The sequence below is a fragment of the Pseudomonas spirodelae genome, from assembly GCF_034653255.1.
GTDB classification, from domain to species: domain Bacteria; phylum Pseudomonadota; class Gammaproteobacteria; order Pseudomonadales; family Pseudomonadaceae; genus Aquipseudomonas; species Aquipseudomonas spirodelae.
Window position 1 is genome coordinate 114,133 of the sequence record NZ_JAYEET010000045.1, and the last position, 42,778, is coordinate 156,910.

Here is a 42,778-nt window from a genome sequence, read left to right on the forward strand (position 1 = left end):
AGAAAGGCCACACCGAGGCTCAGATCGGCCTGACCGGCGCCGAAGGCCTGATCCCCGACAGCGCCCGCCATTACAGCGTGAAGCTGGAGTGGTGGCGGGAAGGCGATGAGTGGAAGCTGGCACGCCTAAGCTGGGAATAGCCTCTCAGTGCTGACTTCAAAAAGCTGAAGGACTAAACAGCCTGCTGCGGGCACAGCGTCGCGTAAGCTTCACCGAACACATCAGCACCCCCGCTTTGACACACTGGCGATCAACCCGGTCCAGGCCAATCACATGAGAGCCTGGCCCGCTGCGCTGATTTAGCGCGCTTGATCCATCTCGGCATCCGTGCGCCGCCAGATCAACTCGCGGGTGTCATAGCCGCGACTGCGCGCTTCTTCGAGTAGCGTCGTGCGGTTTTGCGCGCTGAGTTCCTGATCACGCGTCAACAGCCAGAGGTACTGGCGATTGGGGTGGCCGACCAGTGCTGTTTGATAGTCGTCATCCAGGTAGAGCACCCAGTACTCGCCCTTGGTCAGACCAGGCAGTAAGTTACTGGCCCAGTTATCGAAGCGCACCCACAGCTTGCTGGTTTCGCCTGGTACCTGAGCCACGGCCTGGCCCTGCACTTGCTGCACGTCGCCATCGAAGGTACGGCAGCGGTTGATCACGCCAAGCGCGCCACCTTCTTGCACGCTGTAAATGGCCTCGGACTGCGCGCAGTTGCGCTGGAAGAACATCGGCAAACGCGCCTGTTCATACCACGTGCCCTGATAGCGCTGCAGATCAACCTGCTCCACGGTTTTCGGCGGCACTGTTCCCGTACCAGAGTTCGCACATCCCACCAAGGCTACCGCTGCGGCCAACACCGCCAACAGGCGCATCACTGCAGTCCCTTGCCGGAAAACAGCAAGACCTGCTCACCCGCGTACTGCACGCTGATAAAGCGCTGTTCATTGCCCCAAGTGCAGCTGGAGATACCGAGGGCACCGGAACACTCAGATGGTTTACCCAGCAAGTTTTCGACCTCGACCTTGCTCATCCCCGGCTTAAGCTGGGCGTAATTATCCTGATTAACCTTGTTGCAAGCCGTCAATAACAGGCAACTGGCAAATAGTGCGGCAACGCGCAGAGACATAATGAACTCCTGAGGGAATAACCAAGACCAGCTTGGCATAGCAATAACCAACCTGCCCGCTTGGACGCTAAAAGCGCGAGCCTGGTTCCAACAGAAAGGCAGATTCTTCAGCGCTGGAGCTACGCCCAAGAATTTGATTGCGATGGGGGAAACGGCCAAAACGGGCGATGACCCGCTGATGACGCTCGGCATAGTCCAAGTAACCGGCAAACAGCTCGTGCTCGGCGGCTGTCGCCTCCTGAGTAAGCGCTTGAAACAGCCGAACGGCCTGATTCTGTAGCGCCAGGTCCTCGGCATGTTCGAGCACCAGGTAGACAAATACCCGCTGAATCGGCGGTAACTGCTGATCCCACCCCTGGGCCAGCCCGCGCAACGCTGACGCACGGGCCAGTGCGTCGCCAGCAAAGGCGCGCGGGGTGTCACGAAAAATCATGCGCGGCAGCTGATCGAGCAACAGCAAGGTTGCCAGCCAGCCTTCAGGCTCGCCAAGCCAGTCTTGCAATTGCCCGGCGAGCGCCTGTTCGACCAGCCCGCCACATTGCTCGCGGGCCAGTTCATCCTGGCGCTCCTGCTTGGCAAACCACAGCGCCGTACGATTGGCCGCCACCTCGGCAGCCGTCACGCTGGGGCCGCTGCCGGCCGCACCAAATCACCAGTCGAGCAACGGCTGCCAGGGCGCGCTCATCGCTTACTCGCGGTGATAGGCGCTGATGCGCAGCACTTCTTCCTTGGAACCGAGGAAGACCGCGACACGCTGGTGCAGCGAGGTCGGCTGAATATCGAGGATACGCTGGGTGCCGTTGGTGGCCACGCCGCCAGCCTGCTCGATGATCATCGCCATGGGGTTGGCTTCGTACATCAGGCGCAGCTTGCCCGGCATCGACGGGTCACGGCTGTCACGCGGGTACATAAACACGCCGCCACGGGTGAGGATGCGGTGCACATCGGCAACCATCGCCGCGACCCAGCGCATATTGTAGTTCTTGCCCAACGGTCCGGTCTCGCCCGCCAGCAACTCGCTGACATAACGCTGTACCGGCGCCTCCCAATGGCGCTGGTTGGACATGTTGATGGCGAACTCTTTGGTGGCTTCCGGCACCTTGATGTCATCGTGAGTCAGAACGAAGCTGCCCAGTTCGCGGTCGAGGGTGAAACCTTTGACGCCGTCACCGAGGGTCAACATCAGCATGGTCTGCGGGCCGTAGATCGCATAACCCGCGCATACCTGCTCGGTACCCGGCTGCAGGAACGCTTCTTCGCCCAGGTCACCCTCAGCGCCGTTGCGATCTGGGCAACGCAGCACCGAGAAGATGGTGCCGACCGAGACGTTCACGTCGATGTTGCTGGAGCCGTCCAGCGGATCGAATACCAGCAGGTAAGCACCTTTCGGGTACTTGCCAGGGATCTGGTAAGCGTTGTCCATCTCCTCGGAGGCCATGCCGGCCAGGTGACCGCCCCACTCGTTGGCTTCCAGCAGAATCTCGTTGGAAATCACGTCGAGCTTTTTCTGCACCTCGCCCTGCACGTTTTCGGTGCCCATGCTGCCCAATACGCCGCCCAGTGCGCCCTTGGATACCTGATGGCTGATTTCCTTACAGGCGCGGGCCACTACTTCGATAAGAAACCGCAAATCCGCCGGAGTATTGTTGCTGCGGGTTTGTTCAATCAGGTAGCGGCTGAGGGTAACGCGGGACATGGAGGGCTCCGGAGGGTATGAAATCGCGCGCAGTTTACCTCTTTAGAGGGCAACGTGCCTTAGCGCTGGATGGAAGGCTGCGTCCAGCCACTCAGGCCAGACTGCACACCCGATTACGTCCTTCGTGCTTGGCCTGATAAAGCGCGGCATCGGCCACTTGCAACAACTCATCCAACGCCTGCCCTTGCTCAGGCCACAGCGCCAGGCCAGCCGACAGGGTCACATAGCGGGCGCCGCCGCGTGTTGGCAGCGGGTGGGCCGCTAGCTCACGGCAGATGGAATCCAAGCGCGCGCGTGCCTCTGGAGCATCGGCACGGGGCAGAATCAGCAGGAACTCTTCGCCACCAATGCGAAATACCGCATCTGAACTGCGCAGATTCTCCAACAAGTGCTGCGCGACGCCCTTGAGCACATCATCGCCTTCTAAGTGACCGTACTCGTCGTTGAGTAGCTTGAAGTGATCAAGGTCGATCAGGGCCAGTGAAATCGGCGAATGCTCACGCTGCGCCACCGCCAGCTCACGGGCAAAGAACTCATCCAGATAACGGCGGTTGTACAGCCCAGTGAGCGGATCACACAGTGCCTGTTCCTGCAGCTGCTCATGCAGCCTGGTGATGGTGCGCAAACGCTCTTCACTCAAGGCAAGGGCTTCGGCCAGTTTCAATTCGCTGAGATGCCGCTGGGTAACATCACGCAAATAGAGCATTTGCCCCAGCGTTAACGTGCCACGCTGGGTAATCCGCTCGATGGCGCGTATGCGTACTTCGAAATAACGGGCTGAGCTGGCCAGGGTCAGTAACCGGTCATGCTCAACCTGCACCGATTGGCTCAACAGCTGGTGCAAATCCGCGCCGAGGATCGGCCAATCCACCAACTGTCGCCCCTGCCAGCCACTGCGCAGGCCAACCAGCTTTAAGGCTGCCGGGTTGGCCTCAATCACGCGCAACTGTGCATCCACCACCAACACCGGGTCGAGCAGCGCATCCAGTAACAGATGACGGGCCACGGGCAGTAGGTCAAACAGCCGCACCCCCACAATCAACCAGGCAAACGCCACCAGGGTAAAAGCAAAACTGAAGGGCGTCGGGTCGAAGCCGAACAGCATCCAGCCGAACACCACGTAGCTGATATTGGCGACCCAGGGCACCGCCGTGACGACAACGAAGGCCAGATAGTGGCGACGATGCACGCCATAGCTGACGATGGCCGCGCGCAGCACCACGCCCATGCAGAAGGTCATAAACAGGTAGACATACACGGCCGCGGCGTAGAACAACGGCCCATGTTGGTAGCGGATGGGGGCGCCCGGCGCATCACTCATCGGTGCCGTGCCGACAGCGTAAAACAAGCCATGCCAGGGATTGCTTAGGGCAACCAGCCAAATCAGCAACGGCACCACGGCCAGGCCTAGCGCGCTGCGCAGCGGCAACGGCTGCCGCACGCTGTTGACGTACTGCCAGAGGAATACCGCCCAAAAGGTCGGCGTCATCAGAATCCCCGGCCAGGCCATGCTCGCCCAGAACACTTTGCACTGCGGGCCTTGCGCCGCCATCTCCAGACTCGCCGCAACCATCCACCAGAGACTGGCCAGATGCAGCACGATAAAGCTCTCGCGCCCGGGGAAATAGCGCTGGCGCTTAACCCAGCGCGCCAGCAACAGCACGCCAATGCACACCGCGCCCGTCAAAAGCACCGGGGCACTCAGCGCCCAGCCGGAATTACCGCAGGCATTCATCGGGAGGGCACTGCCAGGGAGAACAGCTGTATGTGATCGCCCGTCACATCCGGCAAGCACGCGGAGAAGCCCAAAAGACGGGTCATAGTTGTAATACGCAAGGGCCTTCCTGACCTCTAACGCCGAACAATTGAAGGCGCTAACCATACTGCAAAATCGTTAAAGGGCCTGCCTTTATTTCTGCGTGCAAGCGCTACCCGGTACTCGGCTGGCAAACAGACGCCGCGCCGCCGAGGCAGCCGCATCCTATCTAATAGCGCGAAACACTCGACGCATCAGCGCAAACAAGACCATTCCTCCGCCACGCAGCCGTACAAAAGATGACCAGCGAGCAGATTGTCATTCCAAAAAACTTCAGGCCCGCTATCATCGCCCGCCGCCTAACCGACGCACGCCCTCGCTGATGAAAAACAACCTGATTGCCGCAGCCGAACTCGACCGCCTGGACACCTGGGCCAAATACACTGCTGACATGTGCCACAGCTGCATGTCCAGCTGCTGCACGCTGCCGGTCGAGGTGCGCCTCAACGACCTGATCCGCATTGGCGTGGTCGACGAGTTTGAGCGCAGCGAGCCGCTGAAAAATATCGCCAAGCGCCTGCAAAAAGACGGCCTGGTCGAACGTTTCCACCAGAAGTCGGGCATCTTCACCCTGGTGCGCATGAGCAACAACGACTGCTACTACCTCGATCGTAAAACCCGCCTGTGCACCATCTACGAAAAGCGCCCGGACACCTGCCGCAACCACCCGAAGATCGGCCCGCGCCCAGGTTATTGCGCGTACAAGCCAAAGAGCTAAGTAACGGGGTTGAGCGGATGCGCGGCGCAATCGCTCGCCTGGAAAAACGTGTGCGCTAGCGCCCTGAACGCCTTAAGCACGCAGCCCGTCTGCGACTAAAAAACGCATCTGCACCATCATCAACAGTCCCTGCGGCCACTAAAAAGCCCCCATCAACATCTGCTGACGGGGGCTTTTTAGTGATCAATGTCCAGTGAATTACAGCTCAGCCGCGCGCGCCTCATCACGTTGGGCTAAGCGCCCTGCACTGGTCTTGGGCTTGATCAGGCTGAAATCGATCAGGCTCTTAGGCTGCGCGGGGTTGCCGATCAGTAGCGGCATTGCTTGGAAGTCACTGCTCACCACGCTCTTGTGCGCGTCGTACTCATCAAAGCTCAGGCCGGCCAAGTCGGCCCAGGTGTGGATAAAGTGCGATGAGCTGTACGGCCGCGACAGCGTGGCGGTGAAGTCACGGGGTTGCTGCGCCTGCCACTGGGGCGAATTCCACAAGATAAACGGCACGGTGTACATCGGGCTGGTCGGCGCGGCCTCGTTACGGCCCAGCACGTCGGGCTTGGGTGCATCGAATACCGCTTCGCCGTGATCAGAGAGGTAGAGCAACATGCCATTGGCCTGCGCGCCTGCTAAATCCTTGATCAAGCTGGCCACCACATGGTCGTTATACAGCACCGCGTTGTCGTAGCTGTTATAGGTCGGCAGCTGATCATCCGTAACATTGGCCGGGACACCAGCACGGTCCGTAAAGCGTTCGAACTCAGGCGGATAGCGGTACTGGTAGCTCATGTGCGTGCCCAACAGGTGCACCACAATAAATTTGCGCGGCGCGCCATCGGCCAGCACCCTGGCAAAAGGCGCCAGCACGTCACCGTCATACTGGCGGGCGTTCTGTTCACGGTTATTGTTCAGGTAAAACTGCTCATCTGCCTGCTCAGAAAAGGTCGTGAGCATGGTGTTGCGCTTGGTCATGGTCTGCTGGTTGGTGATCCAGTAGGTCTTGTAGCCCGCCTGCTTCATCAGGTTGATCACCGATGGCGTGGTCAGGTAGCGCTCGGGGTGTTCCTGATCGGCAAAGGTCAGCACCTGCTGCAAGGCTTCGATGGTGTAAGGACGCGGGGTCACCACGTTATCAAACACCTGCAACTGATCGCGCAGTGCATCCAGCTCCGGTGTGGTCGCACGCGGGTAACCATACAGGCTCATGCGCTGACGGTTGGTCGACTCACCGATCACCAAAACCAACGTAGCGGGCTGTCCCGCATGGGTATCCTGCAAATTGGCCAAGGGTGGGATGCTGGCGTTTTCAGCCAACAGCACCTGCATATTGGCCAGTTGCTCACTGTAATTCTTATAGCCCACCGCCAACTGCCAAGGCGTGGCCGCTTCAATGCGCTGGGCAAAGTTATCAAAGCCTGCCTGCCAGCTGTCGTGTTTAGTGAACTGGCGTAGTGCCGGATAGCCCACCGAGACGAACACCGCCAGGGCCGCCGCAAACAATGCGCCAGGACGCGACAGGTAGACCGGACGCACCTTGCGCCACAACAGCCAACCACCCAGGCCATAGGCCGCGAAGGCTGGCAGCATCCACCAGGCGAAATACTGAATCAGGTACTCGCGGCTCTCATTCATGTTCGATTCGAACATGATAAAAATCACGCTCTGCGAGAACTCCTGACCGTAGACCAGAAAGTAGCCAAAACTGCCCAACGAGCACAGCCACAGCAATGTGCCAATCACCGCCGCCAACTGGCGGGCGCGGGCCGGCCACAGCAACAACGGCACCAGCCACAACGCGCTGACCAGAAATGCCTGACGAAAGCCGGAAAACCCCGCCGTACCGGTCAGCTGAATCAATAACTGGGTAACGCCGGAGAAATACCAGAAGAATAAAAAAGCCCAGCCTAACCCAGCCCAATCCACGCGCTGGCGCGGCGACGCTTGTAATGCTGCAGACATGGCGACCTCATGACATCTAAATGACTGCGGTCTTTATGCCAGCCGCTCTGTGAAAATTCCGTCAAACACCCTGATTCAGTGAGCAATTTTTTACCCACCCAAGAAAAAGCCCCCGCCGGCTCTCGCCGGCGGGGGCTTTTCAGTTAGCTAGAACTGGATCAGTTCTTGGCTTTCTTGGCAGCGCGGGTACGCTCGCCTTCGTCGAGGATTTTCTTACGCAGACGGATCGACTTCGGCGTCACTTCACACAGCTCGTCGTCCTGGATGAATTCCAGAGCCTGTTCCAGGGTGAAGCGAACAGGTGGAACCAGCGCGATGGTTTCGTCTTTACCCGAAGCACGCATGTTGTCGAGCTTCTTGCCCTTGGTAGGGTTAACGCCCATATCGGTGTCACGGCTGTTCAGACCGACGATCTGACCGTTGTAGATTTCCTGACCGTGCTCAACAAACAGCTTGCCGCGTGCTTGCAGGGTTTCCAGGGAGTAGGTCAGTGCCTTGCCGGTTTCAACCGAAACCAGAACGCCGTTCTGACGACCGGACATCTGGCCCGACTTCATGGTGTCGTAGCGATCGAAGATCGAGGTCAGGATGCCAGCACCGTTGGTCAGGGTCAGGAACTGGTTACGGAAACCGATCAGACCACGCGCAGGGATGTTGTATTCCAGACGTACACGGCCTTTTCCATCCGGCACCATGTTGGTCAGGTCGCCTTTACGCAGGCCCATTTCTTCCATGACCTTGCCCTGGGATTCTTCCGGGGTGTCGATGGTGACGTTCTCGAACGGTTCCTGCTTCACGCCGTCGACTGTACGGATGATCACTTCCGGACGACCCACACCCATTTCGAAGCCTTCGCGACGCATGGTTTCGATCAGTACCGAGAGGTGCAGCTCACCACGGCCGGAGACCTTGAACTTGTCAGCGCTGTCGCCTTCTTCAACACGCAGGGCCACGTTGTACAGCAGCTCTTTGTCCAGACGCTCTTTGATGTTGCGGCTGGTAACGAACTTGCCTTCTTTACCGCAGAACGGCGAATCGTTGACCTGGAAGGTCATGGATACGGTTGGCTCGTCAACGGTCAGCGGGGTCATCGCCTCAACATGGTTGATGTCGCACAGGGTGTCGGAGATGAACAGCTGGTCCATACCGCTGACGCAAACGATGTCGCCGGCGCCTGCTTCTTCAACGTCTACACGGTGCAGGCCATGGTGACCCATCAGCTTGAGGATACGACCGTTACGCTTCTTACCGTCAGCGCCAATCGCCACAACTGGGGTGTTCGGCTTGACCTTGCCACGCGCAATACGGCCAACGCCGATGATGCCGAGGAAGCTGTTGTAGTCCAGTGCGGAGATTTGCATCTGGAACGGACCATCAACGTCAACCGCTGGGGCCGGCACGTTGTCGACGATGGACTGGTACAGCGGGTCCAAGTTCTCGCTCATTTCAGCGTGATCCAGGCCAGCAACACCGTTCAGGGCCGAGGCGTAGACGACTTTGAAGTCCAGCTGATCTTCGGTCGCGCCGAGGTTGTCGAACAGGTCGAAGATCTGGTCCAGAACCCAATCAGGACGCGCACCCGGACGGTCAATCTTGTTGATCACGACGATCGGACGCAGGCCGGCTTCGAAGGCCTTTTTGGTCACGAAGCGGGTTTGCGGCATCGGGCCGTCTTGGGCATCAACCACCAGCAGCACGGAGTCAACCATCGACATCACGCGCTCTACTTCGCCACCGAAGTCGGCGTGGCCGGGGGTGTCAACGATGTTGATGTGGTAGCCACCCCAGTTGATCGCGGTGTTCTTGGCCAGAATGGTAATGCCGCGCTCTTTTTCCTGGTCGTTGCTGTCCATCACGCGCTCGTCGTTGAGCTCGCTGCGTTCCAGGGTGCCGGATTGACGCAGCAGGGCGTCAACCAGGGTGGTCTTACCATGGTCAACGTGGGCAATGATGGCGATGTTGCGTAGTTTCTCGATCACGTGTGTATCTCAATCAGAGGATTCGGTGTGCCGCCTAGTGTAGGCGGCGAGTATTAACTAAATGCGATTTCTGCTCGGCGGCGTAAAAGCCTGCTTCACGCCGCCGGTATGTCGGGAGGGCGATGGCGAATGCTACCGCCATTCAACCCAGGCGTCTTATGTCGGACGATAAACGCGCACATTGGCATGCCCCTCGCTCAACAGGTGATGGGCATGCAAACGGCTCATGACGCCCTTATCGCAATACAGCAGGTATTGCCGCGCGTCATCCAGTTCTTTAAAGCGGCTGTTCAACGCATAGAAGGGCAGCGATTGCACCTCTATACCGGGCAGTTCGAGCGGATGCTCTTCGGCATTATCCGGGTGACGGATATCGATGATGACCTGGCCGGCCAGCGCTTCGCTGACCTCCTCAACCTTAACGTCCTTGCCCAGCTCGTCGATCACTTTGTCGATCGGCAGCAAGGTCGCACGCTCTAGGGCGCGGTCGAGGACCGCCATGTCGAACTGGCCCTCTTCATGCTCGACCCGCGGCTTCTTCGCCCGAGTGGTCGGGTTGACCGAAATCACCCCGCAGTATTCCGGCATGTGCTTGGCAAATTCGGCGGTGCCGATCTGCGTGGCGGTGTCGATGATGTCTTGTTTATGGCTGGCCAGCAGCGGACGCAGCACCAGCATATCGGTGGCAGAGTCGATTACCGCCAGGTTGGTCAAGGTCTGGCTGGAGACTTGGGAGATCGCCTCACCGGTCACCAGCGCCTCAATCTGCAGGCGCTCAGCCATGCGTGTAGCCGCGCGCAGCATCATGCGTTTGAGGATCACGCCCATGTGGCTGTTATCGACTTTGCCGAGAATCTCGCCGAGCACTTCCTCGAATGGCACGCTGATAAACAGCACGCGCTGCGAGCTGCCGTACTTTTGCCAGAGGTAGTGCGCCACTTCCATCACGCCCAGCTCGTGAGCACGACCGCCGAGGTTAAAGAAGCAAAAATGCGTGACCAGGCCGCGGCGCATCATCTGGTAGGCGGCAACGGTGGAGTCGAAACCACCGCTCATCAACACTAGGCTCTGCTCCAGCGAACCCAGTGGATAACCGCCCAACCCTTGGTGCTGGTGATGAATCACGAACAGGCGCTGGTCGCGGATTTCCATGCGCACCACAACGTCGGGGTCTTTCAGCGAGATACCGGCCGCACCACACTGCTGACGCAGCTGGCTGCCAACATAGCGCTCGATATCCATGGAGCTGAACGCATGTTTGCCGGCGCGCTTGCAGCGTACGGCGAAGATTTTGCCCGGCAGTTGATCAGCGAAGTGCTGTTTGCACTTCGCCAGCACGTCATCAAAGTCACCCAGCGGGTATTCATCGACCTGCAAAAAATGCGTGATGCCCGGCGTGCAGCTCAGGCGTTCGATCATCGCCTGCAGGGTCTTCGGCTCACTGATCAGGGTTTCGACTTCCAGGTTGTCCCACACACCGCTGACCTGCAGCTGTGGATCGAACTCACGCAAAACCGAACGAATGTTCTTCGCCAGCTGCCGGATAAAGTGCTTACGCACCGGCCGACTTTTAATGGTGATTTCTGGGAAGACTTTAACGATCAGTTTCATGAAAACTATGAGTGCCGAGGCCGCGAAAAAACAGGGGCGCGGATTATAGCGGAAATTGCTCACGCTTTGATCAAAAATCCTCACACCACCCATCAGTGCACTATTTGTGTGCATTACGCAAATACAGCGAACCATAAAGGTGCGCATATTACCTAAACAGCACCTAGCAACCGCCGCGAGCCCTGACTTTCAGGGCGCCCACCCAATTCCGTGCACTGGCATGCAATTTGCTCCCTTGTGAGGCAAGGTACGCCGACGGACTATGCCGGCGCGCCGTACCATATTATTGAGGGGCTCAGCATTCGAGCCTTAGCCACCTGGAGGACAGCATGTCGAAGTCGATTCAACTTATTAAAGAACACGACGTGAAGTGGGTTGACCTGCGCTTCACTGACATTCGCGGCAAGCAGCACCACATCAGCATGCCAGCACGCGACGCACTGGACGAAGACTTCTTCGAAGTCGGCAAGATGTTCGACGGCTCCTCCATCGAAGGCTGGAAAGGCATCGAAGCCTCCGACATGATTCTGCTGCCGGATGACAGCTCTGCGGTACTGGACCCATTCACCGAAGAGCCCACTCTGATTCTGGTGTGCGATGTGATTGAGCCGTCTACCATGCAGGGCTACGAGCGCGACCCACGCGCCATTGCCAAGCGTGCCGAAGAGTTCCTGAAGACCACCGGCATCGGCGACACCGTATTTGTTGGTCCAGAGCCTGAGTTCTTCATCTTCGACTCCGTTAAGTTCAAGTCGGACATGTCTGGCTCGATGTTCAAGATTTTCTCCGAACAGGCCTCGTGGAACAGCGACGCTGATACCGAAGGCCGCCAGGGCAACAATGGCCACCGCATCGGCGTGAAAGGCGGCTACCTGCCGACTCCACCAGCCGACTCGGATCACGAAATCCGTACCGCCATGTGCAACGCTCTGGAAGAAATGGGCCAGATCGTTGAAGTGCACCACCATGAAGTAGCCCCTGGCCAGAACGAAATCGGGGTGAAATTCAACACTTTGGTTGCCAAAGCTGACGAAGTGCAGACCCTCAAGTACTGCGTACACAACGTCGCCGAAGCTTACGGCCGCACTGCCACCTTTATGCCGAAGCCGCTGTATGGCGACAACGGTTCAGGCATGCACGTACACATGTCCATCGCCAAAGATGGCAAGAACACCTTCGCCGGTGAAGGCTATGCGGGCCTGTCCGACACTGCCCTGTACTTCGTTGGCGGCATCATCAAGCATGGCAAGGCGCTGAACGCGCTGACCAACCCGTCCACCAACTCCTACAAGCGCCTGGTGCCAGGCTTCGAAGCGCCAGTGATGCTGGCTTACTCGGCACGCAATCGCTCGGCATCGATCCGTATTCCTTACGTCGCCAGCCCGCGCGGCCGTCGTATCGAAGCACGCTTCCCAGACCCGGCAGCCAACCCGTATCTGGCATTCGCTGCTCTGCTGATGGCAGGTATCGACGGTATCCAGAATAAGATTCACCCTGGCGATGCTGCCGACAAGAACCTCTACGACCTGCCACCGGAAGAGTCCAAGCTGATTCCGCAAGTGTGCGGCAGCCTGAAAGAAGCACTGGAAGCACTGGAAGCCGACCACGACTTCCTGCTCAAGGGAAACGTCTTCACCAAGGACTTCTTGGAATCCTTCACCGAGCTGAAATCGGAAGAAGAAGTTAAGGTTCGCACCTTCGTACACCCGCTGGAATATGACCTGTACTACAGCGTCTAACACCGCACGCAACACAAGAGGCCACCTTCGGGTGGCCTTTTTGCATCTGTATTCTGCCCACTGCCAAGCACCCAGCGCCTTTAAGCCCGATGTTTTCTGCGCCGGTATACGCCACACCATCTGCGCGCTTGCCAGGGCGCCTAAGCAGTGCAACGCTTAGGGCACATTAACTGGGAGAGTCCGGCATGCGCCCTCTACTCATCTGCCTACTGCTGAGCCTGGCATTGCCGGCCAGTGCACAGATCTACAAATACACCGACGCCAATGGCAACACGGTATTCACCGACCAGCCGCCAGAAGGCCAAGCGACAGAAAGTATCGCGCTACCCGCCACCAATAGCGTATCGATGCCAGTGCCCAGCGCTCCAGCTGCACCGCCAACCGACAACACCCTTGAAAAGGCGGCGCCTTACAGCACCTTGCAGCTGACGGGCCTACCCACGGATGAGGCCATGCGCGCCAACAATGGCACCTTCAGCGTCGGGGTGACGATAGAGCCGCGCCTGGCCAATAATCACCGTCTGCGCCTGCTGCTCGATGGCAAGCCCTATGGCCAGCCGAGCAACGTGCCGCGCCTGCAAGTCAGTAATGCCGACCGCGGCGAGCACAGCCTGGCCGTGGAAGTGCTAAGCGGCGAGCAGTCGATCCAGCAAAGCGCCACCACCACCTTTACCGTGCAACGGGTCAACACCAGCAGCCCGGCCCTGCGACCGCCAGCACCTACGCCAAAACCCAAACCGGCGCCCTAACCTATGCGCAACCTGTTGTTCTGCGGCCTGATGCTGCTGGCCCTGCCCTCCCTGGCGCAGGTCTATACCTATGTAGACGCCGAAGGGAATCGCGTTTTCACTGACAAACCCAAGTCGGGCAATGCCGAGCGCGTCGAGCTGGCGCCGAGCAACTCAATGCCGGCGATCCAGACACCCACCGCCACCCAGGTTGTAAGCACCCCACCAGAACCGGCGCAGCGTTACAGCCTGCTGCGTATTCTGGTACCGCAGCCCGACGCCACCATCCGCGACAGCGCCGGCAACCTGATTGTCAGCATCAACAGCGAGCCCGGCCTGTTTACGCAGCACAGCTATCGCCTGCTACTGGACGGCAAACCCGTGGGCGAAGTGGGCAGCAGCCCAGTGTTCCCGCTGGAGAATATCGACCGCGGCACTCATCAACTGGCGGTGGAAGTTATTGACCAGGCAGGTCGCATCATCGAGCGCACGCCCACTCAACCCTTCCATATGCAGCGCATTTCCCTGGCGCAGAAGCGTAAGGCCAATCCCTGCAAAAAAGCGGATTACGGCGTACGCCCGGAATGCCCGCTGAAGGACAAGCCACCGGAAAAGAAAGACATCCCTTTCGTTCCGTTCATCTAACAGACCAGGGCGCACCAAACCAGTGCGCATATTGCCCGGCATTTCTATACTCTCCCTGTTTTGGGTCGCGTCATACGGCCCCGCTGCGCTGAAAAGCAGCTAATTTCCGGCATCCCACGGCCAAACACGCTTCTTTTCGGGGCTTTGGTTTGCTTCTTGCATTTTCCAGCTGCATTGCTGGAACCCAAGGGTCTGCTGACATCCACTATGATCATCAACGACGCACTGCATCGCCTGCTACTGGACAACCTGACCACTGCCACGCTGCTGCTCAACGACGACCTGCGCCTTGAGTACATGAACCCGGCAGCGGAGATGCTCCTCGCCGTCAGCGGCCAGCGCAGCCATGGCCAGTTCATCAGTGAGCTGTTTACCGAGTCCAGCGAAGCGCTGAGTGCGCTGCGCCAGTCCGTACAGAACGCTCATCCGTTCAACAAACGCGAAGCCGTGCTGACCTCGGTTAACGGCCAGACGCTGACCGTCGACTACGCCGTGACCCCGGTCCTCAGCTGTGGGGAAACCCTGCTGCTGCTTGAAGTGCACCCGCGCGACCGCCTGCTGCGCATCACCAAGGAAGAGGCGCAGCTGTCCAAGCAGGAAACCACCAAAATGCTGGTGCGCGGCTTGGCCCATGAAATCAAGAACCCCCTCGGTGGCATCCGCGGCGCCGCGCAGTTACTGGCCCGCCAACTGCCCGAAGAGAGCCTCAAGGATTACACCAATGTGATCATCGAGGAGGCCGACCGCCTGCGTAATCTGGTGGACCGCATGCTCGGCTCGAACAAGCTGCCCTCGCTGGCCATGACCAATGTGCATGAAGTACTAGAGCGCGTATGCAGCCTGGTAGAGGCCGAAAGCCAAGGCAGCATCATTTTGGTGCGTGACTACGACCCGAGCATTCCGGATGTGCTGATCGACCGCGAGCAGATGATCCAGGCGGTGCTGAACATCGTACGCAATGCCATGCAGGCTCTCGCCGCGCAGAGCGACCTGCGCCTGGGGCGCATCACCTTACGCACCCGCACATTGCGCCAGTTCACCATTGGCCATTGCCGCCATCGCCTAGTAACCAAAATCGAAATTATCGATAACGGCCCCGGCATCCCCGCCGAACTGCAAGAAACCATCTTCTACCCCATGGTCAGCGGGCGTGCCGACGGCACCGGGCTGGGCCTGGCCATTACCCAGAACATCATTAGTCAGCACCAAGGCCTGATCGAGTGCGAGAGCCATCCTGGCCATACCGTGTTCTCGATCTTCCTGCCTCTGGAACAAGGAGTAACGCCGTCATGAGCAGCAGTGAAACCGTCTGGATTGTCGATGACGACCGCTCTATCCGCTGGGTCCTGGAAAAGGCCCTGCAACAGGAAGGCATGACCACCCAGAGTTTTGACAGCGCCGACGGCGTCCTCAGCCGCCTGGCGCGGCAGCAGCCCGATGTCATCCTCTCCGATATCCGCATGCCCGGCGCCAGTGGCCTTGAGCTGCTGGCGCGCATTCGTGAAATGCACCCGCGCCTGCCCGTGATCATCATGACCGCGCACTCCGACCTCGACAGCGCCGTGGCCTCCTATCAGGGCGGTGCGTTTGAATACCTACCCAAGCCATTCGACGTTGACGAAGCCGTCGCCCTGGTCAAGCGCGCCAACCAGCACGCCCAGGAGCAACAAGGCCTTAGCGTACCGGTCGAGCAGCCCCCCACGCCGGAGATCATCGGTGAAGCACCGGCGATGCAGGAGGTGTTCCGCGCCATCGGCCGCCTCTCACACTCCAACATCACCGTGCTGATTAACGGCGAGTCCGGCACGGGTAAGGAGCTGGTCGCTCATGCCCTGCACCGCCACAGCCCACGGGCAGCCTCACCGTTTATCGCCCTGAACATGGCGGCGATCCCCAAAGACCTCATGGAGTCCGAGCTATTCGGCCATGAAAAAGGGGCCTTTACCGGCGCAGCCAATCAACGTCGCGGGCGCTTCGAGCAGGCCGACGGCGGCACCCTGTTTCTCGACGAAATCGGCGACATGCCGGCCGATACGCAAACCCGCCTGCTGCGCGTACTGGCGGACGGCGAGTTCTACCGGGTCGGTGGTCACACCCCAGTCAAAGTAGATGTGCGCATCATTGCCGCCACCCACCAGAACCTGGAAATACTGGTGCAAGCCGGCAAGTTCCGCGAAGACCTGTTCCACCGCCTCAACGTGATTCGCATCCACATCCCACGCCTGTCTGATCGCCGTGAAGACATCCCCACCCTGGCCCGGCATTTTCTTAGCCGCGCCGCGCTGGAGCTGGCCGTTGAACCAAAACTGCTGAAAAGTGAAACCGAAAACTACCTGGCGCAGCTACCTTGGCCGGGTAACGTGCGCCAACTGGAAAACACCTGCCGCTGGATTACCGTCATGGCCTCAGGCCGTGAGGTGCATGTTGGCGACCTACCGCCCGAGCTGCTCAGCCAGCCACAGGAAAACGCCCCGGCCAGCAGCTGGGAACAGGGCTTGCGGCAGTGGGCCGAGCAGGCACTGGGCCGCGGCCAATCCAACCTGCTGGATACGGCGGTGCCGGCCTTTGAGCGGATCATGATCGAAACCGCGCTCAAGCACACCGCCGACCGCCGCCGCGATGCGGCCGTACTGCTGGGCTGGGGGCGCAACACCCTGACGCGCAAAATCAAAGAGCTGGGCATGAACGTCGACAGCAGTGATGACGAGGATGGCGACGACTGAATCGCCGCCACGCCGCGCACCATACAAACGGGCCCATTACAGGGCCCGTTTTCATTACGGCGGTAATTGCACCCAGCGTGCATCAAAGCAATGCATACGCACCGCTGCGCTGCACAGCGGCGGTTCAACCACCAGCTCCCGCACGCCGCACAAACCGCCCCATGCCACCTGAAACCTAGTATTTACAGGGCCTGCGGCAAACGTAATAAAACTGGCACACAGTCTGCATAGACTCATACAATCCCAGTTTCGGGGACCTTGGTACAGGCAGGCCGGGGAATCCCCTCTTTTATTGCTCCACCAAGCTGACCAGCAGCCGCCAGCGCCCGTCCACCTCTTCAGCGCGCCACTCGCCGCGCAAAGGACGGGCCGCCAGCACTCGCAACAGTAAATCCTTTCTTTCGCGCTGCAACCGCCAATTGGCCAAGCGCCCCTGCACCTGCAACTGGCCTTGTTGTTCGCGGCCAAAACTCTCTAGCCGCAGGATAAAAACGCCTCCCGCATGCTCTTCGCGCGGCACCGGCTCGACGTTGAACCACAGTTCAAGACCCTGCTCACGCACCTCAACCCGCTCCAGCCAGAGCGGGTCTGGCTGGAAAAGCCGGCCGATCATCAAGCCGATCAAAAAACCAAATAACGCCAACGAACCGATTACCCGCACCCACGGACGTGGCCGCGGGTCTGTAGAATGCTGCTCGCCTTCAAGCTCGGAGCCGCGCATGTTTCACGTCATCCTTTTTCAACCGGAAATTCCACCGAATACCGGCAACATTATCAGGCTCTGCGCCAACAGCGGCTGCCACCTGCACCTGATCGAACCCCTGGGCTTCGACCTGGATGACAAACGCCTGCGCCGCGCCGGCCTGGACTATCACGAATACGCCACACTGCAGCGCCACGCCGACCTAGCCAGCTGCCTGGCAAGCCTCGGTCAGCCGCGTGTATTCGCGTTCACTACCAAGGGCTCGCAAGCGTTCCATCAGGTCAGCTATCAACCCGGCGACGCCTTCCTGTTCGGCCCGGAAAGCCGCGGCCTGCCCCAGGAGGTGCGCGACAGCCTGCCCCCCGAGCAACGCGTGCGCCTACCAATGCGCGACGGCTGCCGCAGCCTCAACCTGTCCAATACTGTTGCCGTGGCGGTGTACGAGGCCTGGCGCCAGCATGAGTTCGCCATGCCCGAGGCGATGACCGCAACGTCGCAGGAATAGACCGCCTTATTTTGACTGCCAATAAAAAAGCGCCTTCAGGCGCTTTTTTATTGCATGGCAGCGGCTCAGTGAGCAACGGCAGGCGCAGCGGCCTGCTGCATGCGCTGCAGCTCTTGCGCGTACAGCGCATCGAAGTTCACCGGGGCCAGCATCAGCGCCGGGAAAGAACCCCGCACTACCAGGCTGTCCAGCGTCTCGCGGGCATACGGGAAGAGGATGTTCGGGCAGAACGCACCGAGGGTATGGCTCATCGAGGCGGCGTCCAAACCCTGGATCAGGAAGATCCCGGCCTGCTGCACTTCAGCAATAAACGCTGTCTCTTCACCGTTTTTCACGGTTACCGAGAGCGTCAGCACCACTTCGTGGAAGTCACCGTCCAAGGACTTCTGGCGAGTGTTGAGGTCCATGGCGACGCTCGGCGTCCACTCTTGGCGGAAAATTTCCGGGCTCTTCGGCGCTTCAAAGGACAGGTCACGCACGTAGATGCGCTGCAGGGAGAATTGCGGGGTCTGTTCGCCCTGAGCGGCGCCGTTGCTAGCTTGTTCTGTCATGGCAAAGCCTTCTTGTCGTTAGGTACGGATAAACAGGGAAGTTAAACCTTGAGCAGCGCGTCGAGCTTGCCGGCGCGCTCCAGGGCATACAGGTCATCGCAGCCGCCCACATGGGTGGTGCCAATCCAGATTTGCGGCACCGAGGTCTGGCGTGCCTTGCGGGTCATTTCCGCACGCACGTCCGGCTGACCGTCGACCTTGATTTCTTCAAACGCCACGCCCTTTTTCGCCAACAGCTGCTTGGCGCGGGTGCAATACGGGCACCAATCGCTGGAGTAGATGACGACAGGCTGCATCTCACTTCACCAGCGGCAGGTTGTCGCCACGCCAGCTGGCAATGCCACCTGACAGTTTGGCGGCAGTGAAACCGGCCTTTTTCAGGTCACGGCAAACCGTGCCGGCATGCTGACCCATGGCGTCGACCACGATCAGCGTCTTGGCCTTGTGCTTGTCCAGCTCAACCATACGACCTGCCAGCTTTTCGTAGGGGATATTCAGCGCACCGACGATATGCCCGGCAGAAAAATCCTTCTGCCCGCGAATATCCAGCACCACGCCCTGCTCGCTGTTAACCAGCGCAGTCAGCTCGCGGCTGCTCAGGCTCTGCCCGCCCTTACGCGCTTCGGTGAAGATCAGCAGTGCAAGCACGGTCACAAACAACCCGCTCAGTACGTAGTGAGTAGTGGCAAATTCAATCAAGTTGGCGAGCATTGTGCGGTTCCGGGGCGGTAAAATGTCGGCCAGTATACACAGCCACACAGGCCGGCCAAACCCTGCCCGACGGTGACGTTTGCCACACATGGCCGTAAAATGCCCAGCCTTTATTCGCCCCTCACGCAGAGCGAGCCTGCTTTATGAGCGCCACGCCCAAACCCTTGGTACTGATCATCCTCGATGGCTTCGGCCACAGTGACAGCCCCGAATCCAACGCCATCATGGCGGCCAACACGCCGGTCTACGACCATCTGCGCGCCACCCAAGCCCATGGTCTGATATCCGGCTCAGGCATGGATGTCGGCCTGCCGGACGGCCAGATGGGCAATTCCGAGGTCGGTCATATGAACCTCGGCGCGGGCCGCGTGGTGTACCAGGACTTCACCCGGGTGACCAAAGCCATCCGCGATGGCGAGTTCTTCGCGAACCCAACCATCACCACGGCGGTGGACAAGGCCGTTAGCGCCGGCAAGGCCTTGCACATCCTCGGCTTACTTTCAGAAGGTGGCGTACACAGCCATCAGGACCACCTGGTGGCCATGGCTAAGCTGGCCGCCCAGCGCGGTGCAGAGAAAATCTACCTGCATGCGTTTCTCGACGGCCGCGACACCCCGCCGCGCAGTGCACAACCGTCCATCGAGCTGCTCGATGCGGCGTTCGCCAAACTGGGCAAGGGCCGCATCGCCAGCCTGATCGGCCGCTACTTTGCTATGGACCGCGACAATCGTTGGGACCGTGTCGAGCAAGCCTATCAACTGCTGGTCGACGGCAACGGCCAGTTCAACGCGGCCACTGCCGTCGAGGGCCTGAACGCAGCGTATGCCCGCGATGAAAGCGACGAGTTCGTCAAAGCCACCACCATCGGCGAGCCGGTGCAGATGGAAGACGGCGATGCCGTGGTGTTTATGAACTTCCGCGCTGACCGCGCCCGTGAACTGACCCGCGCCTTTGTCGAGCCCGGCTTCAAGGAGTTCGAACGCCCGCGCGTCCCGCAGCTGGCCGACTTCGTCATGCTCACCCAATACGCCGCCAGCATCCCGGCGCCCAGCGCCTACAAACCGGAAGCGCTAACCAACGTGCTCGGCGAATACCTGGCGAATAACGGCAAAACCCAGCTGCGCATCGCCGAAACCGAGAAGTATGCCCACGTCACCTTCTTCTTCTCAGGCGGCCGTGAAGAACCCTTTGCCGGCGAAGAACGCATTCTGATTCCCTCGCCGAACGTCGCCACCTACGACCTGCAGCCGCAGATGAGTGCACCGGAAGTCACCGACAAAATCGTCGATGCCATCGAACACCAGCGTTATGACGTAATCATCGTCAACTACGCCAACGGCGACATGGTCGGCCACACCGGCGTGTTCGCCGCCGCTGTAGCCGCTGTGGAATGCCTGGACAGCTGTGTCGGCCGCATCGTCGCCGCGCTGGACAAGGTTGGTGGTGAAGCGCTGATCACCGCCGACCATGGCAACGTCGAGCAAATGGCCGATGAGAGCACCGGTCAGGCGCACACCGCGCACACCTGCGAACCGGTACCGTTCATCTACGTCGGCAAACGCCCAGCGGCTATCCGCCCGGGCGGCGTGCTGGCCGATGTGGCGCCTACACTGCTGACGCTGATGGGCCTGCCAGTACCCGCGGAAATGACCGGCACCAGCATTGTCGAGCTGAAATAACCCTGCACTCCGCAGGCCAGGTGCAACGCCTGGCTTGCGGGCTATCGCAACGTGACGTTGACCATGGCTCCAGGCCATTTTTTAGGCATACTAGGCACGTTCTTCATTCAGGTGCTGCCAGCCCCATGTTTCGTGCCCTCGCTCTTATTTTCCTGACCCTCCTGCTGACGCCTGCGATTGCCGACGAGAAGAGCGATGCGCAAAAAAAACTGGACGCCGCCCGCGCCGATATCAGCGAGCTCAAGCAACTGCTGGAGAAGCTGCAGCTGGAGAAATCTGGCGTGCAGAAAGACCTGAAAAAAACCGAAAGCGAAATGGGCCAGCTAGAAAAGCAGGTCAACGGTTTGCAGCAGGACCTGAAAAACAGTGAAGAGGAAATCCAGCGCCTCGATAGCGAGAAAAAAAAACTCCAGGGCGCACGCCTTGAGCAACAACGCCTGATTGGCATCCAGGCCCGCGCCGCTTACCAAAGCGGCCGCCAGGAGTACGTCAAGCTGCTGCTCAATCAGCAAAACCCGGAAAAATTCTCGCGCACCCTGACTTACTACGATTACCTCAGTGAAGCGCGCATGGAACAACTCAGCGCCTTCAATGAAACCCTGCGCCAGCTCGCCAATGTCGAGCAGGACATCGTCAACCAGCAAGCCACGCTGCTCGAACAGAAAAGCGCCCTGGATGGCCGCCGAGAACAACTCGCCAGCGTGCGCAAAGAACGTCAGCTGGCCCTGGCCAAACTGAGCAAGGAATTCTCCGCTCGCGACCAGAAGCTCAAAGCCCGCCAGCAGGAACAAGCCAATCTGGCGCGGGTGCTAAAAACCATCGAGGCCACACTCGCCCGTCAGGCTCGCGAGGCCGAAGCGGCGCGCCAGCAAGCGCTGCTGGCGCAACGTGAGCAACAACCGAGCACGCCTGGCAAACCTGCCAGCAGTGGCCCACTGGTCAGCGCTGGCGCAAGCTTCGGCGGGCCATTCGCCAAAGCCCGCGGCAAGCTGCCCTGGCCGGTCAATGGCCGCCTTGTGGCACGCTACGGCACGCCTCGCGGTGGTGATGCGCGCACCAAATGGGACGGCGTACTGATCGGTGCCGCTGCCGGCAGCCAAGTGCATGCGGTGCATGGTGGGCGCGTGGTGTTTGCCGACTGGTTGCGCGGGGCCGGGCTTCTGGTCATTCTCGACCATGGCAACGGTTACTTGAGCCTCTATGGGCATAACCAAAGCCTGCTCAAAGACGCCGGCGACGTGGTCAAAGCCGGTGAAGCCATCTCCACCGTCGGCAACAGCGGCGGCCAAGACAGCTCGGCGCTGTATTTCGCTATTCGCCAGCAGGGCCGCCCGATTGACCCCGCACAATGGTGCCGCGCACAAGGATAAGTGCCGCGTTTATCGATTCTGGACCAGGAGTACGTTCAACATGCCGCATCTGTTCCGCCTCACCGCCCTCGCGCTGGCCGTTACCCTGCTGGGCAGCACTGCCGCCGTTGCCGCGCCGGCCACAGCACCAGCAACCGCCAATGACAGCGCGCCATTGCCGCTGGACGAGCTGCGCACCTTTGCCGAAGTCATGGACCGCATCAAATCGGCCTATGTCGAGCCCGTCAGTGACAAGACCCTGCTGGAAAACGCCATCAAGGGCATGCTCAGCAACCTTGATCCGCACTCGGCGTACCTGGAGCCGGAGGCCTTCCGCGATCTGCAGGAAAGCACCAGCGGCGAATTCGGCGGCCTGGGCATTGAGCTTGGTAGCGAAGACGGCTTTCTCAAGGTGGTGTCGCCCATTGATGACACCCCTGCGTCTGCCGCCGGCATCCAACCCGGCGACCTGATTGTGAAAATTAACGGTCAGCCGACCAAAGGCCTGTCGTTGATGGAAGCGGTCGAGAAAATGCGCGGTAAAGCTGGCACAGATATCGAGCTGACCCTGCTACGCGAGGGCGGCAAACCCTTCGATGTCGAGCTAACGCGCGCAGTGATCAAGGTCAAGAGCGTGAAGAGCCAGCTGCTTGACGACGGTTACGGCTACATCCGTATCACCCAATTCCAAGTCAACAGCGGTGAAGAAGTCGGCAAGGCGCTGGCCAAGCTGCGCAAGGACAACGGTAAAAAGCTACGCGGCCTGGTACTCGACCTGCGCAACAACCCCGGCGGCGTGCTGCAAGCCGCCGTGGAAGTTACCGACCACTTCCTCAAGAAAGGCCTGATCGTCTATACAGAAGGCCGCATCGCCAACTCCGAGCTGCGCTTCAACGCCGACCCGGCTGACGCCAGCGAAGGCGTACCGCTGGTGGTGCTGATCAACGGCGGCAGTGCCTCGGCCTCGGAAATCGTTGCCGGCGCCCTACAGGATCACAAGCGCGCGGTACTGATGGGCACCGACAGCTTCGGTAAAGGCTCGGTGCAAACCGTGCTGCCGCTGAACAATGACCGCGCCCTGAAGCTCACCACGGCGCTGTATTTCACCCCCAACGGCCGCTCGATCCAGGCGCAGGGCATCATCCCCGACATTGAAGTGGCGCGCGCCAAGCTGACCCGCGAGCAGGCCGAGAGCGGCATCAAAGAAGCCGACCTGCAAGGCCACCTGGGCAACGGTAACGGCGGCGCAGATAAACCGAGCAAGAGCAAAACGCCGGCCAAAGCCAACCCGCAGGATGACGATTACCAATTGAGCCAGGCCTTGAATTTGCTCAAAGGCCTGAACGTCACCCGCGGCGACTAAAGCCGCCAGGCAGGTACTAAAAAGCCCGGACTTGAGCCATCAAGTCCGGGCTTTTTTATCAACGATCAGGCGCTACAGGTAGTTATTGGTCATCTCGTCGACAAAGCCCTCAGCACGCAGTTCGTCCAGGGCCTTTTGCAGGCGCTGCACCACTTCATCGGGGGTGTCTTTGTTCAGCGCCAGATACAGCTCCGCTTCGTTGAAGCGCAGCGCAGTATTCAAACCACTGACGCCTTCCTGCTTGGCCAGGTAACGCCCAACCGGGTCAGTGGTCGCCCACAGGTCGATCTTACCGCTGAGGAGCTTTTTGATGTTTTCCTGATCGCGCAAGGCGTTGTTCGGCGCCAAACCCTGGCTTTCCAGGTGCTGGCTGACGGCATCGTTCTTGTACGCGCCAATCTGGTACTGCGCAGCGTCCTTAAGGTTGGCGACACTGAGGTTATTGCCCGGCGCCGCTAACAGCACCCAACCGGTCTTGGCCAGCGGCCCAACCCACTTGAACAGCGGCTGGCGCTCAGGCGTGAAGGTGGTGGAGAACAGGCCGTAGTTGGGCTTATCCAGGGTCAGGCGATAGAGGCGATCCCAGGGAAAGCGCAAGGTCAGGGTGTAATTGATGCCGGCTCGCTTGAACATCGCCCGGACGATCTCGGCGCTGATACCGTCAATACCATCATCACGGGCAAAGTTCTTGTCATCCACGGCCATGTTGAACGGTGGGAAGTTCTCGGTCAGCAGCACCACTTTGTAATCATCCGGCAGCTCTGCGCGGGCTGCGTATGCGCTCAGCGCCAGGCCTAACAACAGGCCGGTTTTCAAGGTTTTCAACATAGGTCATTCCGCTCGCATGAATTGTGATTATAGCTAGCGGCATCCCTGCTCGGGCTCGGGCCCGGCGACGTAGGGTACTTAGCGTCAACCATCCTTGGTCGCGGACCGGCTGGTAACCGGCCCGCTGGTTTCACGCATTACAGGTAGTTGTTCAGAATATCGTCAACAAAGCCTTCGCTGCGCATCTTGTCCAACTCGGCTTGCAGTTTCTGCACCACTTCATCCGGCACCTCTTTGTTTAGCGCCAGATACAGCTCGGCGTTGTCGAAGCGCAGAATAGTTTTCAGACCGGAAATACCTTCCTGCTTGGCCAGGTAACGACCGGCAGGGTCGCCCGTGGCCCACAGGTCAATCTGGCCAGCCATCAGCTTCTTAGCGTTTTCTGTGTCACGCAAGGCCGTAACCGGCTCCAGGCCTTTTTCCGCCAGGTGCTGCGCAATGGCGTCGCCCTTGTAGGCACCTATCTGGTACTGCTTGGCGTCTTCCAGGCTGTTTAGGGTAATGGGGCTATCGGCCTTGCCAAGCAGCACCCAGTCATCGGGACCAATCGGCCCGACCCATTTAAACAGCGCCTCGCGGTCAGGCAGACGCGCGGTCACGAACACACCATAGCCGGGCTTTTCCAGCGCCAATTTGTAGATGCGATCCCAAGGGAAGCGCAGGGTCATGTTGTAGTGAATGCCGGCACGCTTGAACATCTCACGGACAATATCCACCGCGATGCCATCAATATTGTCTTCTTGCGCAAAGTTCTTGCCGTTGATTGCCATGTTGTACGGCGGGAAGTTCTCGGTCAGCAGGACCATGCGGTAATTCGGGTCGATTTCCGCCCGAGCACTGCCCGCGAGCACCATAACAGTGCCGGCAAGAGCGGCGAGTAGTTGCTTCAACATGACGTCTCACTTCGTTAGTAGGCCAGAGCTGCAAACGTACTCGGCCAAGTTGGCTTAACCCCGCCTGCAGTAAACCCAGGCACGGGTACATATTCGCTTTGCGTGGATGGCGCCTCGCGCGCGTTAAGTGCTCATTTTGAGCACTGCTGCCGCACATCGCCAGAGGCCGGTGGCCAGGGCAAATAACTACAGCGAACCGCACGCAAACAGGCCGATTTTAGCGAGACAGTCGACATTTAGCTGTCGACTACCCCGCAGCAGTGGTCAGCAAGTCTGCCAACCACGCGGCTTAATGCGCTGGAGCAGACGACAGCTGCCGGCCGACCGGTCTAGAGCCGAACGCAGCAAGCGGTTAGCGACTTAGGCATGCACCGAGGCAAGGCCACCTGCAGACTCAAAGTCACTTGGCCGAGGAAACAGCTCTGAGCGGATCCGGTCTAGCTTGTCGCGCATTGTTGCAACGTCTGAGCGGTCGTCCGTTGTGTCGTTGATGCAGATGCACAGGTGACGCCCGAGCGAGTCCAGCAGCGACGCAACCCGGTCATGCTCAACATCATCGGTGAACAGGTAACGGCACTGCTCCCAGCCAATGTCAGCTCGGCCATGGGTTGCACACCAGTCGAGGTACAGGTTAGCCAGAATGCTCTGGCCAGTGCGGCGCCTGAATTTTTCCTGACGAACCTCATCGAAGATTTCGGGGTGCGCCGCTTCAAGCTCCATCATCCAGCTCTTACGAATGCCTTTGGGCGCGTGCTCAGGGATAAACGCGATGCTCGATGCGCCATAGGTTGTTTGCATCCAGTGCCGCGCGTTACTGGCATCGTTATGGCCCGACAGCTGTAGATCGGTATCACCGGTTGGGATGGGCTCTCGAGTTAAAAACACCATAGCGCCGACCGCGCTGAAAAAGTCTGTGGGCTTAACAGGCCGGGTCAGCATTTGATCGTCGTTGAATGAAACGAAATGCTCAGCCAAGTCGGGAATATGGTGCAGCGCCGACTCAATCGCCCGGGATGAGAATGTCGGCAGGTAGCGCGCATCCAGAATCTGCGAATGATCAACGATGCGCAGCCGAGGGTGTTCCGCGATAAAGCTTGGCACTTGCTGATCGGTGACAATAAAGATGTTGCCGTCTATGCCCCAGAACTGTTCCATCGAGCGAAGCAAAAACAACAAATCGTCGTTATCTCGATAGCGTCCCTCGCCATTGGCAAAGGGCAGAAGGTCGCGCTGCGGTTCACCCGAGTGATATTCGCGTTTGGCCCGCCAATTAGCGTCACCTCCATCAACCCACGTGATAACGGCATCAACTTGCATGTCTAATCCAGCTCTGATTCAGGGCAACTACAACAATCGTCATACGCGCACGGCTGAAAGTATGAATCGCTGCACCCTGCGCACAAGGTAGCAGCGCTTACTGCCCTGCCAGCGACGGCTTAACGTACGACGATGCCGCGGCTGGCCATATAGGCCTTGGCTTCCGGTACGGTGTATTCGCCAAAATGGAAAATGCTCGCGGCCAGTACCGCAGCCGCCTTGCCTTCGATAATGCCGTCGGCCAGGTGCTGCAGGTTGCCGACGCCGCCGGAGGCAATTACCGGGATGCCAACCATCTCGCTAATGGCGCGGGTCACACCCAGGTCGTAGCCGCTCTTTACGCCGTCCTGATCCATGCTGGTCAGCAGGATCTCACCGGCGCCGAGGTCTTCCATTTTCTTCGCCCAGAGCACCGCATCCAAACCGGTCGGCTTGCGCCCGCCGTGGGTGAAGATTTCCCAGCGCGGGGTTTCACCCGGCTTAGAGACCCGCTTGGCATCAATCGCCACGACGATGCACTGCGAGCCAAAGCGCGAAGCGGCTTCGCCAACAAACTCCGGGGTGAACACCGCTGCCGTGTTGATCGAGACTTTATCGGCACCGGCATTCAGCAGGTTACGAATATCCTGTACCGTACGCACGCCGCCGCCGACGGTCAGCGGGATAAACACCTGGCTGGCCATGCGCTCGACGGTGTGCAGGGTGGTGTCGCGGCCGTCGACGCTGGCGGTGATGTCGAGAAAGGTAATCTCGTCGGCACCTTGCTCGTCATAGCGCCGGGCGATTTCCACCGGGTCGCCAGCATCGCGAATATTCTCGAACTGCACGCCTTTGACCACGCGACCGTTGTCGACGTCGAGGCAGGGGATGATGCGTTTAGCCAGTGCCATAACGATGCTCTCGTTGGATGGGGCGGGCGGCGTTCCGCTGAGCGCAGCGATACCCATCGATAAAGTGGTTGGCGATGGGTTACGCCGCTGCGCGGCTAACCCATCCTACGGCTTAGCCCTTGAAGGAATCGCAGAAGGCCTGCGCCTCAGCCACATCCAGGGTGCCTTCATAAATCGCCCGACCGGTGATCGCGCCGATGATGCCAGGCGAACGCGCCAGCAGCAGTTTCTCGATATCACTCAGGTTGTGGATGCCGCCCGAGGCGATCACCGGAATGCGGCTAGCCGCCGCCAGGGCCGCAGTGGCCTCGACGTTGCAACCTTGCATCATGCCGTCTTTGGCGATGTCGGTATAAACGATGGCGCTCACACCGTCGGCCTCAAACCGCTTAGCCAAATCAGTGGCCTGCACGGCGGACACCTCAGCCCAGCCGTCGGTGGCGACAAAGCCGTCTTTGGCGTCGAGACCGACAATCACCTTGCCCGGGAAGGCTTTGCAGGCATCGGTGACGAACTGTGGATCTTTCACCGCCTTGGTGCCGATGATCACGTAACTGACCCCCGCACGCACGTAGTGCTCGATGGTGTCGAGGGTACGGATACCGCCGCCAATCTGGATCGGCAGGGTCGGGTAACGCTTGGCGATGGCTGTCACCACCTCACCATTAACCGGCTGACCTTCAAAGGCACCGTTGAGGTCGACCAGGTGCAGACGACGGCAACCGCCCTCCACCCACTTGGCGGCCATGCTCACCGGGTCATCGGAAAACACCGTGGAGTCTTCCATGCGGCCCTGGCGCAGGCGCACGCAGGCGCCGTCCTTCAAATCGATCGCGGGGATAATCAGCATCGGTTGAACCTGCTCAAGTCGTGTGAATTCGATGGGTCAGCTCTTTTCGAGTGCCCAGAGGTCGCTTTCGATGCTCTCGAACCGTTCTTTCAGGTGAGTCTGCACATCGAAAATCGCCCGATTGTAATAATGCGGCGCAATTTCTCGGCTAAACAGTTCGAGTATTTCAGCCACCTCGAAACTGCCCAGCTCCAGCTCAAAACGCTCAGCCATAAAGCGCTTGAGAACCTGGCAGGCGTCACGCTCCTGCTCGGTGCTCAAGGTCATGATTGGCGGCTTAAGCTTGGTCCTGGCCATTTACCAGCGACCATCCCAGGCGGCGAAGTTCTGCAGCAGCTGCAGGCCGTGGGTGTGGCTCTTTTCCGGGTGAAACTGCACGGCAAAACGCGAGCCGTCGGCCAGCGCCGCGGCGAAATCCTTGCCGTAATGCCCACGTCCGACCACCTGCTTGGGGTTGCCGGCTTCGATGTAGTAACTGTGCACGAAGTAGAAACGCGCCAGGTCCGGGATGTTGTGCCACAGCGGGTGTTTGACCGCCTGCGCCACTTCATTCCAGCCCATGTGCGGCACTTTCAGCGGCTCGCCATCTTCAACCATGCCCTTGCCGAAGAAACGCACCTTGCCGGGAAACAGGCCGATGCAATCAACCCCGGCGTTCTCCTCGCTGTGCTCCAGCAAGGCTTGCATGCCTACGCAAATGCCGAGAAACGGCCGGTCGACACTGACTTCGCGCACCAGGCTGTCGAAACCCAGCCGCTTGATCTCGGCCATGCAATCGCGGATGGCGCCTACACCGGGAAACACCACGCGATCCGCTTCACGAATCACTGCGGCATCGCTGGTGACCAGCACCTTGCCGGCCCCGACGTGCTCAAGTGCCTTGGCCACCGAGTGCAAGTTGCCCATGCCGTAGTCGATGACGGCAACCGTTTGCATCAGAGCACGCCCTTGGTCGACGGCATTTGCCCGGCCATGCGTGGGTCCAGCTCAACCGCCATGCGCAGCGCGCGACCGAAGGCTTTGAACACCGTCTCGATCTGGTGGTGGGTGTTGGTGCCACGCAGGTTATCGATGTGCACGCTAACCAGCGCGTGGTTAACGAAACCCTGGAAGAACTCCTGGAACAGGTCCACGTCGAAGCCGCCCACCACTGCACGGGTGAACGGTACGTGCATCTGCAGGCCCGGACGGCCGGAGAAGTCGATCACCACGCGTGACAGCGCTTCATCCAGCGGCACGTAGGAATGGCCGTAGCGGGTCATGCCTTTTTTGTCGCCGATGGCCTTGGTGAACGCCTGGCCGAGGGTGATACCGACGTCTTCCACGGTGTGGTGGTCGTCGATATGCAGGTCGCCCTTGCACTGGATATCCAGGTCGATCAGACCATGCCGGGCAATCTGATCAAGCATGTGTTCAAGGAACGGCACGCCAATATCAAACTTGGCTTTGCCCGTACCATCCAGGTTGATCGAGACCTTGATTTGGGTCTCCAGGGTATTGCGCTCGACAGATGCCGTACGCTCGATCATCACCAGCTCCACAAAGTCGTTGTGCCAAAGGGCGGCCATTATAGGCCGATAAGCACACAACCTTGAAGCAAGGCCCGCAGATAGCAAAAAACCCGCTGACGAACACAGCCGCCAGCGGGATTTTGCGGTACTACGCGCGACTTACTGGAACAGCGTCGCGGTCTTTTGCAGGGTGATCCAGATGCCCCACGCCAGCGGCAGCCCGACGACCAGCCAGGCGGCAATGGCCAGCGGCTTGGACGCCGGATCGGCCGACCATTCCAGCACAGCCACTTCACCGCGCTTGGCGTCATGGCTCAGCGCACGCTCGGCAGCCAGTTCGGCTTCACTCATGAAGTACTTGTCCGCCACCGGGCGCACCAACAGGTTGCAAATAAAGCCCAGCACCAGCAGGCCGGCAAGGATGTACAGGGTGATGTCATAGGCCGCTGCGCGCTCGACGCCAATGCTCAACTGATACTCACGCAGGTAGTTGACCAGCACCGGCCCCAGCACCCCAGCAGCCGCCCACGCGGTGAGCAAGCGACCGTGAATAGCGCCGACCATCTGGGTGCCGAACAAGTCGGCCAGGTAGGCCGGCACCGTGGCAAAGCCACCGCCATACATCGACAGGATGATGCCGAACGCCAATACGAACAGCGCCAAGCTGCCCAACTGCCCCAGCAGCGGAACGGCGGCATAGAGCGCAAAGCCCAAGCCGAAGAACACGAAGTAGGTGGCTTTACGGCCGATAAAGTCCGAGCAAGAGGCCCAGAAGAAGCGGCCACCGATGTTGAACAGGCTGAGCAGGCCGGTGAAACCGGCTGCAATGGCCGCAATCTGCCCCAACTGCACGGCGCTCAACTCGTTAAACGACAGCTCATTACCCAGCAACTGCCCGGCAAACACTTCCTGCAACAGCGGTGACGCCATGCCGATAATGCCGATGCCCGCCGATACGTTAAGGCACAGCACCGCCCAGACCAGACGGAACTGCGGGGTTTTCCAGGCAACGCTGACGTGCACGTGGCGATTGGTGATCATGCTGTTACCCGCCTTAGCCGCAGGCGCTGTCCAGCCGGCCGGTTTCCAACCTGTAGGCGGCACACGGTAGGCCAGCGCGCCGCCGACCATAAAGACGAAGTAGATGATCGCCATGACCACGAAGCTCTGCCATACGCCAACGCCCGTGTCGCTGGCAAAGTGGCTCATAAGCTCAGCCGCCAACGGTGCCCCCACCATCGCCCCGCCGCCGAAACCCATGATCGCCATACCGGTGGCCATGCCGCGCTTGTCCGGGAACCACTTGATCAACGTCGACACCGGCGAGATATAGCCCAGACCCAGGCCAATACCACCGATCACCCCAGACCCCAACCACAGCAACCAGATTTGGTGATGGTAGATACCCAGCGCGGAAATCAGCAGGCCACCGCACCAGCACATAGCCGATACCAAACCAGCCTTACGCGGGCCGGCATGCTCCAACCAACCACCCCAAACGGCAGCCGAGCAGCCGAGAAAAACGAAGAACAGCGTGTAGATCCAGCCCAGCATGGAAATCTGCCAATCGCAGTTGCTGGCAAAAATCTGCTCAAAGAAGCCGATATCCGCCGCGCAAGCCAGCGGTGCATCGATACCGACGGCCTTTGACAGCGGCAACCAGAAGACCGAAAAACCATAAGCCATACCAATACACAAATGGATGGCCAGAGCGGCTGGCGGCACCAGCCAGCGGTTGAAACCCGGCGTCGCGATGATGCGTTCCTTAGACAGAAAGGCAGGCGCAGCCGAAGCGCCGTCTAGGACGAGAGCGTCAGCCATAGCAATGTTCTCTTCTTATAATGTGCAGGCAAGGCACTGGGCTTTAACGCGGGCAGAATAGCTCGCGCAGCGGCGAGACTAGCATTGCAGCGATACGCCTCGGACACATGGCGCATTATTCATTAGTCGTATAGCAACTACCAGGCAACGGCGACCCGCTAACAGTAAGCACGCCGCAGGGAACCGGCCGCCAACCTGCCTATCCAAGTGCCACAGCAGAACGCCCAGCAATGCACCACAGCCTGCTTGCTCACGCTCAACGCCTTGGCGCAGCGGTAAAAGCCGCTTGCAAAAAACGCCAGGCAAACGCAAGTGTCGGCGGCCCGGACAAAAACACTGCCGCTATACTGACCGGCTTAAATTGCTGCTCTTCACTCTTCAGCTTCGAAACAAGGATTCGCACATGAAAGCGCTCGGCAAAATTATCGGCCTGTTTTTTCTAGGGCTCTTGCTGATCATCGTGGCGCTGGGCTTTGCCCTCACCCACTTGTTCGATCCCAACGATTACAAAGACGAAATCCGCCAACTGGCCCGCGACAAGGCCAATCTAGAGCTGACCCTCAAGGGCGATATCGGCTGGAGCCTGTTCCCCTGGCTCGGCCTGGAGCTGACCGACGCCAGCCTCGCCAGCCTCAGCACCCCAGAGCAACCTTTTGCCGACCTGCGCCTGCTTGGCCTGTCGGTGCGCGTGCTGCCGCTGCTGCGCAAAGAAGTGCAGATGAGCGATATCCGCATCGACGGCCTCAACCTCAACCTGCAGCGCGACGAGAAAGGCCACAGCAACTGGGAAGATGTCGGCAAACCGAAAACCGCCGCGACCACACCTGACGCCGCGACGGGCGACAGCGCACCAACTGCAAGCACAACATCTGAGCCAGAAAACAACAGCCAGCCACTAAAACTGGATATCGACAGCCTGATCGTCAACAGCGCCCGCATCGACTACCGCGACGCACAGAAGGGCCAACAATTCAGCGCCGAAAGCATCCAGCTGACCACCGGGGCCATCCGTGAGGGCGCCGGCATACCCGTCAAGCTCAGCGCCTTCTTTGGCCTCAACAAGCCGGTATTGCGCGCCCGCAGTGAACTGCAGGGCGAACTGCGTTTCGACCGGGCGCTCAAGCGCTACCAGCTGGAAGATGCCAAGTTCTCCGGCGAAGTCTCCGGCGAACCCTTTGACGGTCAAACGCTGACCTACTCCGCCCAAGGCCAACTGCTGGTTGACCTGGCCGCCCAGGTCGCCGAATGGAACGGCCTGAAACTGTCCGCCAATCAGCTGCGCGCCCTCGGCGAGCTAAAAGTGCGCGACCTCGACACCCAGCCAAAACTCAGCGGCGGGTTGTCCATCGCCCCGCTCAACCTGCGCGAATTCCTCACCACCATCGGCCAGAAACTACCGCCAATGAATGATGAGAAAACCCTCAGCCAATTCGAACTGGTTACTCGTCTCAGCGGCACCGCCAACAGCCTGACTTTCGAAGACCTCAAGCTAACCCTCGACGACAGCCATTTCAGTGGCCAGCTGGCGATTGCAGACTTCGCCAAGCAAGCCCTGCGCGTGCAACTCAAGGGCGACCAACTGAACCTCGACCGCTACCTGCCAGCCCCGGCCAAAGACGCCAAAGACGCCGGCGCTGCGCGCCAGGCCGAAGTTAAAGCCAGTGTCGCCAGTGCCGGCGAAAGCGGCAGCACACCACTGCCCGACGCGCCGACGCAGCATGCCTGGAGCAGCAGCGAGATCCTGCCGATCGCCACCTTGCGCAAGCTCGATGCACAGCTCGATCTCGACCTAGACCAGTTAACCGTGCAGCAACAAGCCATCAGCAACCTCAGCGCCAAAGCGCAGGCCAAAGCGGGCTTGCTGACCCTTGAAAACGCCCGCGGCAGCATTGGTAACGGTAGTTTCGACGCCAAAGCCAGCATCGACGCAAGACCTGCCACACCACTGCTCAGTGTGCAAAAGAACCTGCGCGGCATTCAGATCGAACCCTTCCTGAAAAAGCCCGACCAGCCTTCCCCGGTCAAAGGCCTGCTCGACCTCAACGCCACCCTCAGCACCAGCGGCAACAGCCAGCGCGCCTGGGTAGACGGACTCAACGGCGACGCCAGCTTCCTGCTCAATGACGGTGTGCTGGTCGACGCCAACCTGGAGCAGCAACTGTGCCGCGGCATCGCCACCCTCAACCGTAAGGCCCTAAGCAGTGACCCGCGCGGCAAAGACACGCCCTTCGAAACCCTGCAAGGCAGCCTGACCGTGCGCAACGGCGTGGCCCACAACCCAGACCTCAAGGCGCGCATTCCAGGCTTGGCGGTAAGCGGTAATGGTGATGTGGACCTGCGCATCCTCGGCCTCGATTATCGCGTTGGCATCACCATTACCGGTGATCAGCGCGAGATGCCCGATCCGGCCTGCCAGGTCAACGAACGCTATGTCGGTATCGAATGGCCCGTGCGCTGCCGCGGTCCGCTGGAAATGGGCGGCAAGGCCTGCCGCCTGGATCAGGACGGCCTGGGTAAAGTCGCCGCCAAACTGGCCGGCAACAAGCTCAACGAGAAGATCGAAGAAAAGCTCGGTGACAAGGTCAGCCCCGAGCTGAAAGACGCACTCAAGGGCCTGTTCAACCGATGAGCCCTGCACAATTTTCTACCGCTGTACTCGACTGGTATGACAGCCACGGACGCAAGGACCTGCCCTGGCAACAGGGCATCACACCGTATCGCGTGTGGGTATCAGAGATCATGCTGCAGCAGACCCAAGTCAGCACCGTACTCGGCTACTTCGACCGCTTTATGGCCGCATTACCGACGGTGAACGACCTAGCTACAGCGCCGGAAGACGAAGTGCTGCACCTGTGGACCGGCCTCGGTTACTACACCCGCGCGCGCAACCTGCAAAAGACCGCACAAATTGTTATGCGCGAACATGCCGGTGAATTCCCCCGCGATGTCGACCAGCTCACCGAACTTCCTGGCATCGGCCGCTCCACCGCCGGCGCCATCGCCAGCCTCAGCATGGGCCTGCGCGCGCCGATCCTCGACGGCAACGTCAAGCGCGTACTGGCGCGCTACGTGGCTCAAGAAGGCTATCCAGGCGAGCCCAAAGTAGCCAAACAACTATGGGATGTGGCCGAGCGTTTTACCCCGCAGGCGCGGGTGAACCACTACACCCAGGCAATGATGGATCTGGGCGCCACCCTCTGCACGCGCAGCAAACCCAGCTGCCTGCTCTGCCCGCTAAAAAGCGGCTGCCAGGCGCACCTACTCGGCCTGGAGATTCGTTATCCCATTCCTAAGCCGCGCAAAACGCTGCCGCAGAGGCGCACGCTGATGCCGATCCTCGCCAACCACCAAGGCGAGGTATTGCTCTACCGCCGCCCTTCCAGCGGCCTTTGGGGCGGCCTATGGAGCCTGCCAGAGCTCGACAACCTGCAAAGCCTGGACGACCTGGCAAGCCGTCACGGCTTGCAGCTGGGCACGCGCCAGATGCAAGCCGAACTGACCCACACCTTCAGCCACTTCCAGCTGGCTATCGAACCCTGGCTGATCCAAGTCGACGCCGCGCCGACCGCCGTGGCCGAGGCCGATTGGCTCTGGTATAACCTCGCCACCCCGCCGCGCCTGGGCCTTGCCGCCCCAGTAAAGAAACTGCTGAAACGCGCGGCCGATGCCCTCGCAGCCAATACTGGAGAAACGCCATGACCCGCACCGTACAGTGCCGCAAACACAAGCAAGAACTCCCCGGACTGGAGCGCCCGCCATACCCCGGCGCCAAAGGTGAAGACATCTTCAACAACGTCTCCAAGCAAGCCTGGGAAGAGTGGCAAAAACACCAGACGCTGCTGATCAACGAGCGTCGCCTGAACATGATGAACGCTGAAGACCGCAAGTTCCTCCAAACCGAGATGGATAAATTCCTCTCCGGCGAGGAGTACGCCAAGGCCGAAGGCTACGTGCCGCCGAGCGCATAACCCGGTATACCGTGGGCGGCACGTTAGCATGCGACCTCATCCGCAATATGCGCGACTAAAAGCCCCGCCCACGACCCACACCCTGCAACCGTAGGGTCGATGCCGCTTCACCCTCCCAGCAAACCGCACACCCCCGCCTACAAACATCCTCCCGGACTGCATCCAAACCACCCCGCGCCACCCATCATTTCCCACCATCCGAACCTAACCGCCCGTATTAATTAAATATTTTTTAAACTCACGCTTGACACACACCCTTCAAATCCGTCTAATACGCCCCGTTGCCCGGGTAGCTCAGTCGGTAGAGCAGGGGATTGAAAATCCCCGTGTCGGCGGTTCGATTCCGTCCCCGGGCACCAAAATACCGAGAAACCCCAAGCGAAGTTAAATTCCTTGGGGTTTTTTATTGCCTGCGATTTTTCACGACCTGCTCAGCGCCACAATTGTGTGCGAGCGACAGTCAACTGCAGCAAGGCGACAGGCTGACCAGCTAAGCGCCCCACGGCAGGTAAACGGCTTGGCGGTCAGCGAAACGCTATGCTAGCTTGGCGCCTCGCCAGGAACGCTACGAAAGGCCTGAGCGCCCCGAATAACAAGAGGACACCCCATGGCCGAGGCCACGCCTGCGCTGGAAATTCGCGATCTGCATAAACGCTACGGCGACCTTGAGGTGCTCAAGGGCATTTCTCTCACTGCCCGCGACGGCGATGTGATTTCCATCCTCGGCTCCTCAGGCTCCGGTAAGTCGACCTTTCTGCGCTGCATCAACCTGCTGGAAAACCCGCACAAGGGGCAGATCATTCTTGCCGGCGAAGAGCTCAAGCTTAAAGCGGCGAAGAACGGCGACCTTATTGCCTCCGATAACAAGCAGATCAATCGCCTGCGCAGCGAAATCGGCTTTGTATTCCAGAATTTCAATCTGTGGCCGCACATGAGCGTGCTCGATAACATCATCGAGGCACCACGCCGCGTATTGGGGCAGAGCAAAGCTGAGGCCATTGAAGTGGCCGAAGCGCTGCTGGCCAAGGTCGGGATTGCCGACAAGCGCCACGTTTACCCGAATCAACTGTCTGGCGGCCAGCAACAGCGGGCGGCGATTGCCCGCACCCTGGCCATGCAGCCGAAAGTCATCCTGTTCGATGAGCCCACTTCGGCTCTTGACCCGGAAATGGTACAAGAAGTGCTTAATGTGATCCGCGCACTCGCCGAGGAAGGCCGCACCATGCTGCTGGTAACTCACGAGATGGGCTTTGCCCGCCAAGTATCCAGCGAAGTGGTGTTTCTGCATCAGGGCATGGTTGAAGAACAGGGCTCCCCGGAGCAAGTGTTCGACAACCCGAACTCGGCGCGCTGCAAACAATTCATGTCCAGCAATCACTAAACACACGGAGCAACTACGCATGCAGAACTACAAGAAAATCCTGCTGGCCGCTGCCGCCACCCTGGCTTTCGGCACCAGCGCCGTCGCTGCTGACAAACTGAAACTCGGCACCGAAGGCGCCTACCCACCGTTCAACCTGATTGACGCCAGCGGCCAGGTCGGCGGCTTTGACGTAGAAATCGGCCAAGCCCTGTGCGCCAAGATGAAGACTGAGTGCGAAGTGGTCACCTCCGACTGGGACGGCATCATTCCAGCCCTGAACGCGAAGAAGTTCGACTTCCTGATCGCCTCCATGTCGATCACTGACGAGCGCAAAGTAGCCGTTGACTTCACCGACCCGTACTACACCAACAAGCTGCAGTTCATCGCCCCTAAAGGCGGCGACTTTAAAACCGACAAAGCCAGCCTGAAAAACAAAGTGATCGGCGCACAGCGCGCCACCATCGCCGGCACCTGGCTGGAAGACAACCTCGATGGCGTGGTCGATATCAAGCTGTACGACACCCAGGAAAACGCCTACCTCGACCTGTCTTCGGGCCGTCTCGACGGCGTCCTGGCTGACACCTTCGTCAACTGGGAATGGCTGAAGAGCGATGCCGGTAAAAACTTCGAGTTCAAGGGCGAGCCGGTATTCGACAACGACAAGATCGGCATCGCCGTGCGCAAGGGCGATGCTCTGCGCATGAAGTTGAATGCCGCCCTTGCCGAGATCGTGGCTGACGGCACCTACAAGAAAATCAACGACAAGTACTTCCCGTTCAGCATCTACTAAGCTGCCGGCACTGCGTCGCCCGCCCGGGCGGCGCAGGCTTCTGAGCCTCCTATGAATTTCGATCTTTACGGATTCGGTCCAGCCCTGGCTGCCGGCACCCTGATGACTATCAAGCTGGCGCTCAGCGCGCTTTGCCTAGGTCTGGTGCTCGGTTTGCTCGGCGCCCTGGCCAAGACTTCCCCGTACAAGCCGCTGCAATGGCTTGGCGGCACTTACTCGACCATTGTGCGCGGCATTCCCGAGCTGCTTTGGGTACTGCTGATCTATTTCGGCACCGTGCAGCTGATGCGCAATCTGGCGGACCTGCTCGGCATCGAAAGCCTTGAGCTGAACGCCTTTGCTGCCGGCACTATTGCCCTCGGCATTTGCTTCGGCGCTTACGCCACCGAGGTGTTTCGTGGCGCAATCCTGGCCATCCCCAAAGGCCACCGCGAAGCCGGCCAAGCGCTGGGCATGTCCAAGCCGCGGATTTTCTGGCGGCTGATCCTGCCGCAGATGTGGCGCATCGCCCTACCCGGTCTCGGCAACCTGTTTATGATTTTGATGAAGGACACCGCACTGGTGTCAGTGATCGGCCTGGAAGAAATCATGCGCCGCTCACAAATCGCCGTAACCGCCAGCAAGGAACCCTTCACCTTTTATATGGTGGCGGCCTTTATCTACCTAGGCCTGACGGTGCTGGCGATGATTGGCATGCACTTCCTGGAAAAACGCTCCAGCCGTGGCTTTGTCAGGAGCGCGTCATGAAAAAGACCTCTGAAATCGCCGCCTGGTCGATTGCCGTAGCGCTGATTACCTACGCACTCTGGGGCGGACTAACCGCCCTTAACTGGGACGTGATCATCAAATGGCTGCCGCGCCTCTCTGAAGGCGCCCTACTGACCCTAGAGCTGGTGGCCATTGCGGTTCTCGCCGGGCTGATCCTGGCACTGCCAATGGGCATCGCACGCGCTTCACGGCACTGGTATGTGCGCGCCCTGCCTTACGGCTACATCTTCTTCTTCCGTGGCACGCCACTGCTGGTGCAGCTGTTTCTGGTGTATTACGGCCTGGCACAGTTCGATGCGGTGCGCGAAGGCCCGCTCTGGCCCTATCTGCGCTCCCCATACTGGTGCGCTGTACTGACCATGACCATGCACACAGCGGCCTATATCGCCGAGATTCTGCGCGGCGCGATTCAAGCCGTGCCGCCAGGTGAGATCGAAGCCGCCCGCGCTTTGGGCATGTCGCGGGCCAAAACCATGTTCTATATCGTCCTGCCACGGGCGGCGCGTATCGGTCTGCCGGCTTACAGCAACGAAGTGATCCTGATGCTCAAAGCCAGCGCCCTGGCCAGCACCGTAACCCTGCTGGAACTGACCGGCATGGCGCGCACCATCATCGCCCGCACCTACCTGCCGGTGGAGATCTTCTTCGCCGCCGGGATGTTCTACCTGTTGATCGCCTTCATCCTGGTCCGGGGCTTTAAGCTGCTGGAGCGCTGGCTGCGCGTCGACGCCTGCCAGGGCCGCTGATTGCCTGGGGACCAGCGCCCTCAGGCAACACGCCACGTCATATGCCAACGACCACGCCCGCCCTGCCCCTCGAAAACGCTGACCTCCTGCAGCGGTTTAACGCACTCGATCACTTCCTCAGCGAACATCAAGCACTGTGGCGCCCCCGACCCTTTGTGCACTATCCGGCAATCCCCTGGGAAGCCGAGCACCCGCAGCTGGCAGACTGGCTAAAAGCACAGAGCCTCGAGCACGCAGAAGCGGCGCACAACCAACCACACCTGCTACAAGCGCCCGCACCATTTGCGCAACTAGCGGCACAGGCTCACCAGCTGAGCCAAGTGGGCGAATTAGCGCCGCTACCAACACCCGCTTTGCCCGCACGCTTCAGCGCGGGCGTACCAGGCCGGAAGTGGCAGCAAATCGACGCCTTTGCCCACCGCCTGAACTTCACCGATAAGCCACAACACTGGCTGGACTGGTGCGCAGGCAAGGGCCACCTCGGCCGGCGACTGGCGCATAACGGCGCAGCGCTGACCTGCCTGGAATACAACCCGGAACTGATCAAGAGCGGGCAACAACTCAGCAAAAAACTCGGCATCGACGCCGCGCATATTCAGCAAGATGTACTGGCTGATACTGCGGCAGCGCAGCTACGCGCTCACCACACCCCCGTAGCACTGCATGCCTGTGGCGACCTGCACACGCGCCTGCTGCAACTGGCCAGCCAAGTCGGCTGCCAGCAACTGGCCGTGGCGCCCTGCTGCTACAACCGCATCCGCACGGCGCTCTATCAACCACTGTCGACAAGCGCCCAAGCCTCAGCACTGCAACTGTCCATCGACGATCTAGGTCTGCCGCTCAACGAAACCGTAACCGCCGGCGCACGGGTACGCCGCCAGCGCGATCAATCCATGGCCTGGCGCCTGGCCTTCGACCTGCTGCAGCGCCAGTTACGCGGCATTGACGCTTACCTACCGACCCCCTCCCTGCCACCCGCCTGGCTGGACAAGCCCTTTGCCGACTACTGCCAAGACCTTGCCGCACTCAAGCAACTGCCCGCACCAACCACAGAGGATTGGCAACAGCTTGAACACAGGGGTTGGCAACGTTTGGCAGAAGTGCGCAACCTGGAGCTGCTGCGCGGCCTTTTCCGCCGCCCACTGGAAGTCTGGCTGCTACTCGACCGCGCCCTCTTCCTGCAAGAGCAGGGTTACAGCATGCGCATTGGCACCTTCTGCGCCTCCCAACAGAGCCCGCGCAACCTGCTACTGCTCGCAGAACGCCAGCCCAAGTTGCACACAACATCTGTGGATAACTCTGTTGACAGATTCTGAGCAAACCACGCAAACGCCCACCACGGACCGCCAGAGCTGAACTGTACATTTTTTAACCTGAAAATATTTCTCGTAAAAACATGCACTTATCAAATACCGAGAGGTAGCTCACAAAGACTGCGTACGAACGTGCCGAAAACACCTCACATGTGCATAAGCATTTCGCTGCTGATAACTGCCCCCGCATAAAACCTTGCTCGGGCCGCTTTACACGCGCAAATGAATCGATATAATGCGCCCCACAAATGCCGGTATAGCTCAGCTGGTAGAGCAACTGACTTGTAATCAGTAGGTCCCGGGTTCGACTCCTGGTGCCGGCACCATACAAAACAAAGGGTTACGTGAAAACGTAGCCCTTTTTTGTGCCTGAAATTCGGCCTGGGGTAGGATTGGGGTAGGGATTTGCCACCTCATGAACTCTTCGTTAGAAAAATACCGGGGCAGCCACATACCGCTCGTCGGAAAACAGACACAGGCCCGCCCAAATATCGGCGAGCTTTCTTTCCCTCCAAAAATTGCCACAAGCGATTTTCGTCATCTTGAAAGCCATTCATGACGGCGGCCTTTTTCACCCAGATGACGTAAAGTGGGGACTTGCACAGCCCCTGAGAGCTGAATAGTGTGACTGGGCGGGCCATCAGACCTGACTCAAGGATCACTAGCACCATGAAGCAACTTGTTATGGTGGCTGTATGCGGGGCGCTTCGGCGCGCCGAGTTCCTAGAGTCTCGGTCTTCCACACCCGCATACAGCCGCCACCCATCATGTGGAAGTGATGCAGGCGGTCTCTAAAACTCTAGAGGTCACCCTATGCAGCCGAGCAACTCATCCCCAGGCTTTACCCCACTACACTCCAGCGAGCACAACTGCCTGTTCGGCTTTCGCAGCGACGCCAGGGCAACCGAGCTGTATGACGAGGCGATGCAACGCCAGCATGCAGCTCTCGGCTTACTCTGCGCACTCGGCGGCACACCCCATTTGAATGAGCTTTCCGACGAACCCCTGAGCGGGTGCATCCAGGCGGTCAGATTACTGTGCGGTGATGCAGCCGGGCTGTATTCCGCAGCCTGGGAGCGCGTGCAGCAAGAAGCGGCCTGACTTGAATTAGAAGAAGGAGGGACGGATCACTCGCCCGCCTTCTTTGAAGACAGCTCAGATTCGTAACGCTGCACAAACTCGACAAGGTTAAGCCCAAGCACATGGCAAATATCGCGCAGCTGCACTAGATCGAGCCTGCGAAGGCCACGCTCAATGTCGCTGGTAAAGGATTGTGGACGGCCCAGCGCTTCGGCGAACTGCGCCTGCGTCAGGCCTGACTCAGTACGACACTGCTTGATCATACGAAGCAGCACTAAGTTCTCATCTCGATAAATCGACTTTTCCACAGAGACGCATTCCAGCTGTTGACAAAGCCAGAATGTATATCTAAATTACAGATATCTGAATTACAGGTATACAGATATGAACGTCGTGCACATCTCCACAATCATCCCTCTCGATCCAGATCGATCCGCACTTCTCGATGTCAAAAACCGCGTTTTGCTTTTAACCCTTGAGCGCTTGATAAGTCGATTCGACATCGAACTACCAGTTGTACTGAGCCTTTTGTCCGGATCAGACATCCACATCCGTCTCGACTCGGTAAGCGGCAATCCATGCTTGCTATTCGATGACATTCCAACGCTTTTGGACCTTATCCTGTTGGCGCTGATGGAAAATTGACCCACCCTGCCGATTGAAATTTGACCCAGGGCGGATTGCTGATTTTGTTACCAGCAACTGTGGATAAGTCTACCAGCGCAGCTGCTGTTGCCCCCACTCCTTCGCTAGCCCAGTTCAGTTGTTTAAGACCTGCCACACGCAGCCATGTAGCAGGCCGTCGTCGCCATGAAATCAGAACGGCTCATCGTCCTCCGGTTCTTGGCCGCCCTTACGTTTTCGCTCCCGTGATTTGATCTTGGCCTGGGCCGCCAAGCTGCTGTGTTGCAGGCGATAGGACTCGTTACCGGTTTCGACGATGTGGCAGTGGTGGGTCAGCCGATCCAGCAGGGCGGTGGTCATCTTGGCGTCGCCGAACACGCTCGACCATTCGGCGAAGCTCAGGTTGGTGGTGATCACCACGCTGGTGTGT

Annotated in this window: 43 protein-coding genes, 2 tRNA genes and 1 pseudogene (1 of these 46 cut by a window edge); 23 read left to right on the top strand and 23 right to left on the bottom strand. The window is 59.5% G+C overall.

Annotation, left to right across the window (positions count from 1 at the left end):
* Positions 1–140, top strand: the final stretch of a protein-coding gene (locus tag SOP97_RS15025; RefSeq protein WP_274087615.1) for a hypothetical protein. 307 nt of this gene lie to the left of the window's left edge; 140 of the gene's 447 nt are visible here — the last part of the coding sequence; its start codon lies beyond the left edge, outside the window; it ends in the stop codon at positions 138–140.
* 159 nt (positions 141–299) lie between these two features.
* On the opposite strand, the gene SOP97_RS15030 is transcribed toward SOP97_RS15025, so the two are convergent.
* The 5 genes from SOP97_RS15030 to SOP97_RS15050 all read right to left on the bottom strand — a co-directional run bounded on the left by SOP97_RS15030 (position 300) and on the right by SOP97_RS15050 (position 4,548).
* Positions 300–863: a lipocalin family protein gene (locus tag SOP97_RS15030; RefSeq protein WP_274087616.1), complete on the bottom strand. Its 564-nt coding sequence runs from the start codon at positions 861–863 to the stop codon at positions 300–302.
* Positions 863–1,117, bottom strand: coding sequence for an outer membrane protein assembly factor BamE domain-containing protein (gene bamE / locus SOP97_RS15035; protein WP_274087617.1), 255 nt, complete (start codon positions 1,115–1,117; stop codon positions 863–865). The genes SOP97_RS15030 and bamE overlap by 1 nt, the downstream gene beginning before the upstream one ends.
* A gap of 67 nt (positions 1,118–1,184) precedes the next feature.
* Complete coding sequence (locus SOP97_RS15040) at positions 1,185–1,739, bottom strand: DUF924 family protein (RefSeq protein ID WP_274087618.1); 555 nt, start codon at positions 1,737–1,739, stop codon at positions 1,185–1,187.
* A 66-nt stretch (positions 1,740–1,805) separates the two neighbouring features.
* On the bottom strand, positions 1,806–2,813 hold the full coding sequence (locus SOP97_RS15045; protein ID WP_274087619.1) for a class 1 fructose-bisphosphatase: 1,008 nt from the start codon (positions 2,811–2,813) through the stop codon (positions 1,806–1,808).
* 91 nt (positions 2,814–2,904) lie between these two features.
* Positions 2,905–4,548 carry a histidine kinase N-terminal 7TM domain-containing diguanylate cyclase gene (locus SOP97_RS15050; RefSeq protein WP_274087620.1) on the bottom strand — a complete coding sequence of 548 codons (1,644 nt, stop codon included), beginning with the start codon at positions 4,546–4,548 and terminating at the stop codon, positions 2,905–2,907.
* A 400-nt stretch (positions 4,549–4,948) separates the two neighbouring features.
* Between SOP97_RS15050 and SOP97_RS15055 the strand changes: the two genes are divergently transcribed.
* Positions 4,949–5,347: a YkgJ family cysteine cluster protein gene (locus SOP97_RS15055; protein ID WP_274087687.1), complete on the top strand. Its 399-nt coding sequence runs from the start codon at positions 4,949–4,951 to the stop codon at positions 5,345–5,347.
* Positions 5,348–5,545: 198 nt separating this feature from the next.
* Here SOP97_RS15055 and cptA read toward each other — a convergent pair whose 3' ends face one another.
* From cptA to thiI, 3 genes are all read right to left on the bottom strand, one after another.
* Complete coding sequence (gene cptA / locus SOP97_RS15060) at positions 5,546–7,300, bottom strand: phosphoethanolamine transferase CptA (RefSeq protein WP_274087621.1); 1,755 nt, start codon at positions 7,298–7,300, stop codon at positions 5,546–5,548.
* 158 nt (positions 7,301–7,458) lie between these two features.
* Positions 7,459–9,279 (bottom strand): translational GTPase TypA, encoded by a 1,821-nt coding sequence (gene typA, locus SOP97_RS15065; protein ID WP_274087622.1) that lies wholly within the window; start codon positions 9,277–9,279, stop codon positions 7,459–7,461.
* Between the two features lie 156 nt (positions 9,280–9,435).
* Positions 9,436–10,890: a tRNA uracil 4-sulfurtransferase ThiI gene (gene thiI / locus SOP97_RS15070; RefSeq protein ID WP_322949912.1), complete on the bottom strand. Its 1,455-nt coding sequence runs from the start codon at positions 10,888–10,890 to the stop codon at positions 9,436–9,438.
* Positions 10,891–11,219: 329 nt separating this feature from the next.
* Here thiI and glnA point away from each other — a divergent pair, with 329 nt between their 5' ends.
* The 5 genes from glnA to ntrC all read left to right on the top strand — a co-directional run bounded on the left by glnA (position 11,220) and on the right by ntrC (position 16,725).
* On the top strand, positions 11,220–12,629 hold the full coding sequence (glnA, locus tag SOP97_RS15075; RefSeq protein WP_322949915.1) for a type I glutamate--ammonia ligase: 1,410 nt from the start codon (positions 11,220–11,222) through the stop codon (positions 12,627–12,629).
* A gap of 185 nt (positions 12,630–12,814) precedes the next feature.
* Positions 12,815–13,378, top strand: coding sequence for a DUF4124 domain-containing protein (locus SOP97_RS15080; RefSeq protein ID WP_322949917.1), 564 nt, complete (start codon positions 12,815–12,817; stop codon positions 13,376–13,378).
* Between the two features lie 3 nt (positions 13,379–13,381).
* Complete coding sequence (locus SOP97_RS15085; protein ID WP_322949919.1) at positions 13,382–14,002, top strand: DUF4124 domain-containing protein; 621 nt, start codon at positions 13,382–13,384, stop codon at positions 14,000–14,002.
* 207 nt (positions 14,003–14,209) lie between these two features.
* Complete coding sequence (glnL, locus tag SOP97_RS15090; RefSeq protein WP_411912072.1) at positions 14,210–15,295, top strand: nitrogen regulation protein NR(II); 1,086 nt, start codon at positions 14,210–14,212, stop codon at positions 15,293–15,295.
* Positions 15,292–16,725 (top strand): nitrogen regulation protein NR(I), encoded by a 1,434-nt coding sequence (gene ntrC / locus SOP97_RS15095; RefSeq protein ID WP_322949921.1) that lies wholly within the window; start codon positions 15,292–15,294, stop codon positions 16,723–16,725. Before glnL ends, ntrC begins: the two co-directional genes overlap by 4 nt.
* A 289-nt stretch (positions 16,726–17,014) precedes the next feature.
* Here the strand turns inward: ntrC and SOP97_RS15100 are convergent, their stop codons facing one another.
* On the bottom strand, positions 17,015–17,446 hold the full coding sequence (locus SOP97_RS15100; protein WP_274087628.1) for a hypothetical protein: 432 nt from the start codon (positions 17,444–17,446) through the stop codon (positions 17,015–17,017).
* Here SOP97_RS15100 and trmL point away from each other — a divergent pair.
* The gene (gene trmL / locus SOP97_RS15105; protein ID WP_322949924.1) at positions 17,445–17,933 is read left to right on the top strand and encodes a tRNA (uridine(34)/cytosine(34)/5-carboxymethylaminomethyluridine(34)-2'-O)-methyltransferase TrmL; all 489 of its coding nucleotides are present in this window, start codon (positions 17,445–17,447) and stop codon (positions 17,931–17,933) included. The two genes, SOP97_RS15100 and trmL, sit on opposite strands and share 2 nt — an antisense overlap.
* A gap of 65 nt (positions 17,934–17,998) precedes the next feature.
* On the opposite strand, the gene secB is transcribed toward trmL, so the two are convergent.
* Genes secB through SOP97_RS15120 form a run of 3 tightly spaced genes read right to left on the bottom strand, consistent with a single transcriptional unit; the run spans position 17,999 to position 19,195 of the window.
* Positions 17,999–18,484 (bottom strand): protein-export chaperone SecB, encoded by a 486-nt coding sequence (gene secB, locus SOP97_RS15110; protein ID WP_322949926.1) that lies wholly within the window; start codon positions 18,482–18,484, stop codon positions 17,999–18,001.
* A 41-nt stretch (positions 18,485–18,525) separates the two neighbouring features.
* A complete protein-coding gene (gene grxC, locus SOP97_RS15115) occupies positions 18,526–18,780 on the bottom strand; it encodes a glutaredoxin 3 (protein ID WP_274087631.1) in 255 nt (84 codons plus the stop codon).
* 1 nt (position 18,781) lies between these two features.
* Positions 18,782–19,195 (bottom strand): rhodanese-like domain-containing protein, encoded by a 414-nt coding sequence (locus tag SOP97_RS15120; protein ID WP_322949928.1) that lies wholly within the window; start codon positions 19,193–19,195, stop codon positions 18,782–18,784.
* 143 nt (positions 19,196–19,338) lie between these two features.
* Here SOP97_RS15120 and gpmI point away from each other — a divergent pair, with 143 nt between their 5' ends.
* From gpmI to SOP97_RS15135, 3 genes are all read left to right on the top strand, one after another.
* Entirely contained in the window at positions 19,339–20,874 is a 1,536-nt protein-coding gene (gpmI, locus tag SOP97_RS15125) for a 2,3-bisphosphoglycerate-independent phosphoglycerate mutase (RefSeq protein ID WP_322949930.1), read from the top strand.
* 125 nt (positions 20,875–20,999) lie between these two features.
* Positions 21,000–22,244, top strand: a complete 1,245-nt coding sequence (locus SOP97_RS15130) for a murein hydrolase activator EnvC family protein (protein WP_322949932.1) — start codon at positions 21,000–21,002, stop codon at positions 22,242–22,244.
* 40 nt (positions 22,245–22,284) lie between these two features.
* Positions 22,285–23,586 (top strand): S41 family peptidase, encoded by a 1,302-nt coding sequence (locus SOP97_RS15135; RefSeq protein WP_322949934.1) that lies wholly within the window; start codon positions 22,285–22,287, stop codon positions 23,584–23,586.
* Positions 23,587–23,658: 72 nt separating this feature from the next.
* Here the strand turns inward: SOP97_RS15135 and SOP97_RS15140 are convergent, their stop codons facing one another.
* The 9 genes from SOP97_RS15140 to SOP97_RS15180 all read right to left on the bottom strand — a co-directional run bounded on the left by SOP97_RS15140 (position 23,659) and on the right by SOP97_RS15180 (position 31,696).
* The gene (locus tag SOP97_RS15140; protein ID WP_322949935.1) at positions 23,659–24,414 is read right to left on the bottom strand and encodes a substrate-binding periplasmic protein; all 756 of its coding nucleotides are present in this window, start codon (positions 24,412–24,414) and stop codon (positions 23,659–23,661) included.
* A 137-nt stretch (positions 24,415–24,551) separates the two neighbouring features.
* Positions 24,552–25,307, bottom strand: coding sequence for a substrate-binding periplasmic protein (locus SOP97_RS15145; protein ID WP_322949937.1), 756 nt, complete (start codon positions 25,305–25,307; stop codon positions 24,552–24,554).
* 360 nt (positions 25,308–25,667) lie between these two features.
* A complete protein-coding gene (locus tag SOP97_RS15150) occupies positions 25,668–26,624 on the bottom strand; it encodes a stealth family protein (RefSeq protein WP_322949939.1) in 957 nt (318 codons plus the stop codon).
* Between the two features lie 119 nt (positions 26,625–26,743).
* A complete protein-coding gene (hisF, locus tag SOP97_RS15155; RefSeq protein ID WP_322949941.1) occupies positions 26,744–27,514 on the bottom strand; it encodes an imidazole glycerol phosphate synthase subunit HisF in 771 nt (256 codons plus the stop codon).
* A 112-nt stretch (positions 27,515–27,626) separates the two neighbouring features.
* On the bottom strand, positions 27,627–28,364 hold the full coding sequence (gene hisA / locus SOP97_RS15160; protein ID WP_322949943.1) for a 1-(5-phosphoribosyl)-5-[(5-phosphoribosylamino)methylideneamino]imidazole-4-carboxamide isomerase: 738 nt from the start codon (positions 28,362–28,364) through the stop codon (positions 27,627–27,629).
* A 36-nt stretch (positions 28,365–28,400) separates the two neighbouring features.
* On the bottom strand, positions 28,401–28,661 hold the full coding sequence (locus SOP97_RS15165) for a DUF2164 domain-containing protein (protein WP_322949945.1): 261 nt from the start codon (positions 28,659–28,661) through the stop codon (positions 28,401–28,403).
* Positions 28,662–29,300, bottom strand: coding sequence for an imidazole glycerol phosphate synthase subunit HisH (gene hisH / locus SOP97_RS15170; RefSeq protein ID WP_322949947.1), 639 nt, complete (start codon positions 29,298–29,300; stop codon positions 28,662–28,664). It lies immediately after the preceding gene.
* Positions 29,300–29,893: an imidazoleglycerol-phosphate dehydratase HisB gene (gene hisB / locus SOP97_RS15175; protein ID WP_274087643.1), complete on the bottom strand. Its 594-nt coding sequence runs from the start codon at positions 29,891–29,893 to the stop codon at positions 29,300–29,302. The genes hisH and hisB overlap by 1 nt, the downstream gene beginning before the upstream one ends.
* 141 nt (positions 29,894–30,034) lie before the next feature.
* Positions 30,035–31,696 (bottom strand): OFA family MFS transporter, encoded by a 1,662-nt coding sequence (locus SOP97_RS15180; protein ID WP_322949950.1) that lies wholly within the window; start codon positions 31,694–31,696, stop codon positions 30,035–30,037.
* Positions 31,697–32,099: 403 nt separating this feature from the next.
* On the opposite strand from SOP97_RS15180, the gene SOP97_RS15185 reads away from it, so the two are divergent.
* From SOP97_RS15185 to SOP97_RS15235, 11 genes are all read left to right on the top strand, one after another.
* Positions 32,100–34,325 carry an AsmA family protein gene (locus tag SOP97_RS15185; RefSeq protein ID WP_322949952.1) on the top strand — a complete coding sequence of 742 codons (2,226 nt, stop codon included), beginning with the start codon at positions 32,100–32,102 and terminating at the stop codon, positions 34,323–34,325.
* A complete protein-coding gene (gene mutY, locus SOP97_RS15190) occupies positions 34,322–35,395 on the top strand; it encodes an A/G-specific adenine glycosylase (RefSeq protein WP_322949953.1) in 1,074 nt (357 codons plus the stop codon). The genes SOP97_RS15185 and mutY overlap by 4 nt, the downstream gene beginning before the upstream one ends.
* Positions 35,392–35,664 carry an oxidative damage protection protein gene (locus SOP97_RS15195; protein WP_322949955.1) on the top strand — a complete coding sequence of 91 codons (273 nt, stop codon included), beginning with the start codon at positions 35,392–35,394 and terminating at the stop codon, positions 35,662–35,664. The genes mutY and SOP97_RS15195 overlap by 4 nt, the downstream gene beginning before the upstream one ends.
* A 283-nt stretch (positions 35,665–35,947) precedes the next feature.
* Positions 35,948–36,023: transfer RNA gene (locus tag SOP97_RS15200), tRNA-Phe, on the top strand.
* Between the two features lie 248 nt (positions 36,024–36,271).
* Positions 36,272–37,045, top strand: coding sequence for an ABC transporter ATP-binding protein (locus SOP97_RS15205; RefSeq protein ID WP_322949957.1), 774 nt, complete (start codon positions 36,272–36,274; stop codon positions 37,043–37,045).
* 19 nt (positions 37,046–37,064) lie between these two features.
* Positions 37,065–37,817, top strand: coding sequence for an ABC transporter substrate-binding protein (locus SOP97_RS15210; RefSeq protein ID WP_322949959.1), 753 nt, complete (start codon positions 37,065–37,067; stop codon positions 37,815–37,817).
* A gap of 51 nt (positions 37,818–37,868) precedes the next feature.
* A complete protein-coding gene (locus SOP97_RS15215) occupies positions 37,869–38,564 on the top strand; it encodes an ABC transporter permease (protein ID WP_090254729.1) in 696 nt (231 codons plus the stop codon).
* Positions 38,561–39,331 carry an ABC transporter permease gene (locus SOP97_RS15220; protein WP_322949961.1) on the top strand — a complete coding sequence of 257 codons (771 nt, stop codon included), beginning with the start codon at positions 38,561–38,563 and terminating at the stop codon, positions 39,329–39,331. Before SOP97_RS15215 ends, SOP97_RS15220 begins: the two co-directional genes overlap by 4 nt.
* A 41-nt stretch (positions 39,332–39,372) precedes the next feature.
* The gene (locus SOP97_RS15225) at positions 39,373–40,647 is read left to right on the top strand and encodes a methyltransferase (RefSeq protein WP_322949963.1); all 1,275 of its coding nucleotides are present in this window, start codon (positions 39,373–39,375) and stop codon (positions 40,645–40,647) included.
* Positions 40,648–40,894: 247 nt separating this feature from the next.
* Positions 40,895–40,970 (top strand) — tRNA-Thr (locus SOP97_RS15230).
* Positions 40,971–41,457: 487 nt separating this feature from the next.
* Positions 41,458–41,745, top strand: a complete 288-nt coding sequence (locus tag SOP97_RS15235; RefSeq protein ID WP_003281025.1) for a hypothetical protein — start codon at positions 41,458–41,460, stop codon at positions 41,743–41,745.
* 26 nt (positions 41,746–41,771) lie between these two features.
* On the opposite strand, the gene SOP97_RS15240 is transcribed toward SOP97_RS15235, so the two are convergent.
* Complete coding sequence (locus SOP97_RS15240) at positions 41,772–42,032, bottom strand: helix-turn-helix domain-containing protein (RefSeq protein ID WP_003281024.1); 261 nt, start codon at positions 42,030–42,032, stop codon at positions 41,772–41,774.
* 76 nt (positions 42,033–42,108) lie between these two features.
* Between SOP97_RS15240 and SOP97_RS15245 the strand changes: the two genes are divergently transcribed.
* Positions 42,109–42,369 carry a hypothetical protein gene (locus tag SOP97_RS15245; RefSeq protein ID WP_322949967.1) on the top strand — a complete coding sequence of 87 codons (261 nt, stop codon included), beginning with the start codon at positions 42,109–42,111 and terminating at the stop codon, positions 42,367–42,369.
* A 171-nt stretch (positions 42,370–42,540) separates the two neighbouring features.
* Here the strand turns inward: SOP97_RS15245 and istB are convergent.
* Positions 42,541–42,778: pseudogene (gene istB / locus SOP97_RS15250) on the bottom strand (IS21-like element ISPst3 family helper ATPase IstB); the annotation flags it as partial.

Excerpts from the sequence above, each read along its gene's own strand:
- SOP97_RS15215 (WP_090254729.1), top strand. The coding sequence starts at position 37,869 with ATGAATTTCGATCTTTACGGATTCGGTCCAGCCCTGGCTGCCGGCACC.
- secB (WP_322949926.1), bottom strand. The coding sequence starts at position 18,484 with ATGACAGAACAAGCTAGCAACGGCGCCGCTCAGGGCGAACAGACCCCG.
- SOP97_RS15225 (WP_322949963.1), top strand. The coding sequence starts at position 39,373 with ATGCCAACGACCACGCCCGCCCTGCCCCTCGAAAACGCTGACCTCCTG.
- mutY (WP_322949953.1), top strand. The coding sequence starts at position 34,322 with ATGAGCCCTGCACAATTTTCTACCGCTGTACTCGACTGGTATGACAGC.
- SOP97_RS15130 (WP_322949932.1), top strand. The coding sequence starts at position 21,000 with ATGTTTCGTGCCCTCGCTCTTATTTTCCTGACCCTCCTGCTGACGCCT.
- SOP97_RS15195 (WP_322949955.1), top strand. The coding sequence starts at position 35,392 with ATGACCCGCACCGTACAGTGCCGCAAACACAAGCAAGAACTCCCCGGA.
- SOP97_RS15205 (WP_322949957.1), top strand. The coding sequence starts at position 36,272 with ATGGCCGAGGCCACGCCTGCGCTGGAAATTCGCGATCTGCATAAACGC.
- SOP97_RS15165 (WP_322949945.1), bottom strand. The coding sequence starts at position 28,661 with ATGGCCAGGACCAAGCTTAAGCCGCCAATCATGACCTTGAGCACCGAG.
- SOP97_RS15210 (WP_322949959.1), top strand. The coding sequence starts at position 37,065 with ATGCAGAACTACAAGAAAATCCTGCTGGCCGCTGCCGCCACCCTGGCT.
- grxC (WP_274087631.1), bottom strand. The coding sequence starts at position 18,780 with ATGCAGCCTGTCGTCATCTACTCCAGCGATTGGTGCCCGTATTGCACC.
- gpmI (WP_322949930.1), top strand. The coding sequence starts at position 19,339 with ATGAGCGCCACGCCCAAACCCTTGGTACTGATCATCCTCGATGGCTTC.
- SOP97_RS15030 (WP_274087616.1), bottom strand. The coding sequence starts at position 863 with ATGCGCCTGTTGGCGGTGTTGGCCGCAGCGGTAGCCTTGGTGGGATGT.
- SOP97_RS15120 (WP_322949928.1), bottom strand. The coding sequence starts at position 19,195 with ATGCTCGCCAACTTGATTGAATTTGCCACTACTCACTACGTACTGAGC.
- SOP97_RS15150 (WP_322949939.1), bottom strand. The coding sequence starts at position 26,624 with ATGCAAGTTGATGCCGTTATCACGTGGGTTGATGGAGGTGACGCTAAT.
- SOP97_RS15235 (WP_003281025.1), top strand. The coding sequence starts at position 41,458 with ATGCAGCCGAGCAACTCATCCCCAGGCTTTACCCCACTACACTCCAGC.
- SOP97_RS15045 (WP_274087619.1), bottom strand. The coding sequence starts at position 2,813 with ATGTCCCGCGTTACCCTCAGCCGCTACCTGATTGAACAAACCCGCAGC.
- trmL (WP_322949924.1), top strand. The coding sequence starts at position 17,445 with ATGTTTCACGTCATCCTTTTTCAACCGGAAATTCCACCGAATACCGGC.
- SOP97_RS15135 (WP_322949934.1), top strand. The coding sequence starts at position 22,285 with ATGCCGCATCTGTTCCGCCTCACCGCCCTCGCGCTGGCCGTTACCCTG.
- hisH (WP_322949947.1), bottom strand. The coding sequence starts at position 29,300 with ATGCAAACGGTTGCCGTCATCGACTACGGCATGGGCAACTTGCACTCG.
- hisF (WP_322949941.1), bottom strand. The coding sequence starts at position 27,514 with ATGGCACTGGCTAAACGCATCATCCCCTGCCTCGACGTCGACAACGGT.
- SOP97_RS15100 (WP_274087628.1), bottom strand. The coding sequence starts at position 17,446 with ATGCGCGGCTCCGAGCTTGAAGGCGAGCAGCATTCTACAGACCCGCGG.
- ntrC (WP_322949921.1), top strand. The coding sequence starts at position 15,292 with ATGAGCAGCAGTGAAACCGTCTGGATTGTCGATGACGACCGCTCTATC.
- glnA (WP_322949915.1), top strand. The coding sequence starts at position 11,220 with ATGTCGAAGTCGATTCAACTTATTAAAGAACACGACGTGAAGTGGGTT.
- hisB (WP_274087643.1), bottom strand. The coding sequence starts at position 29,893 with ATGATCGAGCGTACGGCATCTGTCGAGCGCAATACCCTGGAGACCCAA.
- glnL (WP_411912072.1), top strand. The coding sequence starts at position 14,210 with ATGATCATCAACGACGCACTGCATCGCCTGCTACTGGACAACCTGACC.
- thiI (WP_322949912.1), bottom strand. The coding sequence starts at position 10,890 with ATGAAACTGATCGTTAAAGTCTTCCCAGAAATCACCATTAAAAGTCGG.
- SOP97_RS15145 (WP_322949937.1), bottom strand. The coding sequence starts at position 25,307 with ATGTTGAAGCAACTACTCGCCGCTCTTGCCGGCACTGTTATGGTGCTC.
- SOP97_RS15140 (WP_322949935.1), bottom strand. The coding sequence starts at position 24,414 with ATGTTGAAAACCTTGAAAACCGGCCTGTTGTTAGGCCTGGCGCTGAGC.
- SOP97_RS15185 (WP_322949952.1), top strand. The coding sequence starts at position 32,100 with ATGAAAGCGCTCGGCAAAATTATCGGCCTGTTTTTTCTAGGGCTCTTG.
- SOP97_RS15085 (WP_322949919.1), top strand. The coding sequence starts at position 13,382 with ATGCGCAACCTGTTGTTCTGCGGCCTGATGCTGCTGGCCCTGCCCTCC.
- bamE (WP_274087617.1), bottom strand. The coding sequence starts at position 1,117 with ATGTCTCTGCGCGTTGCCGCACTATTTGCCAGTTGCCTGTTATTGACG.
- SOP97_RS15220 (WP_322949961.1), top strand. The coding sequence starts at position 38,561 with ATGAAAAAGACCTCTGAAATCGCCGCCTGGTCGATTGCCGTAGCGCTG.
- SOP97_RS15245 (WP_322949967.1), top strand. The coding sequence starts at position 42,109 with ATGAACGTCGTGCACATCTCCACAATCATCCCTCTCGATCCAGATCGA.
- hisA (WP_322949943.1), bottom strand. The coding sequence starts at position 28,364 with ATGCTGATTATCCCCGCGATCGATTTGAAGGACGGCGCCTGCGTGCGC.
- SOP97_RS15050 (WP_274087620.1), bottom strand. The coding sequence starts at position 4,548 with ATGAATGCCTGCGGTAATTCCGGCTGGGCGCTGAGTGCCCCGGTGCTT.
- SOP97_RS15080 (WP_322949917.1), top strand. The coding sequence starts at position 12,815 with ATGCGCCCTCTACTCATCTGCCTACTGCTGAGCCTGGCATTGCCGGCC.
- SOP97_RS15180 (WP_322949950.1), bottom strand. The coding sequence starts at position 31,696 with ATGGCTGACGCTCTCGTCCTAGACGGCGCTTCGGCTGCGCCTGCCTTT.
- cptA (WP_274087621.1), bottom strand. The coding sequence starts at position 7,300 with ATGTCTGCAGCATTACAAGCGTCGCCGCGCCAGCGCGTGGATTGGGCT.